We start from the raw sequence: 57,093 nt of genomic DNA on the forward strand, positions 1-57,093 counted from the left end.
TGACAAAAGAACCACTTATAGACCAAAGACTGACAACACGATGAGTGTAATTTTGAAGGCATCGACCGAGACCTGTCATTGGGGGTTTTTCGAAGCCGCACTTGCGCCAGTTTGCACAATCGAAAGTGGAGAAGAAGTCACAATTGATAGCATTTCTGGCAAGCCGCAAAACCTGCCAGGCGATGGGTTTCATGTGCCCCCAGAGTTGTTGGACATGCATGCAGCAGGTGTGCCTACCGTTCCGGGGCATATTTTGACCGGACCAGTTGCCGTAACAGGGGCGTTGCCTGGCGACGTGCTTCAGGTCGACATTTTGGACATAACCCTAGGTCAAGACTGGGGATTTACCTTTATCCGGCCTCTGGCGGGCACTCTCCCTCAGGATTTCCCTAATCCACATCAAATCATCATTCCGCTTGATGCAGACCGCAGGGTTGGAACCCTGCCCTGGGGGCTTGAACTACCATTGAACCCTTTCTTTGGTGTCATGGGTGTTGCCCCACCGTCTGCATGGGGACGCATTTCGACGATCGAGCCACGGGTCATGGGCGGCAACATTGACAATAAGGAGCTGGTGGCCGGTACGACACTTTATCTGCCCGTGTTTACTAAAGACGCATTGTTTTCTTGCGGCGACGGCCACGGTGCCCAGGGCGATGGCGAGGTATGCGTCACGGCCATTGAAACCGCCCTTCAGGGACGCTTTCGTCTTACCGTGCTAAAAGATCACGACTTGATCTACCCTCAGGCCGAAACACCAACCCATTACATCACAATGGGCATGTCGCCGGACCTTGATCGCTGCGCTGAAATGGCCCTGCGCGATATGATTAAACTTGTTTCGCAACGGGCAGGCATTAGCCGCGAGGACGCCTATATGCTTTGCAGCCTCGCAGGCGACCTCAGAATCACCCAAACAGTGAACCATGAAAAAGGTGTTCATATGATGATGGCAAAAAACCTGGTCGATGCAGCTTGAGGAGACGCCCGTTTAGCGACGGCGTACCGCTCTCATGGGGAAATAACCTTTGGACAAACGCGGCCGCGCCATCGGCTTGCGGACAAAGTGCGCACAACAGTTCAGGTGGGGTCATATCCACCAATAAACGATCTCGCGGTCGGCGACTAGCAGACAGGACATGTGCTGAAACGTCCAAAAAAAGTAAGTGACTCTCTATTATTGAGACTCGCGTGATCTGCCTACGGACTCGCAAAATGTTGTTTTTGTAGACACAATTTCTGATTGTGTCTACAAATTAGGCAACCCGTCTAAACCTAACCTTAAGGCAATAGAATATTCACCTTTCGATTGATCAAGAGCCACCGAAAAGCGCCAATGGTGCCTGAACCAAACGACATAAAATAACCGGTGGAAAAAACCGTTCGGTCCCGGATGAAGGACGAACAACAACTAGGGGATTACTGAATGAATTTTAAGACTCTGCTTATGGGTGCCTCATTTGTGGTCGGGCTCACGCTCGCCCCGCTTGTAGCAATGGCCCAGAACTCTGGGGGAAATCTCGTTTATCTGGTCCAGCCTGAACCGCCCTCGCTGGCCTCGTTCCTGTCTACCTCAGGCCCTATCGGCCTGGTTGGCCCGAAGATATATGATGGTCTGTTCGATTATGACACAGATCTTCAAATCGTTCCTTCGCTGGCCGAAAGTTATGAAGTGAGCGAAGACGGAAAGACCGTTACGTTCAAGTTACGCGAAGGTGTAGTCTGGCACGATGGCGCTCCGTTTACGTCATCTGACGTTGCCTTCACTGTTATGGATGTACTCAAGCAAGTGCACCCGCGCGGCCCCAACTCTTTCCGTGAAGTGACCTCAATCGATACGCCGGACGACTATACCGCCGTGTTCAATCTTGAAAACCCAGCTCCTTACATGCTGCGGGCCCTGTCTGCTTATGAAAGCCCGATGGTGCCAAAGCATCTTTTGGAAGGTCAGGACTTGCGCAGTTCGGATCTGGCCACAAATCCAGTTGGTACAGGCCCATTTACGTTCACAGAATGGAAAAAAGGTCAGTATATCCGTCTTGATAAGAACGAAAACTACTGGAAGCCAGGTCTGCCCCTGATCAATCGTATTGTTGGCCGGTTCATACCTGATGCGTCGACCCGCACCGCTGCGATGGAAAACGGCGAAGTCATGTATGGCGCTTACGGGGCAATTCCAAACATTGACGCCGTGCGCTTGCGCGAAATGGATGGCTTTTCGGTCACGACTGATGGCTATGCAATGATCAATCCAATGGCGTTGATCGAATTCAACACGACCAAACCACCATTTGACAACCCAGCAATGCGTAGGGCTGTTTCATTGGTCATGGACCGTCAGTTCCTGATCGACAATATCTGGTTTGGGTACGGCAAACCTGCCACATCAGCACTGTCATCGAACTTTGATAAGGTCGGTCTGTATAAGTCCGGACTGCCAAACTATCCAGCGTCAGGCGATTTGGACGCGGCGATCAAAGAGCTGGACGACGCCGGCATCATGCCAGATGCAGATGGCATTCGCGCAAGCATCACGCTCGACCTTATCCCATATGGTGAAGACTGGCGCCGGGCCGGTGAGTACATGAAGCAAGCGATGAAACCGCTCGGCATCGAAGTTGAACTTCGGTACGAAGACGTACCAACCTGGCTGAACCGGATTTACGCGGAATACGACTTTGAAATGAACGTGAACTACTTCTACCAGCTGCCCGATCCGGTGCTGGGCGTTCATCGTCACTATGGTACTGACCAAATCCGTCAGGGTACGCACTTCGTGAACTCATCACAGTATTCCAACCCTGCGCTAGACGCACTTTTGGCAGCTGGCGCTCAGGAGCCTGACGCCACCAAGCGGGCGGGAATCTACGGTGAGATCCAGACTATTCTGGCAACAGATATGCCAGTGGCAAACCTGTTCGAAATGGAATTCCTGACTGTCTATAACGACAAGCTGGCGGACCATGCGACATCAGCGATGGGCGCTTACGGCCCATTTGAGAACGCCATCGTCGCCGAGTGAAGCTTTCACTTTAATACGTCGTTAAAAAGGCACCGGTCAAAAGTTGGCCGGTGCCATTTACGAAAAGGGTCCAAACTTCATGGAGAGTTCACAGCGCCGCACAAGATATGTGCTGAAGCGTCTTTTTCAGGCCATTCCAATTGTTTTTGCAATCGTCGTCCTGAATTTCTTCCTGCTGCAACTGGCTGAAGGTGACGCTGTAGACGTTCTCGCCGGAGAAGCTGGTTCAGCAACCCCAGAATATATGGCTGAATTGCGCGAAAAATTCGGCTTGGACCAACCGTTGATCGTTCAACTGGGCGTCTACCTCAAGAATGTTGTGACCCTCGATCTGGGTTATTCGTTCCGCCATGATATGCCAGTGAGCGAGCTCGTTTTGGATCGCTTTATTCCGACTCTCCTGCTGATGACGTCGACGATCATTCTTGCAGTCGGTTTCGGTATTCTTCTGGGTCTCGTCGCTGCCTCTGGGCTAAATACATGGCGAGACACAGCAATCTCGATTTTCGCTCTTATTACTTACGCCACCCCCCTATTCTGGGTCGGATTGATGCTGATCGTCGTGTTCTCGTTAAACCTAGGATGGTTCCCGACATCGGGGATGGAAAATTTCGCCATGTTCTACGAAGGTTGGGACAGGGTTGTAGACATCGCCCATCACCTCGTCTTACCAACCATCACGTTGTCGCTGTTCTATCTCGCACTTTACACTCGACTAATGCGCGCCTCGATGCTGGAGCAAGCCGGGCAGGACTATGTCACGACCGCCCGGGCAAAGGGCCTGACAGAGCGCCGTATTCTCTTTGTCCACGTTTTGCGTAACGCCATATTGCCCGTCGTTACGATGGCCGGCGTGCAGGTCGGCGCGCTAATCGGTGGCTCTGTGATTGTTGAATCTGTTTTTGCATGGCCCGGACTGGGGATGCTGGCGTTTGAAGCCCTGTTTGCACGTGATCTCAACTTGCTCTTGGGCATATTCCTGTTGTCTGCCGTCTTGGTTGTGGCAGTTAATTTGATCGTGGACATTATTTATTCCACGCTCGATCCTCGCATTGAGATGGCCTGACACATGGAATTCTGGAAGCTTTTCGCACGCAATCGTCCCGCCGTAATGGGAATGATTATTCTCTTTCTGATCTTCTTGATGGCAATCTCAGCACCCTTTATTTTTCCCGCTGATCCTTTTAGTTTGGTGGGTCAGTCCATGTCACCGCCCGGTGCTAATGGGTTCCTTTTAGGCAGTGACTCGCTCGGACGTGATGTTGCGTCTGGTATTGCGCATGGGGCAAAGACATCTTTGCTCATCGGGTTGCTGGCCACGCTGGTGGCGGTGTTCGTCGGTGTCATCATGGGCGCGCTTGCTGGGTACTACGGTGGCATTGTCGACAACCTGTTGATGCGTACCACAGAGATGTTCCAAACGATCCCGTCTTTTCTGTTCGCCATCCTGTTGGTCGCAATTATGAAGCCCTCCATCGAAAGTATCGTCATTGCGATTGCTGTCGTCTCATGGCCTGCCGTCGCCCGTTTAGTACGGGGCGAGTTTCTAAGCTTAAGGAATCGCGAATTCGTCCAAGCCTGCCATACCCTTGGTATGGGTGATGTGCGGATCATGCTTGGGGAAATTCTGCCAAACTGCCTATCTCCGATTATTGTAATCGGGTCTTTGATGGTGGCTACGGCGATCTTGATCGAAAGCGGCCTGGCTTTCCTTGGTTTGGGTGATCCCAACATCATGAGCTGGGGATTCCAGATTGGTGCGGGACGGACATTGCTGCGTTCGGCTTGGTGGGTCTGCACCTTCCCTGGCATCGCGATCCTGCTGACAGTGCTGGCAATCAACCTTGTGGGTGAAGGCTTGAACGATGCCTTAAACCCGCGCCTGAGGGATAGATCATGACCCGCCTTCTTGACATCAGAGACCTGCACGTCGGCCTGCCCGCTGGGGGGCAGCGTAAATATGCGGTTGAAGCCGCGAACCTCCATCTGGACGCGAATGAAATCCTATGCGTTGTGGGCGAGTCCGGGTCAGGCAAATCCCTTACGGCTCGCGCCATCATGGGGCTTTTGCCAAAGCCGCATGTGCATATAGCCAAAGGGCAAGTGAATTTTCAGGGTGAAGACCTTGCCGCCGCCAGCGAGGCCCGTCTACGACAAATCCGTGGGTCAGAAATTTCGATGATCTTTCAGGAGCCAATGACGGCACTCAACCCTCTGATGAACATTGGCGGGCAAATCGACGAAGTATTTCGCTTCCACGAAAAGATGTCGGGGAGTGAGCGGCGCAGTCGCGCCCTAAAACTGCTGCACGACGTCCAACTGCCAGAGCCAGAGCAGGCCCTTAGCGCCTATCCACACCAATTGTCAGGTGGCCAACGCCAGCGCGCAATGATCGCAATGGCGTTGGCACTTGATCCGAAAATCCTGATTGCGGACGAGCCAACTACAGCGCTTGACGTGACCACGCAGGCACAAGTCTTGCGGTTGATCAAACAAATGCAGGAAACCCATGGCACTGGCGTTGTCTTCATCACCCATGATTTTGGGGTCGTCGCTGATATTGCCGACCGCGTGGCTGTGATGCAGAACGGGCTCGTGGTTGAGACTGGCCCAACCGAAGAAGTTCTGCGCAGACCCCGCCACCCTTATACCCAAGCCCTAATGGCGGCAGTGCCGTCATTGATCCCTCGGGCCGCACGACCACGATCAAAAGAAATGGTTCTGCGGGTCAATGCACTGACCAAAACTTATAGCGGCGGCGGCGGGTTATTTGGTGGCAAAGCCCGCGTTGTGCATGCGGCTAAGGAAGTAACACTTGACCTGACACGGGGCGAAACGTTGGGGATTGTTGGTGAATCTGGATCTGGAAAATCTACGGTCGCGCGATGCATTGTCCGTTTAACCGATGCAGAAGCCGGTGAAATTCTGCTAGGCGACACCGATCTTCGCCCCTTGGGCCGCGCCGCGATGCGCCCGCACCGTGCTAAAATTCAGATGATGTTTCAGGATCCCTTTGCATCACTCAATCCCCGCTCAAAGGTCGGGCGTATCATTGCGCAAGGACCCGAGATGTATGGTGCAAGCCGCACAGAGGCACGCGAAAGAGCACTGGAGCTGCTGCGGATCGTTGGACTGGACGATCGCGCCTACGAACGCTTTCCACATGAGTTTTCAGGTGGACAGCGGCAACGCATTGGCATTGCCCGCGCGCTTGCGCTGGAACCCGAGATTTTGGTTGCAGATGAGCCGGTATCGGCGCTGGACGTCTCAATTCAGGCGCAGATCCTCGATCTTCTGGACGAAATCCGCGACCGCATGAACCTGTCGATGATCTTTATAACTCACGATCTGCGGGTTGCCGCTCAGGTCTGCGACAGGATCGCAGTGATGCAGCGTGGTGAGGTCGTCGAGATCGGGCCAACAGCAGAGCTCTTCGCCAATCCGCAGCATCCCTACACCACCGAATTGCTGGCTGCCGTGCCGGGTAAGGGCTGGTTTTCAGGCGAAGGAAAAGCGCTGACGGAAGCATCTTAAGAGGAGTGGACTGCGCCAAGGTCGCGTCGTCATTTCAATTTCCGACTGCAGTCAGCCCGCCAAGAGCGGTATGTTCGATGGCCGTTCCACCAACCTCCTCAAAGTGAATAGTCTGCTGCCTGATCACCTTGGCCGAACTAAGTTACTGCGATGCGCCGTTCCGTGCCCCCCCCCGGTGCGGGCATGCGACACCTCAACTTTTTCAAACCGACCAGGTAAAGCACCCTTTTGCCGCCAAATCCTCTCAGGGGCCATAGAGGCCTGCTGCTGCCAAATCGTGTCGCCCTTCAAATGTCTCAAAATGTGAAACCTGCCGACGCATTGTTCGGTTGGGTCCGTAAGGGTCTGCTCAGCAATTCTTGCGATACCACCCGTGCCCATTACGTGCATAACTGTTCCCGTACCCGTCCAGTTCCAGCGCTATTGGGCTCAACGCTTCAAGCTGTGCCGCCCACTGGGCTAAAACCTTCCAGATACGTTCGCATGAGCACAAGCGGAGATCCTGCCTTGTGCCACAACTGCCCAAGGGGTCGGTCCATGTTATCGGTTGGCCGATCTTACTGTTGACCGGGACTAAGACTATGCCTTGTCCTAGGAAGGCCTGATTACGTCAGGCGGTGAATAAATTTGCGAAACGCCAGCACCCTCCGGTGCTGCCACAATTTCAACCAGACACGAATGCGCTATTGGGCCCTGTGCCAGCCGCGAAGTGCCCTTGTCTGGAGTCAAGACGTTGGGGTTCCCATTGCTACAAGACTCACCATCAGGGTCGAACCACGCACCTGTCGCGATCTGGATGACGCCCGGCATGATGTCATCGCTGATCTGCAATCCAGCGATACAGGACCCGCGATCGTTGAATATCCGCACAACCTGCCCGGCTGTAAGCCCCCGCGACTTGGCATCTGCGCTATGCATCAAGCAAGGTTCCCGCCTCGCGATCCGGCCAGATTGACTGACTGCGCCGTGATCAAGTTGCGAGTGGAGTTTATCGCGGGGCTGGTTTGAAATCATATGAAGCGCGTAAGCACGCGTGTTCCCCAGCCATTCAAAGGGCTCCAACCATGCAGGATGGCCCGGACAATCATCATAGCCAAAACCCGCGATGGTTTCAGAAAATATCTCGATCTTCCCGCTGGGTGTTTTCAACGGATGTGCACCTGGATCGTTGCGGAAGTCCTCAAGCATGATGGTATCGTATTCTGGCGCAGGAACGCGAAAAAACCCTTCGCGCTGGAAACTATCCCAGTCAGGCAGGCCGACGCCTTCACCGGCAGCAGACTGGCGGGAAATGTCATAAAGTCGGCGCTGCCACTCCTCGGGACTGCGCCCTTCGGTAAAGGCCGCTTCAACGCCCATCTCAGAGGCAATGCCCCGAAAGATGTCATGATCGCTTTTCGCGTCGCCCACGGGATCAATGGCCTGATCCATCACCACCTGAAACGGGTCTTTGGGGGTAAGAGCGATGTCGCTACGTTCAAGCGGTGTCGTACAGGGCAACACGATGTCGGCGTGGCGCGCAAGGCTGTTCCAGCACCATTCGTTTGCAATGATTGTTTCTGGACGGGCCCAAGCCTTGCGCATCCGGTTCAAGTCTTGATGATGATGGAACGGATTGCCGCCAGCCCACCAGACCAAACGAATATCGGGGTAGATCAGGCTCTGCCCGTCATAGTCGAAACGGCCACCGGGGTTTTCCAGCATATCCGTCACACGCGCGACAGGAATGAAATCAGGCACTGGATTACGGCCTTGAGGCAAGGACGCATAGTCGATGTTCCGTCGCTGCAGGCCGATGTTGTTCATCGCTGAATAGCCAAAGCCCAGCCCTGTGCCGGGCAGTCCGATCTGACCCAGCATGGAGGCCAAGGCAATCGCGGCCCAGAACGGCTGTTCGCCATGATCCTGCCGGGTGAGTGACCAGCTTACCGAGAGCATCGTTCGCTGTGATGCCATACGCCGTGCAAGCTTTCGGATGTCATCTGCAGGCACAGCACAGATATCGGCTGCCCAATCTGCGGTTTTTGGGATATCATCCGCATCCCCGCACAGATAGGCTGCAAACGGTTTAAAGCCTGCTGTGTATTTGGCCAAGAACGCCTTATCGTGCAAGTTCTCTTCAAGCAATGTATATGCCAGTCCCAACATCAGCGCAGTGTCAGTCGATGGGCGCGGCGCAATCCATTGGGCTTGTGCAAAGGCGGCCATATCGGCCTTCAAGGGAGAGATGTTCACGAATTGCACACCCGCTTCGGCCGCAGCAGTGACTCCTGCCTTTTGGACATGTGCTCCAAGACCACCTTGTGAAATCTGACCGTTCTTCAGCGGCACCCCACCGAAAGCCACAAACAACTCGCAATGCTTGGCGATGGATTGCCAAGAGGTCGTGCTGTCCAGCGGCCCTCGAAAATCACCCAGCACATGGGGGACGACAACTTCTGCGGCGGCAAAGCTGTACGTGTTCTTTGAACTTGTGAAACCACCAATGCAGTTGAGGAACCGTTTCAACTGCCCTTGGGCATGGTGAAACCGCCCGGCACTCGCCCATCCGTATGACCCGGCGTAAATAGCCTGATTGCCGTGGGTCTCGGTCACGCGCTTTAGTTCAGACGCCACCAACCGATCGGCCTCATCCCAACTGACTTGCACAAAACTGTCGCCGCCACGCAAATGCCCAGCGGTACCAGGACCACCCTCGAGCCAACTTTTGCGCACCATAGGTGCTGTGATCCGTGTCGGCCCGTCCAAGACATCGACAATCCCCTGCCCAATGGGCGATGGATCACTGTCTTGCTCAAAGGGCTGCAACCCTGTGACGCGTCCATCGTCCACTTGAACACGATAAGTACCCCAATGGGTGCTTGTCAGACGGTCGCGGTCAATTCGCTTCACAATAACATCCATATATCCAACTCATTGTTCGCCACTAACGGAACACAATCAACGTCCAAGACACATTGCCATTAAAAACAGAATAGGCAATTGATAGGCTATCATCACAAAGGACGGGCACAATGGCGACACACCTAAAAGATATCCCACTTTTGGGATATGTTGACCGCCTCTCTGGCCGACCCGGTGACACCTTTAATTTCAAAGTGTCATCTACGTCTGCGAAACCCTTCCAAGCCCACCTTATGCGATCCATCAGCGCGGATCCCAACCCCGAGGGGCCAGGCATCGTTGAGGAGGACGCATCACCCTATTTCAAGAAATCTACCTATCCATCAGTGCATCGACCCTTTGCTGCCGGCTCCTACGGTATCGGGCAGACCAACGTGACGGCCACTCCGGCATCCGAGGTTGCCCTGTCGGCACGGATTTATCCCACACTGCGCAGCGCGCAGGCTCAGACTATTGTAGGAATCGGGCGCTATGATCTTAGGATCGACCCAGATGGCGCAATCAGCCTTGCGATCGACGGGCGCACGATCACGTTGGGTAAAGCCCTGACCCTGCGGCGTTGGTATGACATCCAAGCTCGGATCACGCACGATACTATCTCTCTCGCACAAATCCCAATCGGACACCGTGCGGAAGCTGCCCAAAACGAGACGAGGGAAGGCATTCCCGATCTGGCGCTCTTTGGTCGGCCCACACTTGCAGCCCACTTGATCGACGCAAAGCCAGCACAACATTTTAACGGTAAGATTGAGGCCCCTAAAGTCACAGTAGATGGACAGTTACTTTGCCAATGGGATTTGTCGCGGGACATCTCAAGCTGCATCGTCCCTGCGCAGGCTGGACCCAACTTAACGCTGGTGAACTATCCCGCCCGCGCTGTAACCGGATCCGCTTGGAACGGATCAGAAATGAACTGGACCCACAAACCTGCGCATTATGCGGCGATCCATTTCCATCAAGACGACATCTACGATTTTGGATGGGATACCGACTTTACCTACACATTGCCCGACGATATTCCATCTGGCGTTTATATCATGCGGATTGGGTGCGAAGAATTTGAGGACGCAATCCCATTCTTTGTTTGCCCCCCATTGGGGAAACCCAAGGCAAAGCTCTGCGTACTGGTCTCGACCTTCACCTACGCCATCTACGGCAACCATGCGCGGCCTGACTACAAGCCGTCTTGGCAGGACCGGATCAGTGATTGGGACGCTTATCCGTATAACCCAGCTGAGCATCCGGAATACGGGCTATCGACCTATAACTACCACGCTGACGGGTCTGGAATTTGCCATGCATCACACAAGCGCCCACTTTTCAATCTCAAGCCCGGGTATTTCACTTTTGGCGAAGCCGACTGTTCTGGATTGCGCCATTTCCCAGCCGACATGCACCTTATTTCCTGGCTGCATGCGATGGGGATCAACTACGACATCGTTACGGACAGGGAATTGCATGATGACGGCGCGGCGGCCATTGCGGGCTATAGTGCTGTCACCACGGGTACTCATCCCGAATACCATACCAGCGAAACTTTGAACGCGCTGCGCGACTATCGTGACGGCGGCGGCCATCTGCTGTATCTTGGCGGAAACGGGTTCTATTGGCGCATTGCCTTGCACCCTGAGAGCGAAGACATGCTCGAAATCCGCCGCGCCGAAGACGGCATTCGCGCCTGGGCTGCAGAGCCCGGTGAATACTACAACGCCTTTGACGGCACCTACGGCGGCCTCTGGCGTCGCAATGGGCGTGCCCCTCAAGATCTTGTTGGGATCGGGTTCGCGGCCCAAGGCGAGTTCTTTGGTGATCCGTATCGCCGGGTCTGTACCGATGCCGCCTACGATTGGGTCTTTGAGGGTGTAAAGAACACATTGATCGGCAACTACGGGTATTCGGGGAACGGCGCTGCCGGGTTCGAGCTCGATCATATGGACTACACTATCGGTACACCCCAAAACACTGTGCTCCTGGCGCAATCTGTGACGCGCGACAACGGCTTTATGCTGGTGCCCGAGGAACAACTGACCCATCTTACAAATCTATCAGGCGGCAGCGCCAAGGACGCCATGCATGCCGATATGGTCCTAATCAACTATCCAGGCGGAGGATCCGTCTTCTCAACCGGATCCATCACGTTTTGTGGCAGTCTGCCTTGGAACAACTTCGACAACGACGTCTCTCAGCTGCTTAAAAACGTTGTGGCGCGCGTTCTTCCGAATGATGTCTGATATTTGCTCAATGCCGAATTGCATGTGTTTGGAACATCACAAATGATTGGTTCGGATGGCTGTTTTTTTCTGAATCTGGCAACTTTTCCTATCAGGTAAAAATACCCAAAATGCCAATCATATCGATCCAATAGCCGAATACGGGCATTGACGAGACTACTGGTCACGAAAACAGGTCCGCCATGCGGCGATTCCAGCAAGTGAGGACCGCCGCGGCAATCAAGGGTATGTTCCCGTCGCCTTTGGATCCTGAATCAATTCAAGATAATTTGCTAATGCAATCAGCGTAACCGGTGTGGGTGTTAGCCTACCATCTCCCGCATCGAAAGGGACCAGCCTACCTTCTGCCAAGTCGCCAAAAACCGGCATTTTCTCTCGTGGAAGAGTTCGGCGGTGATATCCGTCGATGATAGACATTACCTCGACCATCGGCCAAAGACCGTCGCGCCGCGCTGCAATTTTTGTCAAGTCCGCTGGCTTGACTTCAAGCTCAGCAGCCAAAGGTCCGTCCCCACGACCTGTGACACCATGACAAGATGCACAGGAATTGACAAAAACCGTACGTCCCGATGAAGGACTATCTGGGGCACACCCCATTTCTGCCAAGAGTAGGATCAAAATCGCGCGCTTCATAAGGTAGCTCCCTGACAACATTTTATGAAGAAACATATTCTGTTGGCAGACCAGCGACTTGATTTCCATCAATGCGAGGGTGGATCAGAAGCGCATTGGACATGATCGATTTTAGAAGTGTTCTCTCTTCGCGGCATAGTCAGGAGCGAGATAGCGCTGTCCTTCAGGGTCATGGCGTTGTTGAATGGGTCCGTCAGTTTGATACTGAGGCGGTTCGTTCCATTCAGGATGCTGTAGATGCCCGGCAAGTGCATTGCTGTTCGTCGTGACAAGATCCCCAAGCAGAAGTTTCGGGTGACTAACTGGGCAAACTATAATGAAGGCCTTCGCCGCCGCGGGGATCTAACGGTTTGGGTCAATGCTGAGGCGCTTGAATTGTGGTCGGCTCCGCATCGGGCAACCCAGGGTGGCCAGCGGAAATATTCGGACCTGGCGGTTGAGATTTGTCTGACGCTGGGCGTGGTTTTTAAACAACCGCTGCGGCAAACCCAAGGTCTCATTCGAGCATCGTTCGGCTGTTGGGCGTCCAGATTGTAGTGCCGGACTTTTCCACGCTCTCGCCCCGGGGCAAGGGGCTGACTTTGTCAGAAACGCAAAACCCGGTCATGCGCGCTCCAATCCAACTGGTTGTCGACACTATGGGCCTGTCCGCACAATCGTTTAACCAACCGGTACATAAATGCCGGTGCCAATGGTGACGCCAAGACCGTATAAGACTAGGCCGACCAGACCAATCGAGCGCTAAAGATGCGCGGTCTCTGTCGCCGAATGTTTCATGATCTCCCGCGCCTTGTTCGTTAGACTATGGTTACTTTGCCGATTTACCTTGATTTGGTTCAAATCAACCCGGCTGCAGGTGAGATCAATCCTGTCCTGCCCGCCATCACCGACAGGTTCTGCAGCAGCGCGCACCAGCCCTGAGCCGATATTGGCCTTCCCCTCTCTGACCGATCCGCTATCGTCAATCGGATGATAGTTGAAAACAACCATGACGCCTATAAGCCTGCAAAGATCGCTGCTCTGGTAGAGGGCGCTGGTGTCGCAAAGGCACATCTTCCGGTAGCTCAGATGTTTGTGCTCGCTATCCTAGCCGGGGCGTTCATTGGATTTGGAGCTGCCGCCTACACTGCTGTGATGACCGGAGTAGATGCCGCTTATGGACCAGCAAGATTGCTGGGCAGTGTGGTGTTTTCGCTTGGCCTCATATTGGTGATCATCGGAGGGGCAGAATTATTCACTGGCAACGCGCTGATGGTGATGGCGGCCGTTGATCGAAAAATCACTATGCGCATGCTGTTGCGAAGCTGGGCTGTCGTGTATGTCGGAAACTTTGTCGGCGCGGCAGGGCTGGCTATTGCTTTCGGTCTGAGTGGCATTCTGGATGGCGCAGTGGGCAGTACAGCAGCAAAAATACCAGAAGCCAAGGCCGCGCTGCTACCATTCGAAGCCTTCGTGCGCGGTGCCTTGTGCAATGCGCTAGTGTGTCTCGCGATTTGGCTGTCTTTCGCGGCACGGACTGCGGCGGGGAAAATAATGGCTATCCTCTGGCCCATAAGTGCGTTCGTTTTGCTCGGCCTCGAACATTCAGTAGCGAATATGTACTTCTTCCCTCAGGGTTGGATGGCCGGTTCTGGGGTAACCATGAGTGATGCTTTGGCAAACCTGATTTGGGTGACCTTGGGGAATATTGTCGGCGGCGCTGGTGGCGTCGCACTGGCCTATCGATTTGCCTACCTTGGTCAGTCCAGCGAATGACAATCCACCTTTGGATCTGTTCTAACAGCGACCAAATGACCGCTTTCCAGCGGCTTCTACCAAACCCGATTCTCATTTTTCCAAAATCATGATGTATGCCACCATATCGTCAATGTTCCCGCCAATCATATACTCTTTATAACGCGGCATTCTCTCATGAAATGTTCTAACAATCCGTCTTCAGACCTGCCCAGCAGAGCTGGTATTTGGCGATTACTGCAAAGCTTGGGATTCCCAATTTGAAGGGCCCATTTGGTTCGATATTATGGCAAACGGAGCAGTACTCATCAGCTATCAACCTCCCCATTTCGAGATTACCCTCTTGCGCTGTGGAGAAAGAATGTAGTCAGAGACAGCCACCCACGTGCAATGCTGAATCTAGGGCGCATGTGTATCTGCCCTTCTATCGGATTACATGCACTGAGCAAGTTGCGTGGCGCACAACGCGCGCGGCTGTGGACCCTAGGAAGAAGTCTCCAATCCCTGGCCTGTGGGATGCCACAATAATGCAATCGATTTCGTTGGTGCTCGCATAGTCGACTATTGCCCTTCCAGCCTGACCAGAAATGATCTTAGCTTCTGATCCCGCGAAATCCTGCGCCATTTCAGACACTGATGTCTCAATACGATTGCGAGTCTTCTTCATTACGTCCTCCGGTATTTCGGCAAGTGCAAAGCCTGGGATTGGCTCCATTACATGTAAGAGAGTAAATTTAGCATCTTTTCCTGCCAGTTTCTTTGCCACGTCAAAGGAAGCCTGATTGTGATGCTCTTCATCAAAAAGAACTGGGATTAGAATATTCTGATACACGGTTGCCACCTCGCCTTGGGTTTCAAAAGTAGTGCCTTCGCCAAATTATGCGGCCCGCAGTTCTCCGATATTGAGGCAAGTCAAAACAAGACGATAAAACACAATCTGGGTGGATCAAGAGAACCCAACATCCATACAACACACCTTGAAACGCCGTCCGGTTTTGCTGTTCTATTTCAATATCTTACCTTACGTCAGAGCAGCGAATTGGGCAGACGGAGGAACAAGATTCCCTAATGCCAATTGATCAGGGTCAATGCGCAATGCTCACCATCAGCTAATCACAAAAGTTATGTCCCAAAAGCTTAGGAGAGACTGATGGAAGACGTTGAGAAGCTGCTGAAAGGCACGGTTGAAGAGCTCGACCAATTGTTGAACGCAAAGAACGTCCTTGGCGATCCGATTGAACGCGATGGGGCGACGGTTATCCCGATTGTTAGTTATGGCTTTGGCTTTGGTGCAGGCGGAAAGGTCGACCAAAAGTCGGGAAATTCAGCGGGAACTGGTGCCGGTGGCGGGATCAAACCTTTGGGCGCGATCATCTTTGACAAGGAAGGCGCACGCGTTGAGTCTGTCAAAGGCGCGTTGACCAGTATGACCGAGATTGCCGCTGAGGCCGCCACTGCTGTCATGGACAAAATGTCGGCGTCAAAAGACAAATCAGACACCTGAGCCGATATGTCTCTTTTGTTGGGGGTCCTATTTTGGCTATTGTTTGCCGTTCTGGGCTTAGCAGGCCTGATTTTGATCACACCTGTCTTTCTGCGCGTGCATCTGACCAATTCCCCACTGTTTGCTTACCGCGTCGAGGTTCATGCATTGGGCCGGCTAGCCCCGCGCTTCACGCTCGCAAAGGGACCCAGCCAAGATGTCGTCCCGAGGCACATGACTAAACGGGCAAAACCCAAGCAACGAAGATCATCACGACGCAAGTGCGTGAATGGCGCATTGATCAGCGCTCTGCCTGAACTGATGAGAGGAATATTGCGGCATGTTCACGTGGCGGAATTGCACATCGACGCAGACTATGGCTTTAGCGACCCTGCGGATACCGGTCAACTTTCTGGGCTGCTCATGCCGCTGCAATATACCAGCCCTTTGCCTGCATCGGTTTTGTTAGATTTGCGCCCAGATTTCACGAAGGCCTGCCTGAAAGGGAGCATGACGGCGGCCGTTCGTGTTACAGTGGCCGCGCTCTTTGTCCCTATCCTGTGCTTTGCATGGCGCGCATTCGGACCGAGCAGATGACAGTAGTGCTGGACAAGGTGGTGCAAATAGGGCCGCGCCAAATAACGGCGCTGTCTGAGTGCACGGTTATAGCAACAAACTGTAGAGCGACGGCTCTGGTTGCTGGACAGAAAAGACCTGTCGCAATTCTGATCAAGCAAGGAATGGAACTGACGGCCTTCGAACCAGATGGCACGCCGATAACACGCAAGCAGGTTGAAACGTTATGTCCAGGCGCGTGGCGCAAGGCGTTGGAGCTTGGCTGATCCCTATGGAACAAATCTCTAAGAATCCCGATACGCAGAATGACAAGATTGGTTTTCTCTCCTCTGCGAAGGAGCACCTCGGAGGTGGCCCAGTCGAAGTAGTTCAAACGCATGGCGCAGTGATCTTCCTGGCAGGCAATCTCGCACTCAATATCAAACGTGCCGGGCGCTACGACGACATCGACCTGTCTCCGCCCGAACCAGCGCTTGTTCTAATTGGCGGGCTTTCAGGAAATAGCAAGACAACTGTGGTGCGCACCAAAGCCCTGATTTAAAATCCCGGCGTATGCCAAAGACCTAAACGCGTGTGCCTCTGGCCCGCAAACCGCGCTCAGCCCTGATTGATCGCGATCAACGCACATGCCCCAGCGACAAGTTACCTTAAAACAACGAACTGACCGGAGGAAACTATGGCTCCCCAACAAACGTGCGAAGATAATCTGTCTGAAAACCGCTTTGTCGCCGACAAATTGGAGGATGTGGCAAGCCTTTTGGACCAGCAGAACGCCTCGCTTTTCCGCGTGCGGGCTTACCGCGATGCGGCCAGTTACCTGCGGGGACTGCCACATCCTGTCCGGCTCGACTATCAGAGCGGGGGCAAGCGTGGTCTCGATGATTTGCCCACAATCGGCCCGTCAATTGCAGCCACCATCGCCGAAATTCTTGATACTGGCGCATTGGGCCTTCTGGACCGCCTGCGCGGTGCTGCCGATCCAGAACAAGTATTTCAGTCCGTGCCGATGATTGGCCCCGCGCTGGCCCGTCAGATCCATGATGACTTGGGCATTGATACGCTGGAAGCGCTAGAGGCGGCTGCCTATGATGGGCGACTGGCCACCATCAAGGGGATCGGACCACGCCGTGTCGAAAGCCTGCGTCATTCTCTGACCGACATGCTGGCGCGCAGACGTCCCCGACAGGCCCCAAGGGATCGCCAACAGCCGTCCATCGCTGACATTCTTGCGGTTGATCAGGCCTATCGCAGCAATGTGGAGCAACTGCCCACGATCAAACCGCGCCGGTTCAATCCGACTGGTGGCACGCGTCTGCCGATCCTGCATACAGAACGAGACGAATGGCAATTTACCGCACTCTTTTCAAACAGCCCGACTGCGCATCGCTTCGGAAAAACCCGCGACTGGGTGGTGATCTATTTTGAACGCTCTGATCAGCCTGAAGCACAGGTAACCGTTGTCACCGAACATGGTGGCCCACTTGGCGGCAAACGCGTCATTCGCGGACAGGAGGAGGCCTGTGCCGCCCATTACGAAGCACCTGATCATAGGCATCTGCAATCACTATGAGGCGCACCACTTATCCGAATCAAAAACCAAAGATTGATCCACCTATCTCGAATTGACGAACATGCACCGTCGACGCTGAGCACCCCCAAGAACGACCAATGTTGGGAATTCTTCATTGAGCATGAGTTCGATGGGTCGCCCGACCGTCTTTTACATATTGTTGCCCGACATTCGTCCGGAGCCTAGGACGAAGGTGAAGTGATGATGGGCAAAAAATGGCAAATGTGAGTCAATCACTGGTTTCGCTGAACTCATCAGCACCCGTGATTTGATCGACAGTATGCCAGAAGGTTAATTCATCGCCAGTTGCCTTACCTGTGTCGCACTGGGTTTTGAAACCATCAGCGTGCTCGCATGATACTTTGTGCGGCAGGATCAGCATCCTGAAGGGGAACGAGCAGCTTCAGTATCAGGCTCAGAACGACCCCTGCAACAAGGCCTGATCACTGCCGTTCGGGTTCTTTTCGCTTTTTCAACGCCTCAAACCCGATGATCACATCGAGCAACTCCGTAGTTATTTCATCCTGACGCACAGCGCGAGTTTCTGCGCCAAGCTCCTCCAGCTTGTCATCAACCGATCTCTCTGCTTGCTGCATCAGCGCCAGACGTGCGGCGTTTTCGGTCATCAGTGCCTCGGCAATGGCACGAAACAGCGTGGCGAATAGATGGCTGCGCACTAACGCCGTGAACAGGTCATTCGCAGGCATCGAATAGCAAGGTCGGCTGCGCGACACCCAAGGCTTTGCGCTCAGGTCGCCCAGAAGGCATTGATCAAGTGGCAGCAAGGGGGTGATGGCCGGCCCCTGTCCGTTGGTGTCGTTTTGCGTGACATAAGCAAGGGATACAGCCATATCGTACGGATGGACCGATTTGCGGGTCGCTTCCAGACGCTGCGTGAGAAGGTTTGCCAGACGCCCAATCCCGTCAACAGATGCTGCGGGAAAAAACGTCTCTTCGATGATGATGTTCTGGTCCCTCAACGCATCTGCCATCTGCGCGCCGACACAGAGCACCGTCGACACATCCATGCCCTGTTCGGCCAGCTTCCCTGCCACATGGCCCGCTAGCGACTCGTTGTAGTTGCCGCACAACCCGTGATCCGACCCGAAGACGATCAGGATCAGCCGCATTTCGCGGGCGGATGTTGGTACCAGCGGTCCGAACCGGGTCATAAAGGCATGCAGCCCCTCCAGAACAGTCTCGTGATAGGTCTCGATTGCCCTTGCGGCCTGCTCATAGGGGGCCAAATTGATGATGGACAGGGTTTTCATTGTATGCACGACGCTACGGATTCCCCGCATGCTGGTCGTTCGACGCCCGAGGGTTTCAAGCGTTTGCGCCATTTTTCTCTCTCAAGTTTGCGCGTGCCTTTCGACCCAACTCCACCATTCTGGTCCGGTCGTAGTCGGCAAGCGGAGCGTTCTCAGAAATGCGCGTAACGACATCGCCAAGGTCTCGCTTCGCGATCGACCTGAGCCCGCTCATGACCTGGATCGTTTCAGGCTCACTTAATCCATCGAACTGTCCCTCCATCGCCGCCACCAAAACAGTTAACTGTTCGACGGCGGGGATCGGATCGCGTTCCGGCTGTCGCAAAGCAGCCCTCACCGCCGCCCCACGTGTCAAGCGGGCACGTGTCGCGTCGTCGAGCCTGGTGCCAAAACGGGCGAAGTCTTCCAATTCTTCGAACTGCGAAAGAGTCACGCGCAGGTTTCCGGCTACGGACCGGAACGCCTTAGACTGCGCCTTGCCGCCCACGCGCGACACCGACACACCTAAATCGACCGCGGGGAACTGATTTTTGCGCACAAGACGCGGCGAAAGATATATCTGCCCATCGGTGATGGAGATGAGGTTGGTGGGGATATAGGCTGCGAGGTTTTCCGCTTGCGTTTCGACCACTGGCAGAACCGTGATGGAACCGCCCCCGGCGGACGAGGTGAACTGCCCTGCCCGCTCCAGCAACCGCGCATGGATGTAAAAAATGTCGCCCGGAAAGGCCTCGCGCCCCGGCGGACGGCGAAGCAAAAGCGATAGCTCCCGGTATGACCGTGCATGGTGGGTCATGTCATCCAGTATGACCAGAACATCCTTGGCTTGGCTCGCGAAATACTCTGCCATAGTCATTGCCGCGTAGGGAGCAACATAGGCAAGGCCTGCCGCATCCTCGTCGCCCGCCGACATTACGATACTGTTCTCCATCATGTCGCCGTCACGAAGCGCCCCGATGACTTTGGCCACCGCATCGCCACGTTGGCCGATGGCGCAGTAGACACAGATCACGCCGGTCGTCTTCTGGTTCAGGATCGCATCCACCGCCAGCGATGTCTTGCCGGTTTGACGGTCACCGATGATCAGTTCGCGCTGTCCAAGGCCCACAGGTACGGCGGCGTCGATTGCCTTGATCCCCGTCGCCAGCGGCCGCGTAATGGCCTGCCTGTCGAGGATTTGGGGGGCCTCCGCCTCCACCGGTCGCGTCGCTTCGGTCTTGATCTGGCCTTTGCCATCTCTTGGATTGCCAAGCGCATCGACAACGCGGCCCAACAGCGCGGGACCGACCCGTGTGCTGACGACCTTGTGGGAGCGTGTGACGCGTTCGCCCACCGACACGCAGTCGCTGGGGCCAAGCAGGACAACACCAAGGCGGCCCGGTTCCAGATCGAGAACGATACCCTGCATACCACTGGCAAAACGGAGCAACTCGTCGGACAATGCACGTTCCAGCCCGGTTACAATGGCGATACCGTCCGCTACCTCGGCCACCCTCCCGACCTCGCTGAGGCGCGGTGACGGGGATGGGCTGGCCAAAAGCGCTTCTACAAGCGCGTCGGGGCCTGACATCGGGTTGGTGGCTGCGTTGGTCATGTCGAAGCCATCTTTAGATCAACACCAGCGGCCAGTTGCGCGTCCAGCAGATCGCTCAGGCCGTCGATATAGCCATCGACCGTCCAATCCAGTTGAGCGCCACCGATCCGCAGCATGACGCCGGGAGGCTGGTCCGCATCGGTTTCGAACTGAACTGGAATGTCCGGGAACACGCTCTGCAAATGGGCTGTCAGATCGTCTCGAGCAGATTGGGAAAACTTACCTTGGCTAGTGACAGTCGCCGTCTTGCTTTGTCCCGCAGCAACACGCAGATCTTCGGCCATCGGTTCAATCCGTTTGGCAAGATTATGGGCAATTCGACCTTCCAGCGTCTCATCCGCAAGATCACTCAGCGCCTTGCGGGTCAAAGACAGCAAGGCACCACCGCCTGCGCACTGCAATTTCGCGGCATATTTGTGCCTCTCTTCCTCCAGATGCACAGCCCAGGCAACGCGTTCTTTCTCCAGCCGTTTGCGCGCTTCATCCAAGAGGGCGTCGCGCTGTGTCTCGGCGTCCTGTCGCACAGCCTCTGCCATGTCGGATTGTTTAGCATTCAGCGCCCTAACCTGATCCAGATGCTCCTGTTCCGCTGCCTGCGCCTTTTCCTTTGCAAGCACGGCTTCCTGCATCCGGTTTTTGATCTCGGCCTCACGGGCGTCAATCCCATCCAGAATAGGGCGGTACAAAAATCGCCTCAGAAGCCAGACAAGTACCAGAAAATTGGCGATCTGGGCGGCCACCGTGATCCAGTCAATCGACATATGTCAGCTTCCTGTCGCCTGAGCGGCAGCCACTGCGGCGTTCCAGAATGGGTTGGCGAAAATCAGGATCATCGCAACGACAAAACAATAGATGGCAGTAGACTCGATCATGGCAAGACTGACGAACAGCGTTCTGGAAATAGCAGATGCCGCGTCGGGTTGCTGCGCGATCGCGCTTAACGCGGATGAAGCGGTACGTCCTTCACCAAGCGCGGGACCGATTGCTCCGAAGGAGACGGTTAATCCTGCGGTAAAGATCGAAATGCCGGCGATGATGCCAAGGTCTGTCATGGGATTTCCTTTTCAGGTTGTGATGGTTTGGGAGGTGCCGTCGCGCTGGAGATGTAGACCGTAGCCAAGATTGCAAAGATATAGGCTTGGATCATGCCGGTCAGCAGGCCGAGCACATCCATAACGACAGGAAAGAAGAAGGGTGCCACGCTGAGCAGAATGGCCGCGATAACGGCCCCGCTCATGATGTTGCCGTAAAGCCGGATCGCCAGCGATATCCCGCGCGAGAATTCCGATATGATATTGAACGGCAGCATGATAAAAGACGGATCAAGATAGGTCTTGAGATATCCGCCCAAACCCCGGCTGGTGATGCCGAACAAGGGAACTGCGATAAGCACCGATAGCGCCAGCGCCGTTGTCGTAGACAACGAAGCCGTCGGCGGCTCGAACCCTGGAACAACCAGCAACAGGTTTGACATGGCGACAAACAAAAACAGCGTACCTGCGTAGTATAGCAGGTAGTCGGATGGGCCTTGCGCAACTTCTTTGATCTGGCTTTGAATGCCTTGCACAATGACCTCCAACATGGTCCTCCAGCGATTTGGCGGCACGTCGGGGCGCAGATTTCGGGTGATCAGAAGGGACGCCACAGTCAGCAGCGCCATAACGATCCATGTATAGAAAATCGTCGCGTTGACCCCATAGCCCCAGGCCTCGAACATGATTGTCTGATCCGGCGACAGATTCATGGCGCATCCCTGAAAGGTACACCCGCGCGAGCGATTGCAGTCGCGACTGTACGCACAATGAAAAATGCTAAAGCAAATCCTGCCAAGACGAATGGGCCAAGATAGAAAGCTACAGCCCAACCTATCCCCAGAAGGACCGCAATCCGCAGAAGGGCACTTAAAACTAATATGTTGATCGGCCGCTCTGTCAGAAGCGCCAGACGCATCCCTAAGCCGAGGCCAGCGAAAAACACCATTGATGTGGCAGCACCAATAGCCAATCCTAACGCCACCGCGTTCCAGTCCACAACAATCATTTGTCGCCTCCTTCTTTGTTAATCCACGACGCGGCAATAAAGGCCCCTATAACGACCCCGCCCAAGATTAGGGCGATGGTCCATGAAAAGCTTTGGGGTGCCACCCGATCGAGCCAGAGCCCCAGAAAAGCTCCGCCAACGGTCGGCACCGCAATGGACCAGCCGATCATGCCAAAGGTGCCGATACCGCGCAGCGGGCTTGGGCCCGGATCGTCGCGAGCGGATTTCAACCGCTTTGCGTGACGGGCGATATCCTCAGCCGATTTGTCGGGTTTGGGCGTCATGGGTGCGGCTTTCTCAATTCGGCAAAACGACGGACCACATCCGCTTCCAGTCGCGAGAAGGCCGAACGCGCCTGACGTTCCTCGTCGTCCATCTCAATGAACTTGGCCCTGACCGTGTCGTTCAAACTCCCAAGGTCGTCACCACGCACGCCGCGCAGCACCGCCGCGACAACGTGGTGACCCTTCTTGACCAAAAGGCCTTCGTCCAAGCCGAATATCTCCTCTGATCCGTCTGCCATGCGTAGCGTCATAACCGACGGCACCAAAGCGGTGACAAAATCGGCATGGTTAGGCAGGATCCCAAAAGCCCCGTCCTGTGCAACTGCGGTCAGGCGGGTCGCCCGCCCCTCGAGCAGCGTCCGCGTGGGAAGTCGCACCGTAACGCTCATCTCCTGCGCCATGCTCATGGCTTGACCTCAAGATCACTCAAGGGACCGATCATGTAGTAGGCGCTTTCGGGATGTTCGAACTCTGTCTGGGCCAGAATTGCCTCGCATCCATCCAGCGTTTCCGCGATGGGCACCAGCTTGCCCGGTTTCCCTGAAAAGGACTCTGTTGTGACGAACGGCTGGGTCAGAAACCGCTCCAACCGCCGTGCGCGGGCCACCGTGGCCCGATCAGCCGCCGACAGTTCCTCAAGGCCGAGCATCGCGATGATGTCGCGCAATTCCTCATACTCCGCCAAAGTCCGCCGTACGCCCCGCGCAATATCATAATGCCGCTGCCCGACGACCGCTGGCGTCAGCATGATCGAGGCCGAAGTCAGCGGATCAACCGCCGGATACAGGCCTTCGCTGGCGCGTTTGCGCGACAGCACCACCGAGGCCGAGAGGTGGGAGAAGATATGCGCTGCTGCCGGATCGGTGAAATCATCCGCGGGCACATAGACCGCCTGAATAGAGGTGATCGCACCGCGGCTGGTGGAGGTGATACGTTCCTCCAAGGCCGCCAGTTCGGTGGCGAGCGTCGGTTGGTATCCCACCCGCGACGGCATCCGACCCATAAGGCCTGACACCTCGGCCCCCGCCTGAACAAAGCGGAAAATATTGTCGATCAGCAATAGAACGTCCTGCCCTTTGTCATCGCGAAAATACTCCGCCATGGTCAGGGCCGTATTACCGATCAGAAACCGCACCCCGGGGGCCTCATTCATCTGGCCAAACAGCATCACCGTGTTGTCGCGCACGCCTGCTTCGCCCATCTCTCGATAAAGCTCCTCCGCCTCACGCGACCGCTCACCAATACCACAGAAGAGACTGACGCCCTTGTGGTGCTGGACGGTATTGTTGATTAACTCGGTGATCAGGACGGTCTTGCCAACCCCTGCTCCACCAAACAGCCCGGTTTTCCCACCGCGTTCGATGGGCGACAGAAGATCTATTGCCTTAATCCCGGTTTCAAGAATTTGCGACTTGAGCACACGGTCGCTGAGCGCTGGCGGCGTTTGGTGGATGGACCGCCGCGCTACCGCCTCTGGTGCGGGGCGTCCATCAATCGGCGCGCCGAACACATCCAGCATCCGACCCAGAACGCCCTCGCCCACAGGCACCATGATAGGCCCGCCGGTTGCCTTGACCGTCATGCCAAGGCCCAGGCCGCGCACCGGGGCCATCGAAATGGCCCGCACAAGTCCCTCGCCGACGAGCGCTGAAACCTCTAACGCCACATCTCCGGCAAACAGAAGATCATGGATCTGCGGGACCGGTCCGTGGAAGACAACATCGACCACCCCGCCACGGATTGCTGCGATGCGTCCGTCTGTCTCGGATTTGGTTTCGATTTCTGTGGTCATGACGCGCCTTCATGGTTCAGGGCGACCTGTGTTTTGATGGTCCCTTCAAGCAGCGCCAAAGCGTTATTCAATCGGCCTCTACCGGTGATACCACCGCGATCCACAATGTCGCAGGCGGCCACTCGTCTCGAACCTGTGGAGCCCGCCACAAGGGCCGTAAGAGCTAAGAGACCCACTTTGCCAGATGTATCGATTTTCTCGTTTTCTAGCGTTGCGGCACTGTCGGTCGCCATCTGAGTTCTTCCTTTTTTGAAACGGGCGCCCGGTGGAAACCGGTGCTTCCTGACGAGGCGTCGCGCGCGAAAGGTCAGTCTGCGGCCTCCTGCTCTCTTTCGGCATTTTGTCATCAAGACACCACGGGACATCAGTTGATTACCTAGACCTGACAGGAAGCGCTGGTTTCAGATTGATTTGCATCAATCACCAAGCGGTATCCTGCGCTGTTGTCCGGCAAGAGTGGCTGTTTTGAATCGCTCAACCTTAAGGCAGTTGTTGGGTATAGCTAGTTGCGAGCTTTCGATGAGGTTTGAATACAATGCCTCCAGGGCATCGTCGTGACTAAAAAATGAGCGGAAACTCGATTTCGTTCCGTAATGTTGGCGATTTAACAGCGCGTCTCGCCCGCCAATTGACGCACATCAATCAACAACCAGCCTCTCCCTCTATCCCTCAGGCAGGTTCTCAATAATTTGCTAGGATCCGAAAGATGACCAAAGTCACTTCCCTTCGCGACGCACCAGCATCGGCAAACAAAAACAAGGGCGAACCCGCTCATGGTCACACCGTACCGCCTGCAGGTATCCTGCAAACAGACCGCCTGCCCCACACGCATACCACCATGGAGCAAGCATTGGACAAGGGCCTGAAGGCTGCTCAGTCGAGATTGACCGGTGGCCTGTCGCCCATCGCCCTTACTGCGGCTTATGCAGATTGGTTGCTGCACCTGTCAGCCGCCCCTGGCAAACAGATGGAGCTGGCGGAAAAGGCAGTGAGGAAGGCGTCGCGCTTTGCCAATTTCGCGGCTGCTTGCTCGCAAAATCCCGAAAAGCCCGAAACCTGCATTGACCCTCTTCCGCAGGACAAGCGGTTCAGCGGGAAAAGATGGCAAAAATGGCCCTTCAACGCGATGTCGCAGGCGTTCTTGTTGAACCAACAACTGTGGCACAACGCGACGACCGGGCTTGCAGGCGTCACCCAGCAACATGAAAACGAAGTGACCTTCGCCGCGCGCCAGATGCTCGACATCTTCTCTCCGTCCAATTTCGCGCTGACCAACCCTGAGGTGCTGGCGAGAACCTTCTCCGAAGGAGGCATGAACCTTCTACGTGGCTGGCAGAACTTCATTGAGGATGCGTCCCGCACCAATTCGGGCAAGAAACAAGCGGGGCTGGACGCATTTGAGTTGGGCAAGAACATGGCCACATCGCCCGGCAAGGTCGTCTATCGAAATCACTTGATCGAATTAATCCAATACACGCCGACCACTGAAAAGGTCCACCCGGAACCCATCTTGATCGTGCCGGCATGGATCATGAAATACTACATCTTAGATCTCAGCGCGCAAAACTCGCTAGTCCGCCATCTGACGGGGCAAGGGTTCACGGTGTTCATGATCTCATGGAAGAACCCGGATGAGGGCGACCGGGATCTTGGCATGGACGATTATCTGTCGCTTGGCGTTATGGACGCGCTTGATGCAGTGGATGCCACCACCGACGGCGCAAATATTCACGCCCTAGGCTATTGTCTGGGGGGCACACTTTTGTCTATTGCCGCGGCGGCAATGGCCCGTGACCGTGACAAACGGCTGCAAAGCCTGACGTTCCTTGCGACCCAGACCGACTTTACCGAAGCCGGCGAGTTGATGTTGTTCATCAATGAAAGCCAGCTTGCCTATCTGGACGATATGATGTGGGACAAAGGCTATCTGGACACTAAACAGATGTCTGGGGCCTTTCAATTACTGCGCTCAAACGATCTGATCTGGTCACGTGTCATCCACGATTATCTGATGGGCGAGCCGTCCGACATGAATGATATGATGGCGTGGAACGCGGACGGCACGCGAATGCCCTACCGGATGCATTCGGAGTACCTGCGCCGCCTGTTCTTGAATAATGATCTGGCCGAAGGGCGCTACCTTGTTGGGGGCAAACCCATCGCCATTTCGGATATCCGTGCGCCGGTCTTTCTTGTTGGCACGGAACGCGATCACGTGGCACCATGGCGTTCGGTCTATAAATTCAAGCTATTGTCGGACACTGACGTGACATTCCTGTTGACGAACGGCGGTCACAATGCCGGGATCATCTCAGAGCCGGGCCATCCGCATCGGCATTACCGCATCAGCACCAAGGCCAAGGACGACGCCTACATCGACCCGGATCGCTGGGTGTCAGAGGTTGAGAGCATTGACGGATCGTGGTGGCCCGCCCTTACTGACTGGCTGGCCAATATGTCTGGCAAACCGGTGGCACCGCCTCCCCTTGGGGCGAAGGAAAAGGGCTTTGCGCCGATCTGCGACGCGCCCGGCACCTATGTGTTTCAGGAGTAACCAGTAATGCTGGAGAACCTCTTGAAAGGCAAACGTGGGCTTGTTGTCAGGATCGCAAACGAGCATGCCATCGCAGCGGGTTGCGCCATGGCATTTCATGCCGCTGGTGCCGAGCTGGCCGTGACCTATGCGAATGAGAAATCAAAGCCGTTCGTCGCGCCCGTGGTGGCCAAGCTGGACGCCCCTATTTTTCTGCCGCTTGACGTTGAGAGTGACGGTGAGATGGAGGCTGTGTTCAAAGCCGTTGAAAACGGATGGGGCAAACTGGGCTTTCTCCTGCATTCCATCGCATTTTGCCCGAAAGAAGACCTAAATGGCCCCGTTTCGCAGTGCTCGAGAGCCGGGTTTGCGCAGGCGATGGATGTCTCGGTGCACGCACTCATCCGCATGGCGCGCCTTGCAGTGCCTTTGATGAAGGATGGCGGCAGCATTCTGACGATGAGCTATTACGGTGCGGACAAGGTGGTGGATAACTACAATATCATGGGGCCGGTCAAATCCGCACTGGAAGGCACGGTGCGCTATCTGGCGGCAGAGTTGGGGCCGCAACAAATCCGCGTCAACGCGATCTCACCCGGACCTCTGCTAACGCGCGCGGGCTCGGGTATCGACCACTTTGGCGAGCTGTTGGAGGCCGCGCGCAAACGCGCACCTGAACACGGCCTTGTCAGCATCGAAGATGTGGGGAACATGGCTGGCGGTCTGGTCAGTGAACTGTCGGCCAAGGTGACGGGCAATACCTCTTACGTTGACGGCGGGTACCATGTGCTTGCTTAGGCCCCCACATTCCGCTCAAAGTCCAAACACCCAACCGGGACCCAAGCATGCAATATATTGAAAACAAGACCTTTGCGGAACTCAAATTGGGTGACAGTGCCGAATTGACACGCACGCTCAAATCAGAAGATATCGAACTGTTCGCCGTCATGTCAGGGGATGTAAACCCCGCCCATGTGGACGCAGACTTTGCCAAGTCAGACACGTTCCACAAAGTCATCGCGCATGGCATGTGGGGCGGTGCGCTGATTTCTGCGGTGCTTGGCACCGAATTACCCGGACCCGGCACGATCTATCTGAACCAGAACCTCAGCTTTCGCCACGCCGTTTGTCTGGGTGACACGGTCACGGTGCGGGTGACGGTGGCCGGCCTGAGTGCGGAACACCATCACGTGACACTCGACTGCCAGTGCATCAACCAAAGCGGCGAAACCGTCATTGAGGGTCAGGCACTAGTCGTGGCCCCCACCGAAAAGCTGCGCCGGCCCCGCACGACCTTGCCAGATGTGCATCTGCACATGCGCGGCGCGCGGTTCGATGCCTTGATCAAGGCCACGACGGCGCTGGACCCTGTGACAACAGCCGTGGTGCATCCATGTGACGCCCTGTCGCTTCAGGGCGCACTTGAGGCCGGTGACAAGGGCATGATTATCCCGATCCTTATTGGACCAAAGGCCAAGATCGAAGCCGCAGCAGCAGAGATTGAGCGTGATTTGTCCGGCATCGAGATTGTCGATGTGCCCCACAGCCATGCGGCCGCTGAACAAGCCGTCGCGCTGGCGCGGGCGGGCAAGGTGCATATGCTGATGAAAGGCAAACTTCACACCGACGAGTTGCTTGGCCCCGTAGTGAACAAGCAGACCGGTCTTCGGACAGAACGCCGCATGAGCCATGTTTTCGCGCTGGACGTTCCGACCTACCCCAAGCCGCTGCTGATCAGTGATGCGGCGATTAACATCTTTCCTGACCTGCAAACCAAATGCGATATCGTCCAGAACGCCATCGACCTTGCCCACGCCCTTGGCATCATTTTGCCCAAGGTGGCACTGCTGTCGGCGGTTGAGACTGTGACCGCGAAAATTCCGTCAACGCTCGATGCGGCGGCTCTATGCAAGATGGCCAGTCGTGGCCAGATCACAGGTGGCCTGCTGGACGGGCCTCTTGGCTTTGACAATGCGGTATCGAAAGCTGCGGCTCAGACCAAGGGTATTCTGTCCGACGTCGCGGGCGATGCGGACATCCTGATCGTGCCGGATATGGAGGCGGGCAATATGATTGCGAAACAACTTATCTATCTCGCAGGCGCTGATGCTGCGGGCATCGTTTTGGGCGCACGTGTCCCCATCGTGCTGACCAGCCGCGCGGATGGCCTGATATCGCGTCTGGCATCAGCGGCTATTGCGCAGTTGTTCGTGCACCATCAAGCCAGCGGCGCGCATTCATGAGCGGGGTTATTCTGACGCTCAACGCGGGATCATCCAGCCTGAAATTTGCGGTCTTTGATGCCAGTGTAACCGCGCCTAAGACGGCCACAATCGGCGGTAAAATCACTGATATTGGCCGCGATCCCGCATTTGCGGCCCGTGACGCTGAGGGCCGCGCGCTAGATAAAGGCCTGCTCATCACGCTTGATCCGTCACTCGATCATGAGCAACTGATGGCGTTGCTGCTGCCGTGGCTGAGCGAACATCTCGGCACCCAACCGCTTCTGGCGGTGGGACACAGGGTCGTACATGGCGGGCAAAAGTTTCAGAAACCGACCCCCATCACCGATGAAGTTCTGGCAGCACTGGAGGTGCTGGCCCCTCTGGCACCCTTACACCAACCCCATAACCTTGCCGCGATCCATGCGGTTTCCAACTGGCAACCTGGCTTGCAACAAATCGCCTGTTTCGACACCAGCTTTCATTCTGGCCGCGAGAGGCTCGCAGAATTGTTTGCCCTGCCCCGCGTCTTGAGCGATGAGGGGATTATCCGCTACGGGTTCCACGGCCTATCCTATCAATATATTGCAGGTGTCTTGCCTGACCACCTTGGCCCGCTTGCGAACGGACGGGTGATTGTTGCACACTTGGGCAATGGGTCCAGTATGTGCGCCATGAAGGACAGCAAAAGCGCCGCCACCAGCATGGGCTTTACCGCACTTGACGGCCTGATGATGGGCCGCAGGTGCGGCACGCTGGATCCTGGTGTGGTTCTGTATCTGATGCAGGCAAAAGGCATGAATGCCGCCGAGGTCGAGGATCTGCTCTACCGCCAGTCTGGGCTTCTGGGCGTCTCGGGGATCAGCAACAACATGCAGGTGCTATTGCAAAGCGACGATCCGCATGCGCAGGAAGCCGTCGATCTATATTGCTACCGCGCGGCCAGTGTCCTGGCGGGGCTGGTACCTGCGGTCGGGGGGCTTGATGTTTTGGTGTTCACGGCGGGGATCGGCGAGAATGCACCGGATGTACGCAAAAAGATCTGCGACAGGCTCACATGGCTTGGGGTCACGCTGAATCCAGACGCAAACGCCGAAAACGCAGTCGAGATAAGTGCCCAGCATTCCTCTGTTCGGGTTTTAACCTTGCCAACGAATGAAGAAGCCGTCGTTGCAAGTGCCTGCCGTTCCTTTCTTGCGCTCCCCTAAACGGCAACAGGGCAACTATCAGCGCGGTAATTGACCCAAATCAATGGCGGTCAAACTGGACAGGATAGAATTAGAGACCAGACGCAAAGCTCGGTCGCGCCCTATCCATATCTGCTCGAACACACACCACCTCCGTCAACAAGACCAACCATCACCCCAATCAAGAGGACCATATTATGGCAGACTTCCAAGGCAGCACAGATGCACTTCAGACGATGATGAAATCCGCTCAAGCCGCCCTCGCCACCGGGCCGGTGATGGCAACGCAGACCACGCATTACTGGCAGGCGCAGGATCGCTTTCTGACGGAATTTGAGAAGTTCTCAACCGATTGGTTCAAGCGGCACCACGCTGCGACACAGGCGGCACGTGATGCCAGCAAGGAAATGACCGAGGAGGTCACGAAAGATCCCGCCGCCGCAATCAAGGTGATGACGCAATGGCAAACCCATGCAATGAAGCGACTTACCGAAGAAGCGCAAGCCTGCACCGAAATGATGACAAACTGCATCGGCGCGCTGGTGCAAAACGAAGTCGAAGCGGTGGAGGAATCCATTGAAACGACGAAGCGGGCAATGAAACAAAGCAAGTCCGAACCCGTCTGATCGATCCGCCTTAAAGGTCGAGGTGCGATGTAGGGTGGAGGTTTAAGCCTGATTGCAGCGTGCTCGCCCGCGGGCGGATCTGGCAAATAGAAGAGGTGTGTTCTGGCCCAGTAACTGCGTAAGATTTACCAAGCGCACAGGGCACGCTCTTCATTTAGAGGTTTCATGGGCATCGTCAAGTTGTGGGGTCCGCGGCATCCGCCTCTTCGATATGTTGCTGTACGCGGGTGAAGACCTGACCCATATTCCAAGGTACATGCATTGCACTGCGCGTGGTGGCACGCACAAATTCTTTGCCCTAGAAGTGCAGCTTCTGATTGTCTTAACCTGCCGGTTTGAACCGGGGGCAACAGCCTGTTGTATCATCGCGGGTGTCATTGCGCAGGAGTGCTTTGGTCTGCATTTTTCCCTCCTCAACATCAGGTGGCCTTGATCCAAAAACCGTCTGGATAGCGCTTCACGGAATTTGACGTCTTATTCGATCAGCTATGTGAGATTGCAGTCTCCAATTCCAACTTGGCCATGCACAGCTTTTAGCAATGCTCAAACTCAGAGCATTCAACGCAGTCATCCCATTCTTCGATATTGGTTTGTATGCTCCTTTTTGAACGTCCCAGCCCCGCGCTATCCAATTAAAAAAAGAAAATACTTTTCCCTGCATTTTGTCATTGACTGAAAAACGCAGGCTGTCGTGAAACATGGTGCCATAGCAATGTTTGTGTTGTTTCATATCAAGTGCGTCTTCGGTATCTACAGTTTGAAAACCAGCCAACGATGACCCTCACGGATTCTAGCTCGAAGGCCAGCTATTTGTATCACCAGACGGATGGAAAATCGCCAGGTTGCGGTAAAATTTGAACAGCAATGTTACCCGCCTATATTGCACTGCACGGTACTGAACCGATTGCGCAACGCAATCAATCCAGAGAGGCAAGTGCGATCAGTTTTGCCCCAGCTATCACAGAGTGCCGCGCTGGAAATTGATCTTGGTCATATTGAATTTCGGAAAAGTGCATAGCGTCGATGCAGGCGGGTTACCGAAGGACGCCAAGATAAATGCAATCTGATCCAATCTTCAAAACAAGCGCAGCTGCCGATGCGGCGAATCTGCGTGAATATGATACTGAATATGCTGATTTTTCATGGGATGCTGCGCGCAAGTTAATTGATGGTCTGCCGGGTGGCGGCATCAATATTGCGTATGAGGCCATCGAGCGGCATGTGCTGACGGGCCACGGCCCGCAGATCGCATTGCGGTGGATCGCCAAATCCGGTGAACGCACTGACATCACATATGCGGAACTGTCTCTCCTCACCAACCGTTTTGCCAATGTTCTGCATAACTGCGGCCTAGAGAAAGGCGCGCGCGTCTATTCCCTTCTCGGACGCACCCCTGAACTTTACATTGCTGCCCTTGGCAGCTTGAAAGCCGGGTGCATATTTTGCCCCCTGTTTTCTGCTTTTGGCCCTGAGCCCATTCACGCGCGGATGGAAATCGGCGGAGCAAACGCGCTGGTCACGACCACCCGGCTGTACAAACGCAAAATCAGTGACTTGCGCGACAGGTTGCCGGAACTGCGCACTGTATTGCTTACCGATGGTGATGTTGAGGGGGGTGATCCGTTACCGCCGCTGATGGCTGAAGCGTCTGAAATGTTCCAAACTGAACGTATGAAGCCCGAAGATACCGCACTGTTGCACTTCACATCAGGTACAACCGGCAAACCCAAGGGTGTTGTTCATGTGCATGAAGCAGTGGTCGCACACCATATCACCGGCAGGCTCGCGCTGGATCTGAAACCCGGCGACAGCTACTGGTGTACTGCGGATCCCGGATGGGTCACGGGGACATCCTACGGCATCATCGCACCGCTGACCAATCGCGTCACCATGATCGTCGATGAAGGCGAGTTTGACGTCGCGCGTTGGTATGAGATTCTTGCAAATGAGGCCATAAACGTCTGGTATACGGCGCCCACCGCCATCCGAATGCTGATGAAGGCCGGCGGCAAGGCTGCCAAGGGCCATGATTTTACAGCCCTGCGGTTTATGGCAAGTGTCGGCGAGCCGCTGAATCCCGAGGCTGTCGTCTGGGGGAACGACGTCTTTGGTATGCCGTTTCATGACAACTGGTGGCAGACTGAAACCGGTGGCATCATGATTGCAAACTTTGCGTCTATGGCGGTCAGGCCCGGTTCGATGGGCAAGCCAATTCCCGGTATCGAGGCTGGTATTGTCGAGATCAGCAAAGATGGGGCAACCGAGCTGACGAAACCGATGGCCATTGGCGAGTTGGCCTTGCGTCCCGGATGGCCCTCAATGATGCGCGGTTATCTGCACGAGGACGCGCGCTATCGCAAATGCTTCCTGGACGGCTGGTATCTCAGTGGTGATCTGGCGATGCGGGACGCAGACGGGTATTTCTGGTTCGTTGGCCGCAGCAATGATCTAATCAAAAGTTCCGGTCATCTCATCGGCCCATTCGAGGTCGAAAGCGCGTTGATGGAGCATGAAGCTGTCGCTGAGGTGGGTGTCATTGGCATCCCGGACGACACTGCCGGCGAGCGGGTTAAGGCCTACGTTGCCCTCAAGCCTGGTTTTGAGGCCAGCGACGCATTGCTACTCGAGTTGATTGGCCACGCCCGTAAAAAACTGGGTCCGGCAGTTGCGCCAAAGGAAATTGTTTTTCGAGAGAACCTGCCTAAGACGCGCAGCGGCAAGATCATGCGCCGATTGCTCAAGACCCGTGAACTAGGGCTGCCCGAGGGTGATATTTCTACATTGGAAAGTGATGAGCGATGACCGTGACTACACTCAAACCGCGTCTGGACCATGCGCATGTGCGCAACCTGCTCAAGGGTATGATCCGCATCAGACGGTTCGAAGACAAATGCGCTGAGTTATACACGCAACAGAAGATCCGCGGCTTTCTGCACCTCTATGATGGCGAAGAGGCCATAGCCACAGGCATCATTCCTTTACTCACCGATAAGGACCGCGTTGTGGCTACCTACCGCGAACACGGACATGCGCTGGCGAGAGGTATCCCAATGGGGCGCGTGCTGGCAGAAATGTACGGTAAGGCCGAGGGCTGCACGGGCGGACGTGGTGGCTCGATGCATTTGTTCAGCAGCGATCACCGATTTTACGGTGGCAATGCAATTGTAGGTGGCGGACTTCCAATGGCCGTCGGTCTGGGGCTGGCCGATCGTTTGAACAAAGGTGACACTGTGACGGCCTGCTTTTGCGGCGAGGGTGCCGTCGCAGAAGGCGAGTTTCATGAAAGTCTGAACCTCGCGGCGCTCTGGAAATTGCCCGTTCTTTTTGTCTGCGAAAACAACGGCTATGCCATGGGAACGGCTTTGCAGCTATCGGAATCCCAAACCGACATCAGCGCAAAAGCGGCCTGCTATGGGATTGAAAGCGAAAGCGTAGATGGGATGGATGTTGTCGCTGTTGAAGGTGCTGCACGACGAGCACTCAAGCATATCGAGAACACCGGCCAGCCCTATTTCCTTGAGTGCCGCACCTATCGGTTTCGTGCCCATTCAATGTTTGACGCACAGCTCTATCGATCAAAAGAGGAGGTCGCCGAATGGCGTGAGAAAGGTCCCATCTTGCGCTTTCAGACCTGGTTGCAGGAAAGCGGCCTGCTGCACGCGGACGAGGTTTCGAAAATTATTGTTGAAGTGGACGAGGAGATCACGGAGGCTGTTGCCTTTGCCGAAGCTGGAAGTGATGAACCTGTGGAGACCCTCACCCAGTTTGTAATGTCACCTGATCGCCCTGCCCGGCCTGTTCCCGTTCCGCCCACAAAATCCGTCAAGACCACTTACCGAGACGCTGTGAAAGCTGGCATTGTTGACGCAATGTCGCGCGATCCTCGTGTATTCCTGATGGGAGAAGATGTGGGCCATTATGGTGGGTGCTATGCTGTCAGCAAGGGTCTGCTGGATCAGTTCGGCCCTGATCGTATCCGCGACACGCCCTTGTCTGAATCCGGATTTACCGGGGCTGGGATCGGGGCCGCGATCGCCGGCATGCGCCCGCTTGTCGAAGTCATGACCGTGAATTTCTCACTTCTGGCTTTGGATCAGATTCTGAACACCGCAGCAACGATACGGCACATGTCCAACAATCAGTTCGGAGTTCCAGTTGTGATCCGGATGGCAACCGGTGCAGGCAAGCAACTCGCGGCCCAGCACTCTCATTCGCTTGAGGGGTGGTACGCCCATATTCCAGGCCTGCGCGTGCTGACCCCAGCCACAATGGAAGACGCGCGCGGCATGTTGTGGACCGCGCTGGAAGATCCCGACCCCGTCCTCATTTTCGAGAATGTCATGCTCTACAACCGCGAAGGTGACATTGGTGACAATGCCGGGCCAGTTGATATTGACCGCGCCGCAGTACGGCGTGCCGGGAAAGATGTTTCGCTGATCACGTACGGCGGATCACTTTTTAAAACGCTGGAGGCCGCCGTGCAACTGGAAGCGGAAGGGATATCGGCCGAAGTCATCGACCTGCGCAGTCTGCGCCCTCTGGATATGGAAACCGTGATTGCGTCGGTTACCAAAACCCGACGTGCGCTAATGGTCGATGAAGGATGGAAAAGTGGGAGCCTGTCCGCAGAAATTGGAATGCGGCTGGCAGAAGAAGCATTCTTTGAACTTGATGCCCCCTTAGCGCGCGTTTGCAGCGAAGAGGTTCCAATCCCTTTTGCACAGCATCTGGAACAAGCGGCGATACCGCAAGTTTCAAAGATCGTGGCTGCAGTCAAAACGCTCATGCAGGCCAAGCCATGAGCGCTTTTCTCATGCCCTCACTTGGTGCAGATATGGATGCAGGAACCTTGGTGGAACAGCTGAAATCATCCGGTGACACAGTGAAACACGGGGAAGTAGTCGCCGCTGTCGAGACACAGAAAGGCGTCATTGAGATCGAAGCCTTTCAGGACGGTATTCTTGAGAAGTGGCTTGTGGACATCGGTTCAGAAGTGCCGGTCGGCACACCGCTTGCGAACATTAGGGCGGCGGATGAACAGGTGCTTTCAGGGCCAGCGGGCCAGCCGGAGGCACCCACGCCCGGCAAACCAGAGGTCCCACAGCCACATGACCCTCATCCTGCCCCCGACCTGCCAGAAGACCCGGCCCCACAGGACCCTTCACCGCAGCCCGCGGGCCCTGAATTTCCCATGCCTGATTTGCCTGAGCCAGAGATAGAGTGGCCCGAAGACACAATAACCAACATAGCCACCGTTGGCCAAACACGCGAGCGCATAACCCCGGCAGCACGCCGCAGGGCGGCACAAGCCGGGTTCGATCTGAGCTCCCTCGGAGCCCGGAAAAGCGGAACGACAATTACCCGCGAAGACATTTCGGCTTTGGTTGAAACGCCCCGCGCCGATCCCCTGCCTGATATGCGCGGTGCAATTGCTGCCGCTATGTCGCGCTCAAAGCGAGAAATCCCACACTATTACCTGTCCCATCAGGCAGACCTGACCAATGCTGACGCTTTCGTTGCCAAGACCAATTCAGACCGAGCTCCCGACGACCGACTTCTGCTCGGTGCTCTCTTTTTGAAAGCAATTGCACTTGCTGTCATAAAAGTGCCAGAAATGAACGGCCACTACGAAAACAACAGCTTCAATCCGAGTAAAGCCATCCATCCAGGACTGGCTATAAGCATGCGTGGCGGCGGATTGGTTGCCCCAGCACTTCTGGATGTCGCCTCACTGAAACTTGATGAATTGATGCGCAACATGCGTGATCTCGTCACTCGGGTTCGTGCAGGGCGATTCAGGTCTCGCGAGTTGTCAAATGCAACAATCACGCTGACCAGCCTAGGAGACAGAGGTGTCGACCAGTTATACGGTGTCATCTACCCGCCACAGGTTGCGATCGTCGGCATTGGCACGCCATCTCTGCGGCCGTGGGTATATGAAGGGCAAGTTGTCCCACGCTTGGTCGCCGATATCACGCTCGCCGCTGACCACCGCGCAAGTGATGGACGACGTGGCGCATTGTTTCTAAAAGCAATTGCAGAGAAGCTGAACACACCGGAAGCACTATGATTGATCAGGATGTTTCAACCGCACTGGAAGAAGAGCTGCATCGGATTGCTCCGGATGTAAGCCTTGCGGACATAGATCTGGCAGGAGACCTGCGTGAAGAATTCGACATCGATTCGATGGATTTTCTGACCCTCGTGACGGCCCTTGGCAAACGGTTTAACCTCGATATGCCCGAGGCGGATTATCCCAAGATGCAAAGCTTTAATGCTTTGACAGACTATCTGATCGCCCGGAAGGCCTAAGCTTTGGTGCGGCCGACAACGATTCAATAGCGCTTCACAAGACGAAAAGGTTTCGCAGAAAGCTCACCAGATTGTAGCTCGCCAGCCCGTTCAGCATGGCGTCCGGAACCAAATAGATATTCGCAATCGAGAGTTCCACTCGATCGCAATAAAGGCAGTTATCGGATTTGGGTCCTAATACTATGTCTTCTCAAGCCAGCTGCGCGCATCATCTTCAGCTTCAAAGCTGAAATAACGCACCTCAGACTTAGCAAAAAACGAAGACAGCCAGACACCCCACTCTTCAAGTTTTGTATCACCAACGACGGCGATAGACCCAAATTCACCGCGATGCTTCAGATCAAATGTGAGATCTTTCCACAATGCGTCAATTTCCCAACCATGAAAGTCTTCCAAACGGATCAGCATGTGCAGCGGCCCCTTTGCCAAGGTCATCGCATTCTCAATTTCAGGTAAGGCTGCATCGTAGTCTGCCTTGGTAAGCGTCCCCGACGCACGTAGAGTAATGATATCACCACTTTGACTGTGTTCAATTTGGATCATTTTTTCCCTTCCCTGCAAGCCGCTTCAGCAAACTCACATGAACTAATTTGGCATTCCCATAGCAATGACAAAACTGAATGGAATGCCACTTCACTATGTAAGCCCACAGCGCCATCTGCCTGCCTGAAGTGAAGACACTCCAACAAAGCCCGTTTTTCGACACAGAATGTCACTCCAGATCAACCGCGGAATGCAACGTCGGGCATTCAACGGCCAAGCCCTTTTTCTCCAACTCCTTTTTCATCTCGGACATACCTCTATCATAGTCCCCATGAACGAGGAAAATCGTTTTGGGCTTGCCTGTATGAGACACCCAGTACAAAAGTTCTCGTTGATCGGCGTGCGCAGAAAACCCATTTATCGTGTGAATGTCAGCTTTGACTTGAATGTCCTCGCCAGAAATCCGGATATGCTTTGCCCCGTCAACAATCTGCCGTGCAAGCGTTCCCTCAGCAGCAAATCCAACAAAAACAATACTGCAATCGGGGCGCCAAATATTGTGCCTCAAGTGATGGCGCACGCGCCCGCCTGTGCACATGCCTGACCCCGCCAGAATGACTGCACCACCCCTTATGCGATTGATCGCCCTCGAATCGTCCACTTGGCGAGTAAAGCGCAGCCCAGGCGGATGAAAAGGGTGTTGTCCGGCCAACATGACATCGCGGACTTCAGGACTGAAGCCATCAGCGTGACGCCGAAAAATCTCGGTTGCCGAAATCGCCATCGGGCTATCCAAAAAGATTGCCAGCGACCCGGGTAAATCTTTGCTCTTAATCGCATTTTTCAGGGTAAACAGGATTTCCTGGGTGCGTTCCATCGCGAAGGTCGGAATTACTACATTGCCACCTCGCGCAACTGTTTCGGCGATCACTTCGGTAAGTTCGGCATTTGAGGTTTCACGATCCTTGTGCATCCTGCCGCCATAGGTCGTTTCCATGACAACATAATCACACTCCGGTGGTAGAGTTGAATTGGACAAAATCGCATGGCCCGGACTGCCCAAATCACCTGAAAACACAATCCGCTTTGTCTTTTCTTGTTCAATCACTTCCACAACAACTGAAGCGGATCCTAAGATATGGCCGGCATTGATAAAGCGGACTGTCACAGCATCGTTGAAAGCAACATCTTCATCATAGCTGACGTTTGGCCCGAAGAAATCTAAGGCGAACAGCACATCGACATGATCGTAAAGCGGTCTTATATCTTTGTGGCCGCCGCGCCGCTTATGACGAGAGGCGCGCAGGGCGTCCTCTTCTTGAATATGGGCAGAGTCTATCAAGATCAGCTTGGTGAGTTCGCGCGTCGCAGCCGTTGTGATAATCTTTCCGGCAAAACCACGCTTGACCAGCAATGGAATGCGGCCGCAATGGTCAAGATGCGCATGGGTCAAGAGCAGATAGTCAATTTCTGACGGTTCAAACCCGAAATCGCCCGAGTTCTCTTCATCCGCATGTCTTGCGCCCTGGAACATTCCGCAATCAATCAAAATTCGCAAACCTCCCGCCTCAAGTAAATGGCAGGAACCAGTTACGTTTTGCGCAGCGCCATGGAATGAAAGTCTCATAAGGTCGGCTCCTTTGAAGTTTTGTGATGCCCGCTTTACAGCTAGAGATTTTCGGGTTTTTCAATGAGTGGCTGGCCCGCCTGCGCGTACCAGTCAGCGATAATTTTCAGAATCTGGTCGGAAGTTTCGGCAAAGCAGAATAGGTCGGCGTCTTCCGGATCGATGACCCCTTCTTCAACGAGAAATGGAAAATCTATGGCACGTGCCCAAAACTCGTGCCCGACTAGAATAATCGGTAAAGGCTCGATTTTGCGGGTTTGCACCAGCGTGAGTGTCTCAAACACCTCGTCCATTGTGCCATAGCCACCCGGAAAAGCCACAAGAGCACGAGCGCGGTTCAGAAAATGCATCTTCCGCAGGGCGAAGTAGTGAAAGCGGAAGCAGAGCCCCGGCGTCAGATACGGATTGGGATACTGTTCGAACGGCAACGTTATATTCAGGCCAATCGACTTTGCCCCGGCATGAAATGCACCACGGTTCGCCGCCTCCATGATACCCGGACCACCACCTGTCATCAGGGCGATCCGTCCGCCGTCACGGACTTCTGTCATACGGCCGATAGCGTCGCCGAATTCCTGCGCTATTGTATAGTACAGGCTTCGCTTCAGAACGCGTTCCGCTATCTTCGATTGCTGTTGCAACGCAGGGTCTTGGGGGTCAGCATCCAAGTGAATACGCCCCTGTTCCGCACGCGCGCGGGCAGCGGTCGGCTCCGGAAGACGGGTGCTGCCAAATACAACTATCGTATGCTTCACCTCATGATCCACGAGCCCTTGTTCAGCCTTCATGAAATCAAGTTGAAGACGCGCGCCGCGCATCTCATCGGACCTAAGAAAGGCAACGTCTTCGTCGGCTTGCAGATACGCTTGGCTTTTCAAGATCGCAGCGAGCCGCATGGGGGCGTCTCTGTCTTCCTTGGCAGACTTTGGCGACTGCCACGGCAAAGGTACATCCCGCGGTTTCGGCGCAGACCCCGGGACCTCACCAGCAGGCAGCATTATAGTATCTCGTTTCTTCACGACATCTCCCCTTACGCAGCTCCCACGTGACCACGCCCCAATGGCTCCATATCGAGCCGGAAATCCTCGGCTATACTATAAATCGTATGGTCCGGTATCTCGTACCAATCCTCGCCAACCGTGATGGGCTCAGATGCAATCTCAACTGCTTGGTAGGCAGTGCTGGCTGCGTGGTGCACGTGCGGCTTGCCGCAGATGGGGCAGGAAAACACGTGGTCGCGCACCAGGTAATGCAGCGACCGATTGTACCGTGAGCCGATCACGTGCTCACCATCCGTCAGCACAATATTCAGACCGATGCGGGCCTGCGGATCAATTTCATTGGACCACGCGATGATCCGCTCCAGACCTAAGCGAACCGTCTCTCTCAAACCGCGTTCGGGGTGGCGCAAGAACAGGCTCATCAGATAGCGGAAAACATGTTCGCTATCGGTTGTGCCCATAATCTCGGTGCGGTGCAGCGGGTCCATATGGTCAAGAATGACAGGGCGGACACGCTCGAAATTTGGCACTGTGCCGTTATGGGCGAATATCCATTTGCCATGATGGAAAGGGTGTGTGTTTTCGATGCTGGTTCCACCAACTGTCGCCCGACGCACGTGAGCAACAACGGTGCGTGCATAAATCCGTGCCGCGTTGCGGGCAAAATGCTCCCCGTGGAACGCGGCCCAGGTCTGTTTTTCAACTAGCGGCACACCATCCGCGTAGTCAGCAACGCCCCATCCGTGACCATGCGCATAGCCCTGCATGTCCCCCTTGCTTTGCTCCATCAGGGCGTTTTGGGCCTTGACCAAGCCGCATTCAACGCGCGTCGGCTCATTGGCATGCATTGCGTAAAGGCGACACATCTCATCTCTCCTGTTCAAGGACAGGCATAGAGTACCATGCTACTCAAACAGCGCCTGACATTGATCAATTTTGCCAGCAATCTTCGGTGTAATTTTTGCCGGATAAATCCAATGCTGGAAAATCCGTATGTCTGATGCCGCCAAACTCATTGAACGCCTTGTTGCAGACGAACCCGCGTTGTTGTCATCACTCGATTTCGGGCCATGGGTGTCTCAGGGCACTGGAACTGGCCCATCATTGCTGATTGGCGACCAATCAGAGATCAGCCTTATGCGCAATGCACGGTCCTCGCATCTCGACCACCGAATGGCGCATCTGGCAAAGCCCGGTGATGTTGTTCTGGTGCGCCAAAGAGACACCAAATTTGAGGCCTATCTGGCTGAGTATCGCGGGTTTTCTGATGTCACCTTTTTGTCTTCTGGCAACGCAGATGCAGACCCGGTTTCGAAGCAAGCCTATAATGCACCCGCGTTGCTCGAAAAGCTCATCAAAGTTGCGCAAAACGCCGGCGGCCTGACAGTTAACTCTTATCTGACTACCGGGAACACATGGCGTTTGGCTCAGGCAATTGGAGAAGCGGCTAAATGCATGATCCGTGTCAGCGGTCCATCCCCGCGCGTCGCACGGCGCGTAAATGACAAACTTTGGTTCACTCGACTGGCCCGCCAAGTGATCGGCAACGATGCTGTTCCACCAACAATGTCCGCCTATGGGCCCGACGCGGCTGCCGCTCTCGTCGCGCGTTTCGGAAAATCATCTGAACCAGTAGTCGTAAAGGTTCCCGACAGCGCCGGTTCGGCCGGAAATATCCGGTTCGAAGCCGCTTATCTGAACGGCAAGTCCCCTGCCCAGATCAGCTCAGTCTTGCAAGATCAGTTGCACGCGACCGGATGGGCCGACAGTTATCCGATCCTTGTCGGGGTTTGGGACACCGATGTGACCTGCACCCCTTCCGTGCAATTATGGATTCCGCACGTGGCCGAAGGGCCGCCAATCTCTCACGGCGTGTTCGAGCAACAGGTATTTGGCGATGCTGCCGCATTCGTCGGGGCCGTAAGGTCAGCCTTGCCGGACTCTGTGCAGCGTGACCTTGTCGCCCAATCAGTGAAGATTGCAGCGGTTTTGCAGCATCTGGGCTATTATGGTCGATGTAGCTTTGATGCCGTCATATGCAATCACCGTGCGGACCCAAACACAATCCATTGGATCGAATGCAATGGCCGGTGGAGTGGTGTATCGATCCCACTGGCGATCTTGCATGCAATCGCACCGGATCGGGACGCAGTGGGGATTATGGTTACCCAATATCCGCTTTCAGGAAGCAAAGTCACAGTATCTCAGGCTGTCAAGGCGTTGGACAGGGGATTGTATCATCATGCGACATCTGAAGACGGTGTCATCCTTCTCTCCCCGCCGCCCTCAGCAAATGGGTCGGTCGCGAACATGCTCGCATTTGGGAACAGCCAATCCGCCGCCACCCGCTCAGGACGCGCGGCCGTCCAACGTCTGAGAGAATTGGCTAAGGTACCTTAAGGAGCGCGCCAATTTCTGAAGCACTTAGCACGCGCCCGGTTGAGACGACTTTCTCGTCGATAACGAGACCGGGTGTGGACATGATGCCGTAGCTGGCAATGGCGACAAAATCCGTGACTTTTTCGACATCGGCATTGATAGCGCTGGATTGCAGGGCCGCCCTAGCATTTGCCTCCAAGGCCAGGCATTTCTTACATCCGGATCCCAATATCTTAATGATCATCTCATATCTCCTGTTCAAACAAATAGGTGGGCGGTTGCATTAAAAATATAGCCAATGAGAATAATGCCAACGGTGACGATCCCAATGAAGACCATCATCAAGGGCAACTTCACAACACGTTTCAGCATAATCATTGAGGGTAACGACAACGCGGTAACTGCCATCATGAACGTCAGCGCTGTGCCCAACCCAACACCTTTTTGCACCAGAGCCTCAGCAATGGGCAGCGTGCCAAAGATGTCGGCATACATCGGAACGCCAGCAATGGTTGCAACCAAAACCGACCACCACTTGTCCTGACCCAGAAGAGTTGAAATGAAGGCTTCAGGAATCCAGTTGTGAATGGCCGCGCCTATCCCGACGCCGATCAAAACATAAAGCCAAACCCGGTGCACAATTTCGACGACCTGACCTTTCGCATAGGTGAGCCGCTCGCGGCGGCTGATTGCGCCATCATTGTCGTGATCGCTGACCGGGCTTTGATAAACAAAGGCCTCAACCTGATTTTCTAACCTGAGATACCCAATCAGGGTGCCCCCAAGGACGGCCAGCACCAGTCCGATTGCCACATAGGCCAAGGCGATGCTCCAGTTGAAAATACTGGCCAGCAAGATCACTGAGGCCAGATCAACCAGCGGGGAGGAGATGAGAAATGAAAACGTCACCGCCAGTGGCAATCCCGCACTGGTAAAACCGATAAACAATGGGATGGAGGAGCACGAACAAAACGGTGTTATGGTTCCGAGCAGTGCTGCGAAGATGTTGGCCCCCAGACCCTGCCGCTGCCCTAGAATACGGCGGGTGCGTTCGGGTGGGAAATAGCTTTGCACATAGGAAATACTAAAGATCAGCACCGAGAGCAGAATGAATATCTTGATGACGTCATATATGAAAAAGTGAACGCTGCCACCAATCTGGCTTGCCGGATCTAGGCCAAACCCGTCGCGCACCAACAACGTGACCAAGTCAGCCAGCCATTGCATGCGCAGCAGTTGATCGTTTAGCCAAAGAAAGAAATCGCCCAAAGGTTACACTCCAATAGCGGGCACGCTGTCGGCCCCATCGTTTCAGAGTAATCCTACTTGGCCAAACATTCCTTCGAATTGATTTTGCTCAATGCAGTCATGAACTCTCTAGGGCCAGCGGCCAAGCTTGTGCAGTTGACCCACTCTCGAGAAGGCGAATGAGACCGCTGACTTCAATACAGCCCGTCTTGCAAGACATGGCTGTAGCCCAACTCTTCCAAGCCGCTGGCAAGTTGATCGGCGACCCTTGGATGAGATAACAGATAACGCGACGTCGGACCGTCATGGCGTTCAGCGGCTAAGCTCATCGCCTCCGGCCATTCGGCAGCCGAAAAATCGCCGCGGCCAAGCCACATAAGAGCGACCAGCTCGTGTTTATGGTCGTCATCCATTGCCTCAATCTCCTCGGTCAACTCCTGCAAGAGCAGATCGCCGGGCGTTTCCTGTAGTGTGGCGGGACGTTCGTCGTCAGAAGCGTTGCCAGCGATGTCGGGCATCACCTCCCCTTCGCGGCCCATAACCGCCCGCAGCTTTTCAAGCAAGCGACGCATGTACTCAGAGTTGATTGTCAGTTCGTCCACTGTTTTATTCCTTATGGAGCGGGCCAGAAGTCTCGGATTTCCGTTGGAAGATTGGCGCGGATGTCCTCGACCTCGCCCCGTGAAATACGGGCATTTAACATTTTCAAGACTGCCTGAATGTCATTAGGTCCACGGTATTCGATCACATCCGCAACCAGCACTTCGATCGCTGAAATGAAACTCTCTAAATGACGTTCTTTGATTGGCGTCGTCTTGGGCATCCAGCCCTCAAAGTACATGCCCCGGATCAACAACGGCAGTTGCGCAGAAAACTGCGCAGTTTCGTCCACCCTCAGATGATCGCGAATGACACGCAATGTCGAGCGCATCAGCCGCAGAACATCCCGCGCGCTTGTCCAATCCAAACGGTCAGCTAATTCGTTGATCCACTCATGGGTCAAGTGAACCGTATGGTCGATGACTTCCAATCCTTGCGCAGACATATTCAATTTCCTCTCATTCTGCTGAGTTTAGTCTCTGGATGGGCCCACGATCCATGCTTGATTGCCCAGCAAGGAAGCTTCCGCCAAGGACATGAATAGGGACCTTTGGGTTACGCCATATGCGAGCTCGTTTGATGCCCAAAACTAAGCTGTTCTCGTGGCCGGGAATTGACCCATATCAATCCTTGACTGGTGCGTGCGGATATTTTGAACTCTCAAACCTTCTTCAAAGAAGCAATATGATGGCCTGCCAAACCCTTCCTTTCGAATTCCCCCTCCAATGCCTTTCAAAGCCCAATCTTTCGGTCTCTTCATGACGAGATCGACCGAACTTTGGAGCGGTTCAATATCGGCTCAATGGTAAATTCAACGAATAGCGACTTGATGCCGGCCCTCGATGTTTCTGAAACCGACGACACGGTTGCGATCACAGCGGAAATCCCCTGCATTAAAGAAAGCGATCTAGACGTCTCAGTCACTGGCGACGTGCTGTTACTGAAAGGTCAAAGAAATCGAAGATACCAAAGCCGACTATCATCTTGTCGAGCGCCAGTTTGGCAGCTTCCGTCACCAAATCCCGCTTGACTTCACGCCTCCCAAAGATGGGGTTAATGCCTCTTTTGAAGATGGCGTCCTGAACCTGACAATCAAAAAGCCCGACGAGGTTGCCGCAAACACTCAAAAAATCGAGATTGAGAAAAGCTAATATCAACGACGCGCAGGATACCCGCCGACACTACGCCCGCCTTATCGGCCTGCACGTAATGGATGTTCTTTGGTCTACCTATAGATTGCGAGGTACGTGCCCAAGCCGCCAATCTTGCTCTCAGGAACTTTGGTCGCCCAGTAATCGTTTTACGGCGTGTGAATGGGCGGCTACATTACAGGGCGTTTGAGCAAAACGTGGATCTCATCACCACAAGAACTGTCGCCCATTCCGAGCGAGTGATTTCACCATCAACGCTGCAATCGTTGATAGGCTTGAGCAATCGGCCGTTCCGATGTTTTTCAGAATGGCAGCTACCGCAGTATTCAACAATACATCGACCCGCCGAGCTCGTCTCAAGATCCGCCTGCGATCATGTTGTGGCCTATTGATCCATCTCAAATCTTACCAAGGTCCGCCGCCTAAGCTTCATCTACATTGTTGAAAGGACAAAACGATGAAGAACCAAACCATTCTGACTCTGATCGGGCTCGGTAGCAAGCCATCAGAGCTTGGTCCCTTTTTTGAACGCGCCCGAGAAACGTCAGCTCACCTTGCTGTAATCGTGACTGGCACCGCGCCCCCGTTTCCAATTTCGGCCTATTCCGCGTCCGCTTATGGTGCGGTTGCCTTTGATGACACGTGGCAGATCATGTATGCTGAAGGGCGCAAAAAAATGATCGCGAAAACCGAGGAAATTGAAGCGCTCTTGGCTACGCACAACGTTTCAGGCGATGTGGCACTGGCTTACGGCGAAGCACGATTAATTGAGGATGCCATCGCCCGCCGTGCCTGTTTGTGCAATCTAGTCCATGTCAGCAACGATTTGCGCACCGATGGTCATGCGTTTGACCATTCATTACGAGGCGCTCTTTTTGCGTCCCCAGCCGGGGTCGTCTTGAATGCGATACCGATGAGGGAAAAGAATGGCGGTGACCACCTTATGATAGCTTGGGACACCAGCTTACCTGCGGCACGCGCTATTCAGGCAGCACTACCTCAAATTGTAGAAGCCAGCCAGATCACGATCGCTGTTTTTGACCCCGTCACAACCGAAACAGAAAGCGGCGAGAACCCTGGCTCTGATCTAGCAAAATGGCTCAGTCATATGGGCTGCAAGGTCACCGTGCAGCAATATCCAAGCGGCAGTAAGGAAATAGGTGCCTGTATATTGGACCGGGCCGAAGAACTGGGTGCCGACCTGGTCGTGATGGGCGCATATGGTCATGCACGGATGCGCCAGGCGATGTTGGGTGGCACCACGCGAACCTTGATAGAACAAACTGGCCTCCCTGTGCTGCTTGCGCATTAACCAAGAGGTCCCGGTCCTTCGGAACGGTGGTTGCCTATTCCGCTGCCTCCGAGGGGCCGCTTTCTGTTCGACGGGCCAGGCTGGAGTAAGCGTCATACTGCGACAGGAACACCTCGCCTGTCAGATCATCCAGGAATTTGACGCGATGCAATCGATCCATAACGGGGCCTTTGACTTCTGACAGATGCAATTTGATATCCAGCCCGAAAAGCCGTGAATTCAGTTAAGTGCGTGTTTTGCAGATGCAGCGAACGGCAGGCTCGACGGGCCGCATCGCTGCATACAACATGTCCGGCGAGCGGCAGCTAAGGGCCGTTAGGCTCCGGATCTATAAAACCACTAGCCAATGTCAGTACTTTACCAAAGGTCATATGCAGCCCAAGGTGGTGATATACAGCACTAAACGGACTGACTCATTCAACGGTGAAGGATAAATCCATGGATCGCTTTAAATCCACCAGATTAAAGTCGGAACACCGGAAAAGTACGATTTCCTGCCTGACCATGAAGCCGAATAGGTCAAAGGAGTGACGATGAGCCGCGATGAAAATGGCAACACCACACCTATGCCACTTAGAGACAATGGGCTGGAACAGTCATCTAGGGCGTTTGCTTCAAATGTAATGGGTAAATCAAAGTTGTACCTGATCCCACTCTTTATGTTGACGCTTTTCACAGGCGCTGTCATCGGAATGTATTTTCAGCCTCCAGGATTGCGCATTTTTTTCAATGCCACGGGACTTGAACCTGGGGCGGGGACTGAAACTCCCATCGCGGTTGCGATCCAGAAAGTCTCATCACAAGAAGAAATCGCTGTCGTAAGTGAGGGCGATGTCGTGGCTTTAGGCCGCATTATCCCGCGGGGCGATGTGATCCGGGTAGCGACCCCGTCTGGTGCCGGAGATGCAAGAATTGCTGAAATCCGTGTCGTGGAGGGCAACCAAGTACAGGCAAATGACGTTCTAGCCATCCTTGATAATCTGCCTCAGCTGGAAAGTCGCGTTGTCTCAGCTCAAGCCAGTATTGGTGTCCGGGAGGCAAATCTGTTGCAAACGCGAGCGTCCATCCGCGCCAGTCTTGACGAGACTCAGGCAGGGCTGGAGCGCGCGGAGGCAACGGCCAAAATGGCTCAGTCCGACCTGAGCAGGGCAACATCGCTTTTTGAACGCGACCTTGTGACACGTGCGGACTTTGATCGTGTTATAGCCCGCGCTAACGAAGCGGGCCGTGATGTAGAGCGGAACATCGCAACACTTTCTCGATACGAAACCGGGTCGGAAATTGTCCAGGCCGATATTGCTGTTGCTGAAGCAAACCTACAAGCTGCTCGCGCCGAGCTGGCCCGGGCCCGCCAAGACCTAGAAGGTGCGTTTGTTCGTGCGCCTGTGGCAGGAACAGTGCTGGATATTAACGCTCATGTTGGAGAGCGTCCTGCCAATACCGGCATTTTTGACCTTGGTGACACGTCGCAAATGACTGTTGAAGCCGAAGTGTATCAAACCATGATTGGCAGGGTCGCCATTGGGGATCCTGTGACCGCCAGCGCCGGCGCGCTTCGGGAGGAACTTTCAGGTATCGTCTCCGCAATTGGGATGGAGATTGGCCGTCAGTCGATCACGTCCGATGACCCAGCTGCAAATACAGATGCTCGCGTGGTTGATGTAATTATAATGCTCGACGCAGCTTCATCGGACATAGCCCGTCGCTTTACCAACCTTGAGACCATTGTTCGGATCGATGCGGGCCGTGCTGAATGAGCAGACTGTTAACCTATCTGTTCGGACGTTTGCCCATTGGCTGGCTGCAACTGGCCCATAACAAGGCCAGGTTGGTTGCTGCCGTCGCTGGCGTGGCCTTCGCCAATTTGCTCGTGTTCATGCAATTGGGCATACTTGGTGCTCTTAATGGCTCTACGGTCGCGCCTTATGTATTGCTGAACGCGGACATCATTATTTCATCTGAGGATGGCAATACTCTGACAGATAGTGGCAACGTAGCACGCGCGCGCATGTTTCAGGCGCTTGGGGTTCCCGGCGTTGCATTCGCGGCCCCTCTCTTCGTCGGCAACGTTCCCTTTAGCATGTCAGATGGCACCTCAGTTTCTCTTTTGGCTTTCGGGATGGACACATCGCGGCCCGAGTTTGCGTCACCAGTAATCGCAGCATCGATGCCTAGGTTAGAGATTGAAAACACCGCGCTGCTCGACACCCAAACAAGAGGTGTCCCCGCATCGGCATTCGACAGACTGTTCGAGGGCCAGTCTTTTGGTTTCGAAATTAATGGCCAGACCCTGACTGCAATTGGAACGCTGGAGGTGGGAGGAGGATTTCTTGCCGATGGCACCGTTGTAGTTTCCGAGCAGACCTTCTTTCGGTTTTTTGAACGACGCAGCAGCAGTGTACCCAGTCATATCCTTATCAAGGTGGCCGACGGTATATCCGCTGAGCGCGTCGTTCAGCGGATACAAGCTGTCCTGCCAAAGCAAAGCGTCAAAGTGCAAACAATCGAGAATTCGGCAAAAGCCGACTTAGCCTTCATGTCTACGCAACGGCCAACCGGGATCATTTTCGGATTTGGCGTTGTGATTGGCCTGATAGTTGGCATTGTAATCGTATATCAGGTCTTATCCACGGATGTAGCCGATCACTTACGAGAATATGCGACTTTCAAGGCAATGGGCTTTGGGCAACCATTCTTCTTGGGTATTGTATTCGAAGAAGCAATTGTGCTGGCAGTCTTTGGTTTCATTCCCGGGTTTATCGTATCAATTGGCCTCTATTCTGCGCTGAGTTCGGTGACGAGCTTACCGGTTGAAATGGAAGCGAGCAGGGCAATTCTGGTCTTTCTGGGTACGCTAGCAGCTTGCACCATCTCCGGCGCAATTGCGACACGACGCCTAGCGGGCGCGGATCCTGCGGATTTGTTTTAATGTCTGATGGCGAGCCAATCCGCTTGACGGGCCTGAACCACTACTTCGGCAAAGGTGAGGCTCGCAAACAGGCAATTTGGAATGTAAATCTAAGTATTGCTCTGGGTAGCCTGACCATTCTGATGGGACCGTCGGGATCGGGAAAAACCACGCTTCTCACATTAATGGGCTGTTTGCGCGAAGTGCAAGAAGGCAGCGTACAATTGCTCGAGCACGAATTGCATGGCGCTACCGAAGCGACAATGGTGATGTTGAGAAGACGATTAGGCTTCATCTTTCAAGCGCACAACCTGCATGAAAGCCTGACCGCAACACAGAATGTTCTGATGGGATTACAAGTGCATGGCAATGGAAATGCTGCCAAGCAGTTGCGTGCGGCACACCATGTCTTGGACATTTTGGGTCTTTCTGATCGTATGAGCTATCTGCCGGCAAACCTCTCAGGTGGACAGAAGCAGCGCGTCGCAGTCGCCCGAGCAATGGTGTCAAACCCTGAGATTATCTTTGCAGATGAACCTACCGCTGCGCTGGACAAAGAGTCTGGCATGAACGTCGTCGCAATGCTCAAGGCTCTTGGGAAGTCACGGAAAATGACGACTGTAATGGTGACACATGACAACCGAATTCTCGAAATGGCCGACCGAGTTATCACGATGGAAGAAGGTCGTATTGTCGACGACTATATTGTGTAATCAGCGTTGATTTTCTGAGATTGAAAAAGGTTGAGAGCAGCACTTTGGTCCTGGCGTTTAGTCACATTTAGGAGCTAAAAATCTGCAAAGCTTTGGGCCGCTTCGCGTGTCTCACAAAACACCACCAGCGATGGCCTTGTTGCACGGATCAGCTGCAACTGGGAACGCGCCCTACCGGAGACGGAATTCAGGCGATGCGTTCGAAACGTGGCCTGCCAAGTCCGGTCATTCTGTTGAGAACCTGCACGCCAATCCTGGCCTCTGTTTTCTGATTTTCGAAGTTGTGTGCCTTTAGCTTGGGCCCAATAACTGTTTTCCAACGGCCCATGAGAGTTTCACCTCGGCTGCGTTGATTGTAGCCAGATGACTTCTGCCATGCTCTTCGTCCGTGCGCGCGAATGTCGGCAATATGGCGATCACGAATGCTCGGGTTTTGCGCGGCGTCTGTGCTCAGGACCGCGTTTTTGGGTGGTGGAATCGTGACCTCGATCGTCGATCCGAACCGAGCGGCAAGCAAATCAGATGTTGGTTCTCCGTCGTAAGCGCCATCCGCGAGGAACAGATCAACTGGACCGGCGACTTGATCCAAGAGATCTGGCAGCGCCGTCGGATCGCCGATAACATTGGTGGCCAGGTCGGAGCAGACGATCTCCCCGCTGACAAGATCAAGGCCGAGGTGCAGCTTGCGCCAAGAGCGCCGTTTGCGTTTGGTTTCATGCTTTTCCTCAAGCCATTCGCTCTCGCCGAAGATCTTCAGGCCGGTACTGTCGACATCCAGTTGGATTGGAGCGCGCATGGTCGGGTTTTGCGTTTCTGCCAAAGTCAGCCCATTGCCCCGGCGCGATAAGGTGGAAAAATCCGGCACCGCGACCTCAACCCCCAACAACCTCGCAATAGAGCGCATCAAGCCTTGGGTTTGACGCAGCGGTTGCTTGAAGACCAGGCCCAGCGTCAGGCACAGTTCGATCTCCAGATCAGAGTAATGCGGCTGCCCGCCTCGCGTTGTTCGGCGCGGCGCCGACCACAACCCAAGCGCATCACCGCTGATCCAGACAGTCAGATCACCGCGCCGCCGCAGGCCCTCGTTTTAACTAGCCCAATTGGTCACCCGATGATTTTGCTTCGGGATCTTGTCACGACGATCAGCGTTAAATTTGTGCGGTATTTACAGCTTCCCGAAAAGAACAGGCCGCATCGATATCAGCGCAGGGGCGATCCGTGCAACAAGGCCCTCTATGACCGAGTTGTGGGACGTAGCAGGAATTCACTACAATTATCTCAATGTTAGCTGACCTTTAGAAAGCGTCAATTTGATCCAACGCAAGGCGAGCCGCCCAATTATCAAATAGACATTGAAAATGTGTCATGGACTACTGGGTGCCAGAATATGAAAATGGGAACAGGAGCGATACTCGCCGCAATAGCGCTGCTGCTTGCAGGCGTAGCGGCCTATGTGTTTGTCTCGAAGAACGGCGAGGAACTACCGGCTGGCTTTGCCCAGAGCAATGGGCGGATCGAGGCAGAGCAAACCGAAATCGCGCCAACCCTTGCCGGACGCATCGCGCGGGTATTGGTGGCCGAAGGTGACATGGTTGCCTTGGGCGATGTTCTGGTCGAAATGGACACTGACGAGCTCTCTGCTACACATGATCGTGCTAGAGCCGAGGCTGCACTGGCACGCCAAACGAAGGCCGAAGCCGAGGCGGTGGTCGTTCAGCGTGAGAGTGAGCTCCATCGCGCCGCGCACGTGCTTGACCGAGCCAAGGCATTGCTGACAGGTCGAAATATCTCTGAGACCGTTTTTGAGGAACGCGAAACCGCGTACCTGGTTGCCGAAGCGGTGCTGGGCGCGTCCAAGGCCCGGGTCGCAACCACGGATAGTCAGATTGCTGCTGCAGAGGCTGAGGTGCGCCGGATCGCAGCACAGATCGAAGACAGCGCTCTTCTTGCGCCTGCGCCGGGGCGCGTGCTCTACCGACTGGCGGAGCCCGGCGAGGTCGTCAGAGCAGGCGGCCCGATCCTGACGCTCATAAACTTAGAGAACGTTTATATGGAAGTGTTTCTCCCTGCCCGCGAGGCAGGGCTCTTGCCGATTGGAGCAGAGGCACGCATCGTGCTCGACGTTCTGCCGAATTTTGCAATTCCCGCAACTGTCACTTTCGTTTCCCCGGAGGCACAGTTCACGCCTAGGCAGGTCGAAACGATGAGCGAACGCGAGCAACTGGTCTTTCGCGTTCGAGTTCGCATCCCAAAGGACTTGGTCGCAGAGCGGATCGAGCATGTGAAGACCGGTCTTCGCGGCATGGCCGTGATCCGGATCGCTTCCGAAGGCGTTTGGCCCGAAGAATTGGAGAGGCGCATTCCACCTGAGCTTTTCGAATGAGTGCCGGGACCGCCGAAACTGACCTTCGTATTGTAGGGGTCACCCATAAGTACCGCGAGCACACAGCGCTGAATGCGCTTTCGCTGGATTTGCCTGCCGGTTGGCTCGTCGGGTTTATCGGGCCCGACGGGGTCGGCAAGTCGACGCTCTTGGGTCTGATCACCGGCGCGAAAAAACTGCAGGCCGGAACCATCGGCGTCCTAGGGGGGGCAATCGACGATCCCGCGCATCGACGCCGCGTATGCCCCGCCATTGCCTTCATGCCGCAGGGGCTGGGCCGCAATCTCTATGCTGACTTGTCGGTGCGCGAGAACCTTGAGTTTTTCTCGCGCCTCTTCGGGCAAAGCAAGGAGGAGCGCGACATTCGGATCGCGGCGTTATTGTCAGCGACGGGGCTTGCGCCCTTCGCTGACCGGCTGATGGGTAAGCTCTCGGGCGGCATGAAACAAAAGCTGGGGCTTTGCTGTGCGCTCATCCACGATCCGAAACTTTTAGTGTTGGACGAGCCAACGACCGGTGTCGACCCGGTGTCACGCCGTCAGTTCTGGGCGCTAATTCGCGCGATCAGGGGAAACAACCCAGAGCTCTCTGTCCTTGTCTCGACCGCCTATATGGAGGAAGCTCAGAGCTTCGACTGGATCGTCGCGATGGATGCGGGACGCGCGCTCTTCCAAGGCAAACCGGGCGATTTGAGGTGCCAGGCCAAGGACTTCGAAACGGCTTACCGGAGCCTTCGGGCACACAGAGGGTCACAACATATAGCGGATAATCTGCCGGTGCGCCGGGTCGATACAGACCCTGTCATCACCGCGCGCGGATTGACACGGCGTTTCGGCGACTTCACTGCCGTCGACCATGTCGAATTCTCGATCAACCGCGGAGAGATCTTTGGCTTTCTCGGATCGAACGGCTGCGGTAAGTCGACAACTATGAAAATGCTGACAGGACTGCTGCCTGCGAGCGCGGGCGAGGCATTTCTGTTCGGCAGACCAGTTGACGCGCGCGACCTGGAGACGCGCCGCGAGATTGGCTACATGAGCCAAGCATTCTCACTCTATGGCGAGTTGACCGTTCATCAGAACCTTAAACTCCATGCCCGCATCTTCGATATCGCTGATCAGACGGCTCGGATTAACAAATTGATGAGGCGTTTTGGTCTGGACGCGCATGGAGACACGTTGGCCGCGGCCCTCCCGCTTGGCATCAAACAGCGCTTGTCACTGGCCGTAGCGGTGATCCATCGACCGCGCGTGCTTATCCTGGACGAACCGACTTCGGGCGTGGACCCAGAGGCGCGCGACTCGTTCTGGGTCTTGCTGGTTGAACTCTCACGCGAGGAAGGCGTGACGATCTTTGTCTCGACACATTTTATGGCAGAAGCCGAACGATGTGATCGGGTCTCATTCATGCACGCGGGCCGGGTTCTTGCCGAAGGCACGCCAAGCGCGTTGATCGCCAATCAGAAGGCAGACAACCTAGAGGACGCGTTTATCGCAATAATGGAAGCCGATGAGCCACCGGTACAGGTGTTCGCCCCTGCGGTCCCGGATGAAGCAAAAACCGCCGGGTCCGGAAATAGCGTCGGGCGCATCCTCGCATATGCGCGACGCGAGACCATCGAAGTGTTGCGTGACCGGGTGCGCCTTGCATTCGCTTTTCTGGGTTCGGCTCTGTTGATGCTGGTCTTCTGTTTTGGGATATCGCTGGACATTGATGAGTTGGATTTCGCGGTCCTTGACCTCTCACAGGGGCCAGAAAGTCGCGCCTATATCGCAGAAATCGCCGGGTCGCGATACTTTAGGCAAACGCCGCCGCTGGCCAGTGCTGCGGAAGGCCGCAGCCGACTGAGTGCAGGCGATGTCTCGTTGGTCATCGAACTGCCACCTGATTTTGGGCGCAAGCTACGTGCCGGCGAAATGACCGAGGTGCTTGCAACTGTGGATGGCGCAATTCCTTTCAAAGGCGAGACGGTAGAGGGCTATGTCGCAGGTTTGCATCAAACTTTTTTGAGTGTTTTGGCCAACGACAGCGGTGCGGCGCAAACCCAGATCACGCGGATTGAACCACGTTTTCGATATAATCAAAGCTTTGAGAGCATCGCCGCGATGGCCCCGGCCATGCCCGCGATCCTTCTCATCATGCTGCCCGCTGTTCTCATGGCAGTCAGCGTCGCGCGGGAAAAGGAGTTGGGCTCAGTCACCAATTTCTACGTGACCCCGACGACGCGGCTTGAATTTCTAGTCGGAAAGCAGATCCCCTATATCGCCATCGCTTTCGTGAATTTCCTGCTGCTGGCCGCGATGACAATTGTGATCTTCGGTGTTCCGCTCAAAGGAGATCCCGTGCCCCTTGCAATTGGCGCACTCCTGTATGTTTGGGCGACCACATCCTATGGGTTACTGATCGCGACCATGACGTCGAGTCAGGTCGCCGCAACCTTCGCCACGGCCATTGCTTCGGTTGTGCCTACCATCCAATTCTCAGGCCTGCTGCAGCCGGTCTCAACACTTGAAGGAGGTGCCCAGATGATCGGCTCACTCTGGCCATCAGCTTATTTTTTACACCTGAACGTCGGTGTCTTTACCAAGGGATTGGGCTGGGAAGCGCTCGGCTCCGACGTTCTGGCGCTCGCCTGCTTCGGACCAGTTTTTACCACAATCGCAGCTCTCGCGCTCCGAGCACAGGAGAAGTGAATGCGACGGTTACGCTGCATTTTCTGGCTTGGTCTGAAAGAGATGATGAGCCTGCGTCGTGACTGGGTGATGATGGCACTGCTTGTTTGGTCATTCACATTGTCACCGGTCATGGAGGCGACCGGGGTCGCGACCTCGGTCAACAACGCATCAATTGCGTTTGCAGACGAGGACAACTCACCGCTTTCACGCGCACTTGCTGCAGCCTTCTTTCCGCCGGAGTTCCAGCCCGTCGTCCAGATTCAGCCGGGTTCCGGTGCCACACAAATGGATGCAGGGCGGTACCTCTTTGTCATTGCCGTACCGCCCGGCTTCGAGAAGGACGTCCGCGCCACCCGCGCTCCGGAAATTCAGGTTATGATCGATGCGACAGCGATGGAACAGGCCGGGATTGGTGCAAGCTATATCACCGACATTCTGGGTACTGAGATCCGCCGCTTTGCGATCGGGGCGAACCTTTTGGACCCGCCTGAGGTCGATATCATCCTGCACAGTGCCTTTAACCCGAACCGCGACACGGTGCGTTTCGCCGGCATCGTCGCTCTGATCGGCCAGATCATGTGGCTGACCACGATCCTAACAGGTGCCGCCATGATCAGGGAGCGCGAGCACGGGACGATCGAGCACCTGCTCGCCATGCCACTTGCGCCCTTTGACATTGCAGCAGCCAAAATCTGGGCAAACGCCGTAGTGATCCTTGTGGCGGCTGGGCTGTCTCTGACATTTGTGCTGCAAGGCTTTTTGGGAATTAGTATCGCAGGATCGAAAGCCCTGTTCCTGCTTGGCACTGCACTTTTCCTTTTTACCTCTACGGCGCTGGGGATATTTCTGGCAACGCTGGCGCGTTCCATGGCACAGTTTGCGCTGTTGGTGATGCTAATTGTCTTGCCGATGTTGATGTTGTCGGGAGGTGAAACACCGGTCGAAAGTCAGCCCGCCTGGCTGCAGGCGGGCACACTTATGCTTCCGTCACGCCACTACATGTCAGCCAGCCAGGCCATCGTCTTCAAGGGGGCCGGGATCGAAATCGTCTGGCCGGAATTTTTG

At 55.0% G+C, this 57,093-nt stretch carries 54 protein-coding genes (1 of these 54 running past the window's edge); 30 read left to right on the plus strand and 24 right to left on the minus strand.

The genetic code is table 11. The annotated features are described in order from the left end of the window. The first annotated feature begins 40 nt into the window (after positions 1–40). The 5 genes from C1J03_RS23850 to C1J03_RS23870 all read left to right on the plus strand — a co-directional run bounded on the left by C1J03_RS23850 (position 41) and on the right by C1J03_RS23870 (position 6,556). On the plus strand, positions 41–979 hold the full coding sequence (locus tag C1J03_RS23850) for an acetamidase/formamidase family protein (RefSeq protein ID WP_114889238.1): 939 nt from the start codon (positions 41–43) through the stop codon (positions 977–979). A gap of 447 nt (positions 980–1,426) precedes the next feature. After that, positions 1,427–3,022: an ABC transporter substrate-binding protein gene (locus C1J03_RS23855; protein ID WP_114889239.1), complete on the plus strand. Its 1,596-nt coding sequence runs from the start codon at positions 1,427–1,429 to the stop codon at positions 3,020–3,022. Positions 3,023–3,101: 79 nt separating this feature from the next. Continuing rightward, complete coding sequence (locus C1J03_RS23860; RefSeq protein ID WP_114889240.1) at positions 3,102–4,088, plus strand: ABC transporter permease; 987 nt, start codon at positions 3,102–3,104, stop codon at positions 4,086–4,088. Positions 4,089–4,091: 3 nt separating this feature from the next. After that, positions 4,092–4,922 carry an ABC transporter permease gene (locus C1J03_RS23865; RefSeq protein WP_114889241.1) on the plus strand — a complete coding sequence of 277 codons (831 nt, stop codon included), beginning with the start codon at positions 4,092–4,094 and terminating at the stop codon, positions 4,920–4,922. Next, a complete protein-coding gene (locus C1J03_RS23870) occupies positions 4,919–6,556 on the plus strand; it encodes an ABC transporter ATP-binding protein (protein ID WP_114889242.1) in 1,638 nt (545 codons plus the stop codon). The genes C1J03_RS23865 and C1J03_RS23870 overlap by 4 nt, the downstream gene beginning before the upstream one ends. 591 nt (positions 6,557–7,147) lie before the next feature. Here the strand turns inward: C1J03_RS23870 and C1J03_RS23880 are convergent. After that, the gene (locus tag C1J03_RS23880; RefSeq protein WP_114889244.1) at positions 7,148–9,460 is read right to left on the minus strand and encodes a molybdopterin guanine dinucleotide-containing S/N-oxide reductase; all 2,313 of its coding nucleotides are present in this window, start codon (positions 9,458–9,460) and stop codon (positions 7,148–7,150) included. A 110-nt stretch (positions 9,461–9,570) separates the two neighbouring features. Between C1J03_RS23880 and C1J03_RS23885 the strand changes: the two genes are divergently transcribed. Beyond that, positions 9,571–11,691, plus strand: coding sequence for a N,N-dimethylformamidase beta subunit family domain-containing protein (locus tag C1J03_RS23885; RefSeq protein ID WP_114889245.1), 2,121 nt, complete (start codon positions 9,571–9,573; stop codon positions 11,689–11,691). A 219-nt stretch (positions 11,692–11,910) separates the two neighbouring features. On the opposite strand, the gene C1J03_RS23890 is transcribed toward C1J03_RS23885, so the two are convergent. Then, positions 11,911–12,324 (minus strand): c-type cytochrome, encoded by a 414-nt coding sequence (locus C1J03_RS23890; RefSeq protein WP_114889305.1) that lies wholly within the window; start codon positions 12,322–12,324, stop codon positions 11,911–11,913. A gap of 237 nt (positions 12,325–12,561) precedes the next feature. Between C1J03_RS23890 and C1J03_RS23895 the strand changes: the two genes are divergently transcribed. Continuing rightward, entirely contained in the window at positions 12,562–12,861 is a 300-nt protein-coding gene (locus C1J03_RS23895) for a transposase (RefSeq protein WP_254694299.1), read from the plus strand. A gap of 432 nt (positions 12,862–13,293) precedes the next feature. Then, on the plus strand, positions 13,294–14,079 hold the full coding sequence (locus tag C1J03_RS23900; RefSeq protein ID WP_114889246.1) for a formate/nitrite transporter family protein: 786 nt from the start codon (positions 13,294–13,296) through the stop codon (positions 14,077–14,079). A gap of 403 nt (positions 14,080–14,482) precedes the next feature. Here the strand turns inward: C1J03_RS23900 and C1J03_RS23905 are convergent, their stop codons facing one another. Further along, positions 14,483–14,899, minus strand: a complete 417-nt coding sequence (locus C1J03_RS23905; RefSeq protein WP_368073936.1) for a universal stress protein — start codon at positions 14,897–14,899, stop codon at positions 14,483–14,485. 309 nt (positions 14,900–15,208) lie between these two features. Between C1J03_RS23905 and C1J03_RS23910 the strand changes: the two genes are divergently transcribed. From C1J03_RS23910 to C1J03_RS23930, 5 genes are all read left to right on the plus strand, one after another. Beyond that, on the plus strand, positions 15,209–15,562 hold the full coding sequence (locus tag C1J03_RS23910; protein WP_114889248.1) for a GerW family sporulation protein: 354 nt from the start codon (positions 15,209–15,211) through the stop codon (positions 15,560–15,562). Positions 15,563–15,874: 312 nt separating this feature from the next. Beyond that, positions 15,875–16,138: a DUF2953 domain-containing protein gene (locus C1J03_RS25520; protein ID WP_162798660.1), complete on the plus strand. Its 264-nt coding sequence runs from the start codon at positions 15,875–15,877 to the stop codon at positions 16,136–16,138. Then, entirely contained in the window at positions 16,135–16,383 is a 249-nt protein-coding gene (locus C1J03_RS23920) for a hypothetical protein (RefSeq protein WP_114889250.1), read from the plus strand. The genes C1J03_RS25520 and C1J03_RS23920 overlap by 4 nt, the downstream gene beginning before the upstream one ends. A 5-nt stretch (positions 16,384–16,388) precedes the next feature. After that, positions 16,389–16,658 (plus strand): hypothetical protein, encoded by a 270-nt coding sequence (locus C1J03_RS23925; protein ID WP_114889251.1) that lies wholly within the window; start codon positions 16,389–16,391, stop codon positions 16,656–16,658. 135 nt (positions 16,659–16,793) lie between these two features. Continuing rightward, positions 16,794–17,687, plus strand: coding sequence for a helix-hairpin-helix domain-containing protein (locus tag C1J03_RS23930; protein WP_114889252.1), 894 nt, complete (start codon positions 16,794–16,796; stop codon positions 17,685–17,687). A gap of 443 nt (positions 17,688–18,130) precedes the next feature. Here C1J03_RS23930 and C1J03_RS23935 read toward each other — a convergent pair whose 3' ends face one another. Genes C1J03_RS23935 through C1J03_RS23980 form a run of 10 tightly spaced genes read right to left on the minus strand, consistent with a single transcriptional unit; the run spans position 18,131 to position 24,901 of the window. Next, positions 18,131–19,030: a F0F1 ATP synthase subunit gamma gene (locus C1J03_RS23935; protein WP_114889253.1), complete on the minus strand. Its 900-nt coding sequence runs from the start codon at positions 19,028–19,030 to the stop codon at positions 18,131–18,133. Continuing rightward, positions 19,014–20,552: a F0F1 ATP synthase subunit alpha gene (locus C1J03_RS23940; protein ID WP_114889254.1), complete on the minus strand. Its 1,539-nt coding sequence runs from the start codon at positions 20,550–20,552 to the stop codon at positions 19,014–19,016. Before C1J03_RS23940 ends, C1J03_RS23935 begins: the two co-directional genes overlap by 17 nt. Continuing rightward, complete coding sequence (locus C1J03_RS23945; protein WP_114889255.1) at positions 20,549–21,313, minus strand: F0F1 ATP synthase subunit B family protein; 765 nt, start codon at positions 21,311–21,313, stop codon at positions 20,549–20,551. Before C1J03_RS23945 ends, C1J03_RS23940 begins: the two co-directional genes overlap by 4 nt. Before the next feature lie 3 nt (positions 21,314–21,316). Beyond that, positions 21,317–21,604 (minus strand): F0F1 ATP synthase subunit C, encoded by a 288-nt coding sequence (locus tag C1J03_RS23950; RefSeq protein WP_114889256.1) that lies wholly within the window; start codon positions 21,602–21,604, stop codon positions 21,317–21,319. Further along, a complete protein-coding gene (locus C1J03_RS23955) occupies positions 21,601–22,296 on the minus strand; it encodes a F0F1 ATP synthase subunit A (protein WP_114889257.1) in 696 nt (231 codons plus the stop codon). The genes C1J03_RS23950 and C1J03_RS23955 overlap by 4 nt, the downstream gene beginning before the upstream one ends. Then, positions 22,293–22,592 (minus strand): N-ATPase subunit AtpR, encoded by a 300-nt coding sequence (locus C1J03_RS23960; protein ID WP_254694300.1) that lies wholly within the window; start codon positions 22,590–22,592, stop codon positions 22,293–22,295. The genes C1J03_RS23955 and C1J03_RS23960 overlap by 4 nt, the downstream gene beginning before the upstream one ends. After that, complete coding sequence (locus C1J03_RS23965) at positions 22,589–22,876, minus strand: AtpZ/AtpI family protein (RefSeq protein WP_114889258.1); 288 nt, start codon at positions 22,874–22,876, stop codon at positions 22,589–22,591. The genes C1J03_RS23960 and C1J03_RS23965 overlap by 4 nt, the downstream gene beginning before the upstream one ends. Next, on the minus strand, positions 22,873–23,283 hold the full coding sequence (locus C1J03_RS23970; RefSeq protein WP_114889259.1) for an ATPase: 411 nt from the start codon (positions 23,281–23,283) through the stop codon (positions 22,873–22,875). Before C1J03_RS23970 ends, C1J03_RS23965 begins: the two co-directional genes overlap by 4 nt. Continuing rightward, entirely contained in the window at positions 23,280–24,668 is a 1,389-nt protein-coding gene (gene atpD, locus C1J03_RS23975) for a F0F1 ATP synthase subunit beta (RefSeq protein ID WP_114889260.1), read from the minus strand. The genes C1J03_RS23970 and atpD overlap by 4 nt, the downstream gene beginning before the upstream one ends. After that, positions 24,665–24,901, minus strand: coding sequence for a hypothetical protein (locus C1J03_RS23980; protein WP_114889261.1), 237 nt, complete (start codon positions 24,899–24,901; stop codon positions 24,665–24,667). The genes atpD and C1J03_RS23980 overlap by 4 nt, the downstream gene beginning before the upstream one ends. A 473-nt stretch (positions 24,902–25,374) precedes the next feature. Here C1J03_RS23980 and C1J03_RS23985 point away from each other — a divergent pair, with 473 nt between their 5' ends. From C1J03_RS23985 to C1J03_RS24005, 5 genes are all read left to right on the plus strand, one after another. Then, entirely contained in the window at positions 25,375–27,222 is a 1,848-nt protein-coding gene (locus tag C1J03_RS23985; RefSeq protein WP_114889262.1) for a PHA/PHB synthase family protein, read from the plus strand. A gap of 6 nt (positions 27,223–27,228) precedes the next feature. After that, complete coding sequence (gene fabI, locus C1J03_RS23990) at positions 27,229–27,999, plus strand: enoyl-ACP reductase FabI (RefSeq protein WP_114889263.1); 771 nt, start codon at positions 27,229–27,231, stop codon at positions 27,997–27,999. 47 nt (positions 28,000–28,046) lie between these two features. Then, positions 28,047–29,444, plus strand: a complete 1,398-nt coding sequence (locus C1J03_RS23995; RefSeq protein ID WP_114889264.1) for a bifunctional enoyl-CoA hydratase/phosphate acetyltransferase — start codon at positions 28,047–28,049, stop codon at positions 29,442–29,444. Beyond that, positions 29,441–30,631, plus strand: a complete 1,191-nt coding sequence (locus C1J03_RS24000) for an acetate/propionate family kinase (protein ID WP_114889265.1) — start codon at positions 29,441–29,443, stop codon at positions 30,629–30,631. Before C1J03_RS23995 ends, C1J03_RS24000 begins: the two co-directional genes overlap by 4 nt. 176 nt (positions 30,632–30,807) lie before the next feature. Next, the gene (locus tag C1J03_RS24005) at positions 30,808–31,236 is read left to right on the plus strand and encodes a hypothetical protein (protein WP_114889266.1); all 429 of its coding nucleotides are present in this window, start codon (positions 30,808–30,810) and stop codon (positions 31,234–31,236) included. Positions 31,237–31,411: 175 nt separating this feature from the next. Here the strand turns inward: C1J03_RS24005 and C1J03_RS26150 are convergent, their stop codons facing one another. Then, positions 31,412–31,522, minus strand: coding sequence for a hydrolase (locus C1J03_RS26150; protein ID WP_368073937.1), 111 nt, complete (start codon positions 31,520–31,522; stop codon positions 31,412–31,414). A 770-nt stretch (positions 31,523–32,292) separates the two neighbouring features. On the opposite strand from C1J03_RS26150, the gene acsA reads away from it, so the two are divergent. Genes acsA through C1J03_RS24030 form a run of 4 tightly spaced genes read left to right on the plus strand, consistent with a single transcriptional unit; the run spans position 32,293 to position 37,548 of the window. Further along, complete coding sequence (gene acsA / locus C1J03_RS24015) at positions 32,293–34,038, plus strand: acetate--CoA ligase (RefSeq protein ID WP_114889267.1); 1,746 nt, start codon at positions 32,293–32,295, stop codon at positions 34,036–34,038. Continuing rightward, positions 34,035–36,038 (plus strand): pyruvate dehydrogenase (acetyl-transferring) E1 component subunit alpha, encoded by a 2,004-nt coding sequence (gene pdhA / locus C1J03_RS24020; RefSeq protein WP_114889268.1) that lies wholly within the window; start codon positions 34,035–34,037, stop codon positions 36,036–36,038. Before acsA ends, pdhA begins: the two co-directional genes overlap by 4 nt. Continuing rightward, positions 36,035–37,306, plus strand: coding sequence for a dihydrolipoamide acetyltransferase family protein (locus C1J03_RS24025; RefSeq protein ID WP_114889269.1), 1,272 nt, complete (start codon positions 36,035–36,037; stop codon positions 37,304–37,306). Before pdhA ends, C1J03_RS24025 begins: the two co-directional genes overlap by 4 nt. Further along, entirely contained in the window at positions 37,303–37,548 is a 246-nt protein-coding gene (locus tag C1J03_RS24030) for an acyl carrier protein (protein ID WP_114889270.1), read from the plus strand. The genes C1J03_RS24025 and C1J03_RS24030 overlap by 4 nt, the downstream gene beginning before the upstream one ends. A gap of 180 nt (positions 37,549–37,728) precedes the next feature. Here the strand turns inward: C1J03_RS24030 and C1J03_RS24035 are convergent, their stop codons facing one another. The 4 genes from C1J03_RS24035 to C1J03_RS24050 all read right to left on the minus strand — a co-directional run bounded on the left by C1J03_RS24035 (position 37,729) and on the right by C1J03_RS24050 (position 41,525). Continuing rightward, entirely contained in the window at positions 37,729–38,091 is a 363-nt protein-coding gene (locus C1J03_RS24035; protein ID WP_114889271.1) for an STAS/SEC14 domain-containing protein, read from the minus strand. 169 nt (positions 38,092–38,260) lie between these two features. Beyond that, a complete protein-coding gene (locus tag C1J03_RS24040) occupies positions 38,261–39,658 on the minus strand; it encodes an MBL fold metallo-hydrolase (RefSeq protein ID WP_114889272.1) in 1,398 nt (465 codons plus the stop codon). Between the two features lie 41 nt (positions 39,659–39,699). After that, entirely contained in the window at positions 39,700–40,656 is a 957-nt protein-coding gene (locus C1J03_RS24045) for an LOG family protein (RefSeq protein WP_114889273.1), read from the minus strand. A 32-nt stretch (positions 40,657–40,688) separates the two neighbouring features. Next, positions 40,689–41,525: a class II glutamine amidotransferase gene (locus tag C1J03_RS24050; RefSeq protein WP_114889274.1), complete on the minus strand. Its 837-nt coding sequence runs from the start codon at positions 41,523–41,525 to the stop codon at positions 40,689–40,691. Positions 41,526–41,652: 127 nt separating this feature from the next. On the opposite strand from C1J03_RS24050, the gene C1J03_RS24055 reads away from it, so the two are divergent. Then, positions 41,653–43,059, plus strand: coding sequence for a hypothetical protein (locus C1J03_RS24055; RefSeq protein ID WP_114889275.1), 1,407 nt, complete (start codon positions 41,653–41,655; stop codon positions 43,057–43,059). Here C1J03_RS24055 and C1J03_RS24060 read toward each other — a convergent pair. The 5 genes from C1J03_RS24060 to C1J03_RS26220 all read right to left on the minus strand — a co-directional run bounded on the left by C1J03_RS24060 (position 43,046) and on the right by C1J03_RS26220 (position 46,043). After that, positions 43,046–43,282 (minus strand): thioredoxin family protein, encoded by a 237-nt coding sequence (locus tag C1J03_RS24060; RefSeq protein WP_114889276.1) that lies wholly within the window; start codon positions 43,280–43,282, stop codon positions 43,046–43,048. The genes C1J03_RS24055 and C1J03_RS24060 overlap by 14 nt on opposite strands. Before the next feature lie 14 nt (positions 43,283–43,296). After that, positions 43,297–44,265, minus strand: a complete 969-nt coding sequence (locus tag C1J03_RS24065; protein WP_114889307.1) for a permease — start codon at positions 44,263–44,265, stop codon at positions 43,297–43,299. A 215-nt stretch (positions 44,266–44,480) separates the two neighbouring features. Beyond that, positions 44,481–44,888, minus strand: coding sequence for a DUF3775 domain-containing protein (locus C1J03_RS24070; RefSeq protein ID WP_114889277.1), 408 nt, complete (start codon positions 44,886–44,888; stop codon positions 44,481–44,483). Positions 44,889–44,899: 11 nt separating this feature from the next. Then, positions 44,900–45,331, minus strand: a complete 432-nt coding sequence (locus C1J03_RS24075) for a DUF2267 domain-containing protein (protein ID WP_254694302.1) — start codon at positions 45,329–45,331, stop codon at positions 44,900–44,902. A gap of 475 nt (positions 45,332–45,806) precedes the next feature. Beyond that, positions 45,807–46,043 (minus strand): hypothetical protein, encoded by a 237-nt coding sequence (locus C1J03_RS26220; RefSeq protein WP_254694303.1) that lies wholly within the window; start codon positions 46,041–46,043, stop codon positions 45,807–45,809. A gap of 451 nt (positions 46,044–46,494) precedes the next feature. Between C1J03_RS26220 and C1J03_RS24085 the strand changes: the two genes are divergently transcribed. The 4 genes from C1J03_RS24085 to C1J03_RS24105 all read left to right on the plus strand — a co-directional run bounded on the left by C1J03_RS24085 (position 46,495) and on the right by C1J03_RS24105 (position 50,970). After that, positions 46,495–47,349: a universal stress protein gene (locus C1J03_RS24085; RefSeq protein WP_114889279.1), complete on the plus strand. Its 855-nt coding sequence runs from the start codon at positions 46,495–46,497 to the stop codon at positions 47,347–47,349. Positions 47,350–47,882: 533 nt separating this feature from the next. Further along, positions 47,883–49,106, plus strand: coding sequence for an HlyD family efflux transporter periplasmic adaptor subunit (locus C1J03_RS24095; protein ID WP_114889280.1), 1,224 nt, complete (start codon positions 47,883–47,885; stop codon positions 49,104–49,106). Beyond that, positions 49,103–50,278, plus strand: coding sequence for an FtsX-like permease family protein (locus C1J03_RS24100; RefSeq protein ID WP_114889281.1), 1,176 nt, complete (start codon positions 49,103–49,105; stop codon positions 50,276–50,278). The genes C1J03_RS24095 and C1J03_RS24100 overlap by 4 nt, the downstream gene beginning before the upstream one ends. Next, on the plus strand, positions 50,278–50,970 hold the full coding sequence (locus tag C1J03_RS24105) for an ATP-binding cassette domain-containing protein (protein ID WP_114889282.1): 693 nt from the start codon (positions 50,278–50,280) through the stop codon (positions 50,968–50,970). The genes C1J03_RS24100 and C1J03_RS24105 overlap by 1 nt, the downstream gene beginning before the upstream one ends. Before the next feature lie 187 nt (positions 50,971–51,157). On the opposite strand, the gene C1J03_RS24110 is transcribed toward C1J03_RS24105, so the two are convergent. Continuing rightward, on the minus strand, positions 51,158–52,048 hold the full coding sequence (locus C1J03_RS24110; RefSeq protein ID WP_114889283.1) for an IS5 family transposase: 891 nt from the start codon (positions 52,046–52,048) through the stop codon (positions 51,158–51,160). Positions 52,049–52,357: 309 nt separating this feature from the next. Here C1J03_RS24110 and C1J03_RS24115 point away from each other — a divergent pair, with 309 nt between their 5' ends. The 3 genes in view from C1J03_RS24115 to C1J03_RS24125 are tightly spaced (each overlapping or abutting the next) and all read left to right on the plus strand, a layout consistent with a single transcriptional unit that may run on beyond the window. Beyond that, positions 52,358–53,353: an HlyD family secretion protein gene (locus C1J03_RS24115; protein WP_114889284.1), complete on the plus strand. Its 996-nt coding sequence runs from the start codon at positions 52,358–52,360 to the stop codon at positions 53,351–53,353. Beyond that, on the plus strand, positions 53,350–56,046 hold the full coding sequence (gene rbbA, locus C1J03_RS24120) for a ribosome-associated ATPase/putative transporter RbbA (RefSeq protein WP_114889285.1): 2,697 nt from the start codon (positions 53,350–53,352) through the stop codon (positions 56,044–56,046). Before C1J03_RS24115 ends, rbbA begins: the two co-directional genes overlap by 4 nt. Beyond that, positions 56,047–57,093: the 5' portion of an ABC transporter permease gene (locus C1J03_RS24125; protein WP_114889286.1), read on the plus strand. 78 nt of this gene lie beyond the right edge of the window; only the first 1,047 of its 1,125 coding nucleotides appear in the window; the start codon lies at positions 56,047–56,049; its stop codon lies beyond the right edge, outside the window. It abuts the gene before it with no gap.

Source organism: Sulfitobacter sp. SK012 (assembly GCF_003352085.1).
GTDB lineage: Bacteria > Pseudomonadota > Alphaproteobacteria > Rhodobacterales > Rhodobacteraceae > Sulfitobacter.

What these genes read in the sequence shown, in the direction of transcription:
- C1J03_RS23850 (WP_114889238.1), top strand. Translation starts at nt 41, where the DNA reads ATGAGTGTAATTTTGAAGGCATCGACCGAGACCTGTCATTGGGGGTTT.
- C1J03_RS23855 (WP_114889239.1), top strand. Translation starts at nt 1,427, where the DNA reads ATGAATTTTAAGACTCTGCTTATGGGTGCCTCATTTGTGGTCGGGCTC.
- C1J03_RS23860 (WP_114889240.1), top strand. Translation starts at nt 3,102, where the DNA reads ATGGAGAGTTCACAGCGCCGCACAAGATATGTGCTGAAGCGTCTTTTT.
- C1J03_RS23865 (WP_114889241.1), top strand. Translation starts at nt 4,092, where the DNA reads ATGGAATTCTGGAAGCTTTTCGCACGCAATCGTCCCGCCGTAATGGGA.
- C1J03_RS23870 (WP_114889242.1), top strand. Translation starts at nt 4,919, where the DNA reads ATGACCCGCCTTCTTGACATCAGAGACCTGCACGTCGGCCTGCCCGCT.
- C1J03_RS23880 (WP_114889244.1), bottom strand. Translation starts at nt 9,460, where the DNA reads ATGGATGTTATTGTGAAGCGAATTGACCGCGACCGTCTGACAAGCACC.
- C1J03_RS23885 (WP_114889245.1), top strand. Translation starts at nt 9,571, where the DNA reads ATGGCGACACACCTAAAAGATATCCCACTTTTGGGATATGTTGACCGC.
- C1J03_RS23890 (WP_114889305.1), bottom strand. Translation starts at nt 12,324, where the DNA reads ATGAAGCGCGCGATTTTGATCCTACTCTTGGCAGAAATGGGGTGTGCC.
- C1J03_RS23895 (WP_254694299.1), top strand. Translation starts at nt 12,562, where the DNA reads ATGCCCGGCAAGTGCATTGCTGTTCGTCGTGACAAGATCCCCAAGCAG.
- C1J03_RS23900 (WP_114889246.1), top strand. Translation starts at nt 13,294, where the DNA reads ATGATAGTTGAAAACAACCATGACGCCTATAAGCCTGCAAAGATCGCT.
- C1J03_RS23910 (WP_114889248.1), top strand. Translation starts at nt 15,209, where the DNA reads ATGGAAGACGTTGAGAAGCTGCTGAAAGGCACGGTTGAAGAGCTCGAC.
- C1J03_RS23920 (WP_114889250.1), top strand. Translation starts at nt 16,135, where the DNA reads ATGACAGTAGTGCTGGACAAGGTGGTGCAAATAGGGCCGCGCCAAATA.
- C1J03_RS23925 (WP_114889251.1), top strand. Translation starts at nt 16,389, where the DNA reads ATGGAACAAATCTCTAAGAATCCCGATACGCAGAATGACAAGATTGGT.
- C1J03_RS23930 (WP_114889252.1), top strand. Translation starts at nt 16,794, where the DNA reads ATGGCTCCCCAACAAACGTGCGAAGATAATCTGTCTGAAAACCGCTTT.
- C1J03_RS23935 (WP_114889253.1), bottom strand. Translation starts at nt 19,030, where the DNA reads ATGGCGCAAACGCTTGAAACCCTCGGGCGTCGAACGACCAGCATGCGG.
- C1J03_RS23940 (WP_114889254.1), bottom strand. Translation starts at nt 20,552, where the DNA reads ATGACCAACGCAGCCACCAACCCGATGTCAGGCCCCGACGCGCTTGTA.
- C1J03_RS23945 (WP_114889255.1), bottom strand. Translation starts at nt 21,313, where the DNA reads ATGTCGATTGACTGGATCACGGTGGCCGCCCAGATCGCCAATTTTCTG.
- C1J03_RS23950 (WP_114889256.1), bottom strand. Translation starts at nt 21,604, where the DNA reads ATGACAGACCTTGGCATCATCGCCGGCATTTCGATCTTTACCGCAGGA.
- C1J03_RS23955 (WP_114889257.1), bottom strand. Translation starts at nt 22,296, where the DNA reads ATGAATCTGTCGCCGGATCAGACAATCATGTTCGAGGCCTGGGGCTAT.
- C1J03_RS23960 (WP_254694300.1), bottom strand. Translation starts at nt 22,592, where the DNA reads ATGATTGTTGTGGACTGGAACGCGGTGGCGTTAGGATTGGCTATTGGT.
- C1J03_RS23965 (WP_114889258.1), bottom strand. Translation starts at nt 22,876, where the DNA reads ATGACGCCCAAACCCGACAAATCGGCTGAGGATATCGCCCGTCACGCA.
- C1J03_RS23970 (WP_114889259.1), bottom strand. Translation starts at nt 23,283, where the DNA reads ATGAGCATGGCGCAGGAGATGAGCGTTACGGTGCGACTTCCCACGCGG.
- atpD (WP_114889260.1), bottom strand. Translation starts at nt 24,668, where the DNA reads ATGACCACAGAAATCGAAACCAAATCCGAGACAGACGGACGCATCGCA.
- C1J03_RS23980 (WP_114889261.1), bottom strand. Translation starts at nt 24,901, where the DNA reads ATGGCGACCGACAGTGCCGCAACGCTAGAAAACGAGAAAATCGATACA.
- C1J03_RS23985 (WP_114889262.1), top strand. Translation starts at nt 25,375, where the DNA reads ATGACCAAAGTCACTTCCCTTCGCGACGCACCAGCATCGGCAAACAAA.
- fabI (WP_114889263.1), top strand. Translation starts at nt 27,229, where the DNA reads ATGCTGGAGAACCTCTTGAAAGGCAAACGTGGGCTTGTTGTCAGGATC.
- C1J03_RS23995 (WP_114889264.1), top strand. Translation starts at nt 28,047, where the DNA reads ATGCAATATATTGAAAACAAGACCTTTGCGGAACTCAAATTGGGTGAC.
- C1J03_RS24000 (WP_114889265.1), top strand. Translation starts at nt 29,441, where the DNA reads ATGAGCGGGGTTATTCTGACGCTCAACGCGGGATCATCCAGCCTGAAA.
- C1J03_RS24005 (WP_114889266.1), top strand. Translation starts at nt 30,808, where the DNA reads ATGGCAGACTTCCAAGGCAGCACAGATGCACTTCAGACGATGATGAAA.
- acsA (WP_114889267.1), top strand. Translation starts at nt 32,293, where the DNA reads ATGCAATCTGATCCAATCTTCAAAACAAGCGCAGCTGCCGATGCGGCG.
- pdhA (WP_114889268.1), top strand. Translation starts at nt 34,035, where the DNA reads ATGACCGTGACTACACTCAAACCGCGTCTGGACCATGCGCATGTGCGC.
- C1J03_RS24025 (WP_114889269.1), top strand. Translation starts at nt 36,035, where the DNA reads ATGAGCGCTTTTCTCATGCCCTCACTTGGTGCAGATATGGATGCAGGA.
- C1J03_RS24030 (WP_114889270.1), top strand. Translation starts at nt 37,303, where the DNA reads ATGATTGATCAGGATGTTTCAACCGCACTGGAAGAAGAGCTGCATCGG.
- C1J03_RS24035 (WP_114889271.1), bottom strand. Translation starts at nt 38,091, where the DNA reads ATGATCCAAATTGAACACAGTCAAAGTGGTGATATCATTACTCTACGT.
- C1J03_RS24040 (WP_114889272.1), bottom strand. Translation starts at nt 39,658, where the DNA reads ATGAGACTTTCATTCCATGGCGCTGCGCAAAACGTAACTGGTTCCTGC.
- C1J03_RS24045 (WP_114889273.1), bottom strand. Translation starts at nt 40,656, where the DNA reads ATGCTGCCTGCTGGTGAGGTCCCGGGGTCTGCGCCGAAACCGCGGGAT.
- C1J03_RS24050 (WP_114889274.1), bottom strand. Translation starts at nt 41,525, where the DNA reads ATGTGTCGCCTTTACGCAATGCATGCCAATGAGCCGACGCGCGTTGAA.
- C1J03_RS24055 (WP_114889275.1), top strand. Translation starts at nt 41,653, where the DNA reads ATGTCTGATGCCGCCAAACTCATTGAACGCCTTGTTGCAGACGAACCC.
- C1J03_RS24060 (WP_114889276.1), bottom strand. Translation starts at nt 43,282, where the DNA reads ATGATCATTAAGATATTGGGATCCGGATGTAAGAAATGCCTGGCCTTG.
- C1J03_RS24065 (WP_114889307.1), bottom strand. Translation starts at nt 44,265, where the DNA reads ATGCAATGGCTGGCTGACTTGGTCACGTTGTTGGTGCGCGACGGGTTT.
- C1J03_RS24075 (WP_254694302.1), bottom strand. Translation starts at nt 45,331, where the DNA reads ATGTCTGCGCAAGGATTGGAAGTCATCGACCATACGGTTCACTTGACC.
- C1J03_RS24085 (WP_114889279.1), top strand. Translation starts at nt 46,495, where the DNA reads ATGAAGAACCAAACCATTCTGACTCTGATCGGGCTCGGTAGCAAGCCA.
- C1J03_RS24095 (WP_114889280.1), top strand. Translation starts at nt 47,883, where the DNA reads ATGAGCCGCGATGAAAATGGCAACACCACACCTATGCCACTTAGAGAC.
- C1J03_RS24100 (WP_114889281.1), top strand. Translation starts at nt 49,103, where the DNA reads ATGAGCAGACTGTTAACCTATCTGTTCGGACGTTTGCCCATTGGCTGG.
- C1J03_RS24105 (WP_114889282.1), top strand. Translation starts at nt 50,278, where the DNA reads ATGTCTGATGGCGAGCCAATCCGCTTGACGGGCCTGAACCACTACTTC.
- C1J03_RS24115 (WP_114889284.1), top strand. Translation starts at nt 52,358, where the DNA reads ATGAAAATGGGAACAGGAGCGATACTCGCCGCAATAGCGCTGCTGCTT.
- rbbA (WP_114889285.1), top strand. Translation starts at nt 53,350, where the DNA reads ATGAGTGCCGGGACCGCCGAAACTGACCTTCGTATTGTAGGGGTCACC.